Origin of the sequence: Selenomonas sp. AB3002, assembly GCF_000702545.1 — a bacterium.
GTDB classification, from domain to species: Bacteria; Bacillota; Negativicutes; order Selenomonadales; family Selenomonadaceae; genus Selenomonas_B; species Selenomonas_B ruminantium_A.
This window is the reverse complement of record NZ_JNIO01000002.1, coordinates 895,172-952,842: the sequence shown is the minus strand read 5'-3', so window position 1 is coordinate 952,842 and position 57,671 is coordinate 895,172. Positions and strand designations below refer to the sequence as shown.

Annotated in this window: 51 protein-coding genes and 1 pseudogene (2 of these 52 running past the window's edge); 37 read left to right on the top strand and 15 right to left on the bottom strand. The window is 55.3% G+C overall.

Annotation, left to right across the window (positions count from 1 at the left end; translation table 11 throughout):
* The 11 genes and pseudogenes from P159_RS0104665 to P159_RS19120 form a co-directional block, all read left to right on the top strand.
* On the top strand, positions 1–1,642 hold the 3' portion of the coding sequence (locus P159_RS0104665) for an NHLP family bacteriocin export ABC transporter peptidase/permease/ATPase subunit (protein WP_051650116.1). The gene continues 602 nt to the left of window position 1, outside the view; the window shows 1,642 of its 2,244 coding nt (coding positions 603–2,244); the start codon falls outside the window, past its left edge; the stop codon is at positions 1,640–1,642.
* A 14-nt stretch (positions 1,643–1,656) separates the two neighbouring features.
* On the top strand, positions 1,657–4,422 hold the full coding sequence (locus P159_RS0104660) for an NHLP bacteriocin export ABC transporter permease/ATPase subunit (protein WP_051650115.1): 2,766 nt from the start codon (positions 1,657–1,659) through the stop codon (positions 4,420–4,422).
* Positions 4,423–4,465: 43 nt separating this feature from the next.
* Positions 4,466–6,040, top strand: coding sequence for a TolC family protein (locus tag P159_RS0104655; RefSeq protein WP_051650114.1), 1,575 nt, complete (start codon positions 4,466–4,468; stop codon positions 6,038–6,040).
* Positions 6,040–6,615, top strand: a complete 576-nt coding sequence (locus P159_RS0104650) for a sigma-70 family RNA polymerase sigma factor (protein WP_029541890.1) — start codon at positions 6,040–6,042, stop codon at positions 6,613–6,615. The genes P159_RS0104655 and P159_RS0104650 overlap by 1 nt, the downstream gene beginning before the upstream one ends.
* Positions 6,616–6,624: 9 nt before the next feature.
* On the top strand, positions 6,625–6,957 hold the full coding sequence (locus P159_RS19125; RefSeq protein ID WP_051650113.1) for an STAS domain-containing protein: 333 nt from the start codon (positions 6,625–6,627) through the stop codon (positions 6,955–6,957).
* Between the two features lie 18 nt (positions 6,958–6,975).
* The gene (locus P159_RS0104640; protein ID WP_185753601.1) at positions 6,976–9,078 is read left to right on the top strand and encodes a cache domain-containing protein; all 2,103 of its coding nucleotides are present in this window, start codon (positions 6,976–6,978) and stop codon (positions 9,076–9,078) included.
* An 89-nt stretch (positions 9,079–9,167) separates the two neighbouring features.
* Entirely contained in the window at positions 9,168–9,503 is a 336-nt protein-coding gene (locus tag P159_RS0104635; RefSeq protein ID WP_029541886.1) for a hypothetical protein, read from the top strand.
* Between the two features lie 145 nt (positions 9,504–9,648).
* A pseudogene (locus tag P159_RS18380) lies at positions 9,649–11,013 on the top strand (AAA family ATPase).
* 7 nt (positions 11,014–11,020) lie between these two features.
* Complete coding sequence (locus P159_RS20860; RefSeq protein ID WP_221174046.1) at positions 11,021–11,167, top strand: PD-(D/E)XK nuclease domain-containing protein; 147 nt, start codon at positions 11,021–11,023, stop codon at positions 11,165–11,167.
* Positions 11,168–11,360: 193 nt separating this feature from the next.
* Positions 11,361–11,591 (top strand): hypothetical protein, encoded by a 231-nt coding sequence (locus tag P159_RS0104625; protein ID WP_029541884.1) that lies wholly within the window; start codon positions 11,361–11,363, stop codon positions 11,589–11,591.
* Positions 11,588–13,747 (top strand): SpoIIE family protein phosphatase, encoded by a 2,160-nt coding sequence (locus P159_RS19120; protein WP_051650111.1) that lies wholly within the window; start codon positions 11,588–11,590, stop codon positions 13,745–13,747. The genes P159_RS0104625 and P159_RS19120 overlap by 4 nt, the downstream gene beginning before the upstream one ends.
* A gap of 97 nt (positions 13,748–13,844) precedes the next feature.
* Here the strand turns inward: P159_RS19120 and P159_RS0104615 are convergent, their stop codons facing one another.
* Positions 13,845–14,960 (bottom strand): M20/M25/M40 family metallo-hydrolase, encoded by a 1,116-nt coding sequence (locus P159_RS0104615; protein WP_029541880.1) that lies wholly within the window; start codon positions 14,958–14,960, stop codon positions 13,845–13,847.
* A 158-nt stretch (positions 14,961–15,118) separates the two neighbouring features.
* Between P159_RS0104615 and tnpA the strand changes: the two genes are divergently transcribed.
* The 15 genes from tnpA (at position 15,119) to P159_RS0104540 (ending at position 30,547) form a co-directional block, all read left to right on the top strand.
* The gene (tnpA, locus tag P159_RS0104610; RefSeq protein WP_029541878.1) at positions 15,119–15,529 is read left to right on the top strand and encodes an IS200/IS605 family transposase; all 411 of its coding nucleotides are present in this window, start codon (positions 15,119–15,121) and stop codon (positions 15,527–15,529) included.
* A 4-nt stretch (positions 15,530–15,533) separates the two neighbouring features.
* Entirely contained in the window at positions 15,534–16,655 is a 1,122-nt protein-coding gene (gene tnpB / locus P159_RS0104605) for an IS200/IS605 family element RNA-guided endonuclease TnpB (protein ID WP_029541876.1), read from the top strand.
* A gap of 387 nt (positions 16,656–17,042) precedes the next feature.
* Complete coding sequence (locus tag P159_RS0104600; protein ID WP_029541873.1) at positions 17,043–18,032, top strand: NYN domain-containing protein; 990 nt, start codon at positions 17,043–17,045, stop codon at positions 18,030–18,032.
* Positions 18,033–18,152: 120 nt separating this feature from the next.
* Positions 18,153–18,584, top strand: a complete 432-nt coding sequence (gene mscL, locus P159_RS0104595) for a large conductance mechanosensitive channel protein MscL (RefSeq protein ID WP_029541871.1) — start codon at positions 18,153–18,155, stop codon at positions 18,582–18,584.
* Between the two features lie 52 nt (positions 18,585–18,636).
* Entirely contained in the window at positions 18,637–19,440 is an 804-nt protein-coding gene (locus tag P159_RS0104590) for a hypothetical protein (RefSeq protein ID WP_029541868.1), read from the top strand.
* A 90-nt stretch (positions 19,441–19,530) separates the two neighbouring features.
* Positions 19,531–20,049, top strand: a complete 519-nt coding sequence (locus P159_RS0104585) for a hypothetical protein (protein ID WP_029541865.1) — start codon at positions 19,531–19,533, stop codon at positions 20,047–20,049.
* Positions 20,050–20,520 carry a hypothetical protein gene (locus P159_RS0104580; RefSeq protein WP_029541863.1) on the top strand — a complete coding sequence of 157 codons (471 nt, stop codon included), beginning with the start codon at positions 20,050–20,052 and terminating at the stop codon, positions 20,518–20,520.
* Positions 20,521–20,679: 159 nt separating this feature from the next.
* The gene (locus P159_RS0104575) at positions 20,680–21,990 is read left to right on the top strand and encodes a histidine-type phosphatase (protein WP_029541862.1); all 1,311 of its coding nucleotides are present in this window, start codon (positions 20,680–20,682) and stop codon (positions 21,988–21,990) included.
* Positions 21,991–22,148: 158 nt separating this feature from the next.
* Complete coding sequence (locus tag P159_RS0104570; RefSeq protein ID WP_029541859.1) at positions 22,149–23,228, top strand: PDDEXK nuclease domain-containing protein; 1,080 nt, start codon at positions 22,149–22,151, stop codon at positions 23,226–23,228.
* 50 nt (positions 23,229–23,278) lie between these two features.
* Positions 23,279–23,788, top strand: coding sequence for a DNA-deoxyinosine glycosylase (locus P159_RS0104565; protein ID WP_029541855.1), 510 nt, complete (start codon positions 23,279–23,281; stop codon positions 23,786–23,788).
* Between the two features lie 101 nt (positions 23,789–23,889).
* The gene (locus tag P159_RS0104560; RefSeq protein WP_029541853.1) at positions 23,890–24,240 is read left to right on the top strand and encodes a hypothetical protein; all 351 of its coding nucleotides are present in this window, start codon (positions 23,890–23,892) and stop codon (positions 24,238–24,240) included.
* 187 nt (positions 24,241–24,427) lie between these two features.
* Positions 24,428–25,624 carry a Fic family protein gene (locus P159_RS0104555; RefSeq protein ID WP_029541851.1) on the top strand — a complete coding sequence of 399 codons (1,197 nt, stop codon included), beginning with the start codon at positions 24,428–24,430 and terminating at the stop codon, positions 25,622–25,624.
* A gap of 217 nt (positions 25,625–25,841) precedes the next feature.
* Entirely contained in the window at positions 25,842–28,340 is a 2,499-nt protein-coding gene (locus tag P159_RS0104550; protein WP_029541849.1) for an SEL1-like repeat protein, read from the top strand.
* Entirely contained in the window at positions 28,337–29,311 is a 975-nt protein-coding gene (locus P159_RS0104545; protein ID WP_029541847.1) for a DUF1266 domain-containing protein, read from the top strand. Before P159_RS0104550 ends, P159_RS0104545 begins: the two co-directional genes overlap by 4 nt.
* A gap of 141 nt (positions 29,312–29,452) precedes the next feature.
* Positions 29,453–30,547, top strand: a complete 1,095-nt coding sequence (locus P159_RS0104540) for an HAD family hydrolase (protein ID WP_029541845.1) — start codon at positions 29,453–29,455, stop codon at positions 30,545–30,547.
* A 56-nt stretch (positions 30,548–30,603) separates the two neighbouring features.
* Here P159_RS0104540 and P159_RS0104535 read toward each other — a convergent pair whose 3' ends face one another.
* The 3 genes from P159_RS0104535 to P159_RS0104525 are packed head-to-tail and all read right to left on the bottom strand — an operon-like array spanning position 30,604 to position 32,860.
* Positions 30,604–31,701, bottom strand: coding sequence for a HAMP domain-containing sensor histidine kinase (locus P159_RS0104535; RefSeq protein WP_318253493.1), 1,098 nt, complete (start codon positions 31,699–31,701; stop codon positions 30,604–30,606).
* On the bottom strand, positions 31,617–32,183 hold the full coding sequence (locus tag P159_RS0104530; RefSeq protein WP_029541842.1) for a hypothetical protein: 567 nt from the start codon (positions 32,181–32,183) through the stop codon (positions 31,617–31,619). Before P159_RS0104530 ends, P159_RS0104535 begins: the two co-directional genes overlap by 85 nt.
* Positions 32,177–32,860, bottom strand: a complete 684-nt coding sequence (locus P159_RS0104525; protein WP_029541839.1) for a response regulator transcription factor — start codon at positions 32,858–32,860, stop codon at positions 32,177–32,179. The genes P159_RS0104530 and P159_RS0104525 overlap by 7 nt, the downstream gene beginning before the upstream one ends.
* Before the next feature lie 343 nt (positions 32,861–33,203).
* On the opposite strand from P159_RS0104525, the gene P159_RS0104520 reads away from it, so the two are divergent.
* A complete protein-coding gene (locus tag P159_RS0104520; protein WP_029541837.1) occupies positions 33,204–33,434 on the top strand; it encodes a hypothetical protein in 231 nt (76 codons plus the stop codon).
* Between the two features lie 77 nt (positions 33,435–33,511).
* On the opposite strand, the gene P159_RS0104515 is transcribed toward P159_RS0104520, so the two are convergent.
* Together P159_RS0104515 and P159_RS0104510 are read right to left on the bottom strand one after the other, a co-directional pair.
* Entirely contained in the window at positions 33,512–36,268 is a 2,757-nt protein-coding gene (locus P159_RS0104515; protein ID WP_051650109.1) for an ATP-binding protein, read from the bottom strand.
* A 200-nt stretch (positions 36,269–36,468) separates the two neighbouring features.
* Positions 36,469–37,233: an HAD-IIB family hydrolase gene (locus P159_RS0104510; protein WP_029541833.1), complete on the bottom strand. Its 765-nt coding sequence runs from the start codon at positions 37,231–37,233 to the stop codon at positions 36,469–36,471.
* A 193-nt stretch (positions 37,234–37,426) separates the two neighbouring features.
* On the opposite strand from P159_RS0104510, the gene P159_RS0104505 reads away from it, so the two are divergent.
* Together P159_RS0104505 and P159_RS0104500 are read left to right on the top strand one after the other, a co-directional pair.
* Positions 37,427–38,398 (top strand): cache domain-containing protein, encoded by a 972-nt coding sequence (locus tag P159_RS0104505; RefSeq protein WP_051650108.1) that lies wholly within the window; start codon positions 37,427–37,429, stop codon positions 38,396–38,398.
* A 179-nt stretch (positions 38,399–38,577) separates the two neighbouring features.
* The gene (locus P159_RS0104500; RefSeq protein ID WP_185753600.1) at positions 38,578–40,257 is read left to right on the top strand and encodes an AAA family ATPase; all 1,680 of its coding nucleotides are present in this window, start codon (positions 38,578–38,580) and stop codon (positions 40,255–40,257) included.
* A gap of 50 nt (positions 40,258–40,307) precedes the next feature.
* Here P159_RS0104500 and P159_RS0104495 read toward each other — a convergent pair whose 3' ends face one another.
* A complete protein-coding gene (locus P159_RS0104495; protein ID WP_029541827.1) occupies positions 40,308–41,828 on the bottom strand; it encodes an amino acid carrier protein in 1,521 nt (506 codons plus the stop codon).
* A 238-nt stretch (positions 41,829–42,066) separates the two neighbouring features.
* On the opposite strand from P159_RS0104495, the gene P159_RS0104490 reads away from it, so the two are divergent.
* A complete protein-coding gene (locus P159_RS0104490) occupies positions 42,067–43,020 on the top strand; it encodes an AEC family transporter (RefSeq protein ID WP_029541825.1) in 954 nt (317 codons plus the stop codon).
* Here the strand turns inward: P159_RS0104490 and P159_RS18375 are convergent.
* Positions 43,017–43,505, bottom strand: a complete 489-nt coding sequence (locus P159_RS18375) for a flavin reductase (protein ID WP_037376870.1) — start codon at positions 43,503–43,505, stop codon at positions 43,017–43,019. The genes P159_RS0104490 and P159_RS18375 overlap by 4 nt on opposite strands.
* Positions 43,506–43,605: 100 nt before the next feature.
* Positions 43,606–45,837, bottom strand: coding sequence for a GGDEF domain-containing protein (locus P159_RS0104480; protein WP_029541819.1), 2,232 nt, complete (start codon positions 45,835–45,837; stop codon positions 43,606–43,608).
* A 394-nt stretch (positions 45,838–46,231) separates the two neighbouring features.
* Between P159_RS0104480 and P159_RS0104475 the strand changes: the two genes are divergently transcribed.
* The 4 genes from P159_RS0104475 to P159_RS0104460 all read left to right on the top strand — a co-directional run bounded on the left by P159_RS0104475 (position 46,232) and on the right by P159_RS0104460 (position 49,739).
* Positions 46,232–46,909 (top strand): uracil-DNA glycosylase, encoded by a 678-nt coding sequence (locus P159_RS0104475; RefSeq protein WP_029541817.1) that lies wholly within the window; start codon positions 46,232–46,234, stop codon positions 46,907–46,909.
* Between the two features lie 124 nt (positions 46,910–47,033).
* Complete coding sequence (locus P159_RS0104470) at positions 47,034–48,575, top strand: lactate permease LctP family transporter (RefSeq protein WP_029541816.1); 1,542 nt, start codon at positions 47,034–47,036, stop codon at positions 48,573–48,575.
* A gap of 51 nt (positions 48,576–48,626) precedes the next feature.
* The gene (locus tag P159_RS0104465; RefSeq protein WP_029541813.1) at positions 48,627–48,935 is read left to right on the top strand and encodes a hypothetical protein; all 309 of its coding nucleotides are present in this window, start codon (positions 48,627–48,629) and stop codon (positions 48,933–48,935) included.
* A gap of 36 nt (positions 48,936–48,971) precedes the next feature.
* Positions 48,972–49,739, top strand: coding sequence for a VWA domain-containing protein (locus P159_RS0104460; protein ID WP_029541811.1), 768 nt, complete (start codon positions 48,972–48,974; stop codon positions 49,737–49,739).
* A 70-nt stretch (positions 49,740–49,809) separates the two neighbouring features.
* On the opposite strand, the gene P159_RS0104455 is transcribed toward P159_RS0104460, so the two are convergent.
* Both P159_RS0104455 and P159_RS0104450 read right to left on the bottom strand, forming a co-directional pair.
* On the bottom strand, positions 49,810–51,291 hold the full coding sequence (locus P159_RS0104455; RefSeq protein ID WP_051650135.1) for a flotillin family protein: 1,482 nt from the start codon (positions 51,289–51,291) through the stop codon (positions 49,810–49,812).
* Between the two features lie 79 nt (positions 51,292–51,370).
* Entirely contained in the window at positions 51,371–52,231 is an 861-nt protein-coding gene (locus tag P159_RS0104450; protein ID WP_029541806.1) for a hypothetical protein, read from the bottom strand.
* A gap of 329 nt (positions 52,232–52,560) precedes the next feature.
* On the opposite strand from P159_RS0104450, the gene larB reads away from it, so the two are divergent.
* On the top strand, positions 52,561–53,307 hold the full coding sequence (gene larB, locus P159_RS0104445; protein WP_029541804.1) for a nickel pincer cofactor biosynthesis protein LarB: 747 nt from the start codon (positions 52,561–52,563) through the stop codon (positions 53,305–53,307).
* 334 nt (positions 53,308–53,641) lie between these two features.
* Here the strand turns inward: larB and P159_RS0104440 are convergent, their stop codons facing one another.
* Entirely contained in the window at positions 53,642–54,895 is a 1,254-nt protein-coding gene (locus P159_RS0104440) for a VanW family protein (RefSeq protein WP_051650106.1), read from the bottom strand.
* Between the two features lie 107 nt (positions 54,896–55,002).
* Between P159_RS0104440 and P159_RS0104435 the strand changes: the two genes are divergently transcribed.
* A complete protein-coding gene (locus tag P159_RS0104435; protein ID WP_051650105.1) occupies positions 55,003–55,371 on the top strand; it encodes a hypothetical protein in 369 nt (122 codons plus the stop codon).
* On the opposite strand, the gene P159_RS0104430 is transcribed toward P159_RS0104435, so the two are convergent.
* Positions 55,368–55,559, bottom strand: coding sequence for a DUF896 domain-containing protein (locus P159_RS0104430; RefSeq protein WP_029541799.1), 192 nt, complete (start codon positions 55,557–55,559; stop codon positions 55,368–55,370). The two genes, P159_RS0104435 and P159_RS0104430, sit on opposite strands and share 4 nt — an antisense overlap.
* Positions 55,560–55,704: 145 nt before the next feature.
* On the opposite strand from P159_RS0104430, the gene P159_RS0104425 reads away from it, so the two are divergent.
* Entirely contained in the window at positions 55,705–56,055 is a 351-nt protein-coding gene (locus P159_RS0104425; protein WP_029541797.1) for a hypothetical protein, read from the top strand.
* A gap of 67 nt (positions 56,056–56,122) precedes the next feature.
* Here P159_RS0104425 and P159_RS0104420 read toward each other — a convergent pair whose 3' ends face one another.
* Complete coding sequence (locus P159_RS0104420; RefSeq protein WP_029541794.1) at positions 56,123–57,034, bottom strand: PRC-barrel domain-containing protein; 912 nt, start codon at positions 57,032–57,034, stop codon at positions 56,123–56,125.
* Positions 57,035–57,057: 23 nt separating this feature from the next.
* Positions 57,058–57,671: the end of a hypothetical protein gene (locus P159_RS19115; protein ID WP_051650104.1), read on the bottom strand. Its footprint extends 742 nt past the window's final position; 614 of the gene's 1,356 nt are visible here — the last part of the coding sequence; the start codon falls outside the window, past its right edge; it ends in the stop codon at positions 57,058–57,060.

The window sequence follows — 57,671 nt, the reverse complement described above, 5'->3', positions numbered from 1 at the left end:
TTTTTTGGATGATATCCTGACCCGCAAGCACCCTGACTGGATGACGAATTTCTGCCTGGCCATGACCGTTTCCTTCATTATATCCGGCATCATGACCTGGCTCAGGGCCGTAGTGCTGACCCAATGGCAGAGAAAGCTCACCCTGGCGGATTCCTCCAGCTATTTCTGGCATCTCTTGAAACTGCCCATGCAGTTCTTCCACCAGCGCTATGCCGCAGAGGTGGCAGGCCGCGTGGGGTTCAACGAGTCCATTGCCGGGGTGCTGTCCGGCCCTGCCGCTACGGCGGTGCTGGACCTCTTCGTGGCCATTTTCTACCTGTTGCTGCTCCTGCAGTACAATGTGGCCCTGACCCTCATCGGCATCCTGTTCAGCTCCGTGGAAATCGTGCTGTTCTTCGCCATGCGGCGGCACCTGACGGACCTCAATATGCGCATCCAGCAGGATGCGGGCAAGGCCTACGGCGTGGCCATGAACGGCCTGCGCATGATAGAGACTATCAAGGCCAACGGGGACGAGTCTGATTTCTTCTCCAAGTGGGCGGGTTATCAGACCAAGGTCCTCACCGCCTCCCAGGAGACCACCCTCTGGGCCATGTCCGTGAAGATGCTGCCCACCCTGCTTTCGGGCATCAACGGCGCCCTCATCATGACCATCGGCGGCTTCTCCATCATGGAGGGGGCTATGACCGCCGGTATGTTCATGGCTTTCCAGCACCTGATGGGCAGCTTTCAGGCACCTGTCAACGCCCTGGTGGGGCTGGGCTCCACCCTGCAGACTACAGAAATGCAGATGCAGAGGCTCAACGACGTGCGCTGCTACGAAGTAGACAGTCTGAATTTCCCTTCGGAAGAGGAGGAAGCGAAGAAATCTTTCCCCGGGGAAAGGCTCTCTGGGGAAATCTCTCTTGAGGAAGTGAGCTTCGGCTACAGTCCTCTGGAACCTCCCCTGCTGGAGCATTTCAACCTCCACGCTGCCCCGGGCAGCTGGGTGGCGGTGGTAGGGGCTTCCGGCAGCGGCAAGTCAACTCTGGCCAAGATTGTCACGGGCCTCTATGAAGAATGGGATGGCACCCTTTCCTTTGACGGGGTGCCCCGGCGGCAGGTGCCCCGGCAGGTGGTGCAGAGCTCTCTGGCGGCGGTGGACCAGGATATTTTCCTCATCACCGGCACCGTGGCGGAGAACATCGCTCTCTTTGACACCACCGTGCGCCGCAGCGACATCATCGCCGCGGCCAAGGATGCCTGCATCCATGAGGATATTATGAAGCTGGACGGCGGCTATGAATTCCAGGTGGCAGAGGGGGGCATGAATTTCTCCGGGGGGCAGCGCCAAAGGCTGGAAATCGCCCGGGCTCTGGCGGTGAATCCCTCCATCCTGGTATTGGACGAAGCCACCTCTGCCCTGGATCCCATCACGGAGAAACAAGTGCTGGAAAATATCCGCCATCGCGGCTGCACCTGTCTGATTGTGGCGCACCGCCTTTCCACCATCCGGGACTGCGACGAAATCATCGTCCTCTCCCGGGGCAAGATTGTGGAGCGGGGCACCCATAGGGAAATGATAAGTCACGATGGCCCTTACCTGCAGCTCATCACCGAGCGGGAGCAGGAAGACATGGATAACATGGAAGACGTGGATTGAAGGAGGTAAAGCCCATGGAAAATACCCATACTTTGCTTGCAGGGCAGCGCTTCCTTTTGCAGGAGGAGGAAAAATTCATCCAGGTCCTCTCGGGGGCCGTGGAAGTATATGCCGTGACCCGCACCGGGGAGGAGCTTTCCTTCCGCCAGTGCTATCTGCTGGCTCTGGGGGCGGGGGAGGCGGCCTTTCCTGCCATGGACGAGTTCGACGAACTGTACATCCAGCTCTACGCCAAGGAGGACACGGAGTTTTCCCTCTGTCCCATGGAAGAAATGAGGACAGAGGAGCTGCGTTCCCTGATGGAGCATTGGTTCCGCCGCCTGGTGCATATTTCCTGGCTGCGGGAGAAGGCTGACAAGGGGGACGATATGCTGCAGGCCTGGCGGCAGAAGGGAATGTTGGCCGAGTTTGCCAGCCCCGCCGCCCTGCTGGCTGAGTTCCGAGAGAACCAGCAGATTCTCTCCATGTTTTTGGGGATGCAGTTCGGCGCCGAGGACAAGCGCCTTTCCCGTCGCATCCGCGTCAGAAAAATGGCCAAAAAGGTGCTGTTGGAAAACGGAATCAGAGGCCTTCTGGGGGAGGAGCAGCTTTTTGCCGGGGAAAGTGAAGGCGTGGCCGGCAGTCCCGAGGTCATGGATGCCGCCTTCGTGGTGGCACGGGTGGCCAAGGCTCTCTCCATGCCCACGGACAATCTGGGCATTTCCGAGGAAAAGGCCAGAGAACTGGAAACTGTGGGACTGCTCAGGGCTATGACCCAGAAGGGCAATATGCAGATGCGCCTGGTGACTCTGCCGGAGGGCTGGTACAAGAAGGACACCGGGGTCATGATTGGCTTCTACTCCGGGGCTGAAGGCAGGAAGGAACTGGCAGCTCTCATCCCCGAGACTCCGGAAAATTATCGCATCGTGCTGAGGCGGAAGCCGGAGGGCATCCCTCTCACAGACGAGGAAGCCAGGAAGCTGACTCCCGATGCCTTCCAATGCTATGCAGGCTTTCCCGCCAGGGCGCTGAAGCTTCTCGATTTGGTGAAGTTCATGTTTCGCCAGTGCTGGATGGCAGACTACCGCACCATCATCATCTGCAGCCTCTTTGCCGGACTTATTCCTTTGGCTACGCCTATCATCACGGAAACCATCTTCCAGGATATCATACCTATCCTGGACAGGCAGGGGCTGGCCACAGTGACCCAGGCCCTGATGGTTACCAGCTTTACCACGGCGGCCCTGGGTATCGTGCGTTCCATTGCGGTGATGCGCATTTCTTCCCGCATCGAGATCAGCGCCGAAGCCGCCATGTGGGGGCGGCTCATGCAGCTGCCCACCAAGTTCTTCCGGCGCTTCACAGTAGGGGAGCTGGCCAGTCGCATGGGGGGCATCGGCATTGCCAAGAGCCTGGCCTCCGGGGAGTTCGTCGGCTCCATCCTTTCCTTCATCTTTTCCTTCTGGAGCATCTTCCTCATGTGCTACTACAGCCTGAAGCTGACAGCGGCAGCCATTGCCGTCTGGATTGTTTACGGCATTTTCGTGGGGCTGGTCCTCAGGCGGGTGCTGTTCTTCCAGCGGAAGATCATCGAGGCGGGGAACAAATCTGCCGGCACTGTGCAGCAGATTTTCGCAGGGCTGCAGAAATTCCGGGTGCAGGGGGCGGAGGAACAGGCCTACAGCCTCTGGTCACGCACCTTCGGTGAGCATTGGAACTGGAGCCTGAAGCTGCGCTGGCAGAACAACTACACCTCTATCATCGCCAGCATCCAGCCCTTTGTTCTCACGCTGATCCTTTATTGGATTGCCGTCTATGGCATGAATGAGCTGGGACCTGATGGCAGGACGGTGAAGCAGGGCATCGGCTATGCCCAGTTCATCGCCTTCAATGCTGCCTATTCCAGCTTCAACGGCGTAGTGGGAGGTGTCCTGGGGCTGGTGAGCCAATATTTTGCTATCCAGCCCCAGCTGGAGAATTTGAGGCCCATACTGGAAGCTGTGCCTGAGACCACCGAGGAAAAGCGTGACGCAGGGAAGCTCTCCGGCTCTTTTGAAGTCAGCGGCCTCACCTTTGCCTACAGCCATGTGGTGACTGACCAGAAGGGAGGCGTCACGGAGGTGGAGGGCAAGGAGGTGCTCCAGGATGTGAGCTTTTCCGTGGCCGCCGGGGAGAATGTGGCCATCGTAGGCCGCTCCGGCAGCGGCAAGAGCACACTGGTGCGCCTGCTGCTGGGCTTTGAGGTTCCCAAGCGGGGCAGCATCACCTTTGATGGGCAGGATTTGTCGGAGCTTTCCCTGCCTTCGGTGCGTTCCCAGATGGGGGTGGTCCTGCAAAACGGCCAGCTCATGACGGGAGATATTTTCACTAATATCGTAGGTACGAAGATGCTCACCCAGGATGATGCCTGGGACGCTGCGGAAGCGGCAGGCATAGCCGAGGACATCGCCGAGATGCCCATGGGCATGCAGACTGTCATCAGCGAGGGCAGCTCCAATATCTCAGGCGGCCAGCGGCAGCGGCTGCTCATCGCCCGGGCACTGGTGGGGAAGCCCTCCCTGCTGATTTTTGACGAAGCCACCAGCGCCCTGGACAACCGCTCCCAGGCCATCGTCACCAGGAGCCTGGAAAAGCTCAAGGCCACCCGCATCATCGTGGCCCACCGTCTTTCCACCATCAGAGGGTGTGACCGCATCATCGTCATGGATGACGGCCGCATTGCCGAGACGGGTACCTTCCAGGAACTGGTGGACCAGGGAGGTCTCTTTGCCGAGCTGGTGAAACGCCAGCAGGTGGCATGAAAAAGGTCAGTTACGAACTCTATACACAGAAGGTGACCAAGGTATGAAAAAAGCAATAGTTTTAGCAATAGCCGCACTTTCCTGCTGCCCCTGGGGCGTGGCGGCGGCAGATGATAATGAGGAGTTGGAGGCAGCTTTGGGGCAGGCGGCCATGGCTGCCGCCGAACCCGCAGCTCTGCCGGAGGAAATGCCGTTGGAAGGCCCCGTGCGTCTGAGCCTGGCTGAGAGCATAGGCCTGGCTCTGGATACAGATGAGACCATTGAGGCTGCCGAAGCCGGCAGGAAGGCGGCCCGCTGGGACCTCTCCGCCGCCCGCCGCGCCAAGGGCCCCTCTATCACCTGGAATTCACAGGCCTACCGCATCGGGGGCAGGAATTACAGGTCGGCTAAGATGGCCCATGATAACTATGGCAATCCCCATCGGGAGACAGTACCCGTGGGCTACGTTATGGGGCAGATACCTGTGCTCACTACCCAGACCGTAGGTTCTTATGGCTACAGCAACACCTTTGCCAACAGCTGGGGCTTGTCCATTCCCCTCTATACCGGGGGACAGCTGGAGAACCAGATTGCCCTCAACCGCTACCGGCTGAACCAGGCAGACCTGACGGTGGAGAACCAGCGCCAGCAGACCCGCTACAAGGCGGCTGAGGCCTATGCCAATCTGGTGCACAGGGAAAATCTGGCCCGCATTGCCCGGGAGGCAGTGAACATGGCGGATATGCAGCTGCGGTTCATTTCCGACCAGTACAGCGAGGGGGCTGTAGCCAAGGCAGATGTGCTGCTGATGGAAGTCCGCCGCTACAATTACCGGCAGAATCTGGTGAACGCCGAAGGTGCCGCAGAGGTGGCCCGCGCCACTCTGGCCAGGGTGGTGGGACTGCCCAGGGGGACAGTGGTAGAACCCACGGATGCCTTCACCTATGAGCCATATCCCCGGGATTTGGCAGAATGTGAGGATTACGCCCTGGCGAACAGGCCCGACGGGCTGGCGGCAGAATACGCCGTGAAAGCCGCCGAGGCCAAAAAGGAAGCTGCCAAGGCAGGCTATCGTCCCCAGATCAAAGGGGTGGCGGGCCAGAGCATCGCTTCCAATGAGCCCTTCCGCAGCGAGCGCAGCAACAGCTGGGAAGCCGGCATCAGCCTGTCCTGGAGTCTCTTTGACAACGGCGTGACTAGGGCCAATGTGGGCAGCGCCAAGGCAGCTATAGAACAGTACGAGGCCGAGGCCCGCCGGGTGAAGAAAAACATCGCCCTGGAAACCAGCTCCGCTTATACGGAGATGAAGGCGGCCGAGGCGAATATCCGCGAGGCGGCTGCTTCGGTAGCCAAGGCAGAGGAAAGCTATATGATTGCCCAGGTGCGCTATGAGGAAGGCGTGGATATCCTCCTCTCGGTGGCAGATGCCCAGGAACGGCTCACCCAGGCAAGATCGAACTACTGCACGGCCCTCTATCAGTACAACCTGTACCGCGCAGCTCTGGAAAAAGCCATGGGGATGCCCGTGGGGTTTGACGCAGCTGTTTACGATGAGGCCGCCCAGATGGGGGCTTCCGCTGACAAGGCGCTTGAGCAGGCAGAAAAATTTTTGCAGGAGGAGGAAGAGGAGGAAAAATAATGGCAAAAATCGCGTCATTCCCCATCAAAAAGGACACGGACTACTGGGGTCGTGTGGCCCAGGCCGCTGTCACGGATGAGGGGGCGTTCACAGAGCTGTATGAGCATTTCTTCCCCCGGGTCTACAAGTTCCTGCTGAAGAGAACTCTGGACAGCACCCTGGCAGACGAGCTGGTCAGCGATACTTTCCTGCGCTGCTTCCAGCATCTGAAGGACTATGACCCGGAGCGGGGGGCCTTCTCCACCTGGCTTTTCCGCATTGCCCAGAACGCCATGAACAAGCGCTATGGCTCCCGGGAGTTCACTACGGAGACTGCCTGGGATGAGGCTTTCGACCCTGCGGGGCCGGACAGCGAGACCCCGGAGCAGCAGGTCCTCTCTGACGAGCGCAACGAGGCCCTGCGGAGGGCCATCAAGCAGCTGCCGGAACGCCAGCAGAAGATATTGGAAATGACCTACTGGCTGGAAATGAAGTCCAATGAGATAGGGGAAGCCCTGGGCATGGCCCCCAGCTCCGTGCGGGTGGCCTTGAAACAGGCCCGGGACAGCCTGCGGAAGATATTGGGAGAAGAGTAGGAGGTAATCATGGCAGAAAATATCATATGTGAGGTCAGTGAGTATAAGGGCTGGACGCTCTTTTCCCTGGGAGGGTGCCTGGACAAGACGAATGCCGGGGAAGCCGGGGACAGGCTGAATGAGCTCGTGCAGCAGAGCAGCAAGCTGGCGGTGGAAATGTCAGGTCTGGAATACATATCCAGTGCAGGCATCAGGATTCTCCTGCGCGCAGGCAGGCAATGCAAGGCCGAAGGCAAGGCCTATGCCATCTGCGGAGCTGCCGGCTTCGTGAAGGAAGTCATAGAGGATGCCAATCTGGATGTGCTGGTGGCGATGTACCCCAGCGAAGAGAGTTTGCCATAATTGAAAGGGGGCAGGGCCGTGGAACTCAAGATAAGGGGCAAGGCCCTGCTTTTTATAGGTACGGCGGGACTGTGTACCTCCCTGCTATTGGGAGGACTTTTTCTTTGGGGCATGACTGCTTCGGAGAAATTGCTGGACAGCAAGACGGAAGAGCTGTCCGGGGCGGTTACCCTGGAAGCGGAGCGCTTCGCCGGGGAAGAAATGCAGAAGCGTCTGGAAGCGGTGGTGCGCCAAAAGGCTGCCTACATAGACCTTTTCATGATAGAGATGCAGGGGGATGTGCGGCTGCTGGCCCATCAGGTCACCAAGCTGATGAAGGAGAGGCAGGCTGTCTCCCCGGGGCTGGTGCATGACCCCAGGCAGGAGGTGGTGCGCTCCGGGCAGCTGTATTTCCTGGCCGGTGCCGCCGGCGGCAGCCCCACCCCGTCAGCTTTGCGGGCCGCCCAGGCAGGGGAATTCATAGAGCGCCTTGCAGAGAGCCATAAGGTGAAGCCCCTGCTTTTTTACATTGGTTCCAAAGAGGGTTGGAGCCTGCGCATGGATTTCCTGGCAGCTGCGGAGGACCTCATCAACCTGCCCCCGGAGGTCGTGACGCCTGCCTATGATGCCAGGGACAGGAACTGGTACAAGGCAGGGCAGGAGGCCCTGGGGCAGGATAAGCCCGTCTATCTGCCCCTCTATGTTTCTCTGGGAGGGGAGGTCCTCATTAACTGCGCCATGCCCTATGAGGATGAAGAGGGCTTTGCCGGGGTGGTAGGCCTCTCCCTGCCGCCGGCGGCCCTTTATCAGGAAATCGAGGGGGAAGTGCTGTCCGGTGACAAGATAGCCTTTGCCCTGAATTCCCAGGGGCAGGTGGTCTTTTCCTCCATCCGGGAAGGGGTGCTGGCATCCAACCGTCCGGATTTTGACCTGAGAAGTGCTGAGGACGAGGGAATCGCCGCTGCCGCAGAGGCCATGCTGACCCATCAGAGCGGCTCCCGCCGTGTGCAGGTGCAAGGGGAGGACTATTATCTGGTCTATGCCCCCATAGGTGAGACAGGCTGGAGCCTGGGTGAGCTGGTGCGCAGTGAGGAAGTTCTCTCCGATGCCCAATCCCTGGGCCGGCAGGTGCAGGAAGACCTGCAGGAGCTGCAGGGGGCGGCTGCCCCGCTGTTCCCGCGCATGAGGCTGCTGCTGTTCTGTTCTTTTGGCGTGCTGCTCCTGGTGCTGGCCTACGTGAGCTGGCGCTGGGCCAGCCGCTTCACGGAGCCGCTTTTGGCTCTGTCTGAAGGAGTAGGCCGGGTGGCGGGGGGACATTTCGAGGAGAAGCTGACCCTTTCCACCGGGGACGAGACAGAGGAGCTGGCGGATAGCTTCAACCTCATGACCGATGACCTGCAGGCCTATATGGACAGTCTCGCCGCCGCCCAGGCGGAAAAGGCCAAGGTGGAGGCAGGACTTGATGTGGCTGCCTCCATCCAGCAGGGCCTGCTGCCCCGGGAGATTCCCCAGAGCGAGAAGTTCTCCCTCCATGCCTGCATGGAACCTGCCAGAGAGGTAGGGGGAGATTTCTACGATTTCTACTGGCTGGATGAAAGCCATCTGGCCCTGACAGTGGCCGGGGCAGCCGATGCCGCCGAGGAAAAGGGCCGGGGCATTCCTGCAGCCCTTTTCATGGCCATGGCCCGCCTGGTGCTAAGGAACTGCCTCCTGGCAGAAGGAGTAGTCGACCTGGCCGCCGCCTGCCGCAAGGCCAGGCAGCGCATAGGGGAGGAGAGCCGGGAAGGTCTTTCTCTCACGGCCTTCGTAGGTGTGCTGGACACCCACACAGGGGAGCTGGCCTACGTGAACGCCGCCCCCGCCCTGCTCCTGCACGAGGGCATTCCCGCGAGCCTGCCGGTAAGCGCCGAAGAAATCCACCGGCAAAGCATACGGCTGGCTCCGGGCGACCTTCTCTGCCTCCATACAGCCCACAGCGTAGCAGAGGGCCAAGGACTGCCGGAGCATCTGCAGGAAAAACTCCCAGACGTCGCCTCCCCCGCCGAACTCACGGCTGTCCTTATAGGTCTGCTGAAAGCAGCAGGGCAGGAGGGAGATATAACGGTGCTGGCCCTGCAGTGGAAAGGGGGAAAAAACGCATAACACTTTTCCATATCTGGGGATATAAAGAACAGAAAGAACAACAAAGTTGAGATGGTCTTGAAAAACGTTGATTTAAGGAGGTTTTCAAAATGACTACGGATAAGCTGATGGGCAAGATGGATGAGATGGAGCTTGATGCAGTGGTGGGCGGTGTTGGCTACTGCTACTGGATGAAGGATGGAGATAAGTACAATTATGTGGCTGCAGACCGTCCCCTGTCCCGGGAAGAAGTGATCATGGTCTGGAATCACAATGCCATGACGCCGCTGATGCTTCCCCCCAGGACTGATGATAAGGGAAATGTCCTGCCAGGTACTCAGAATGTATATAAAGGGAAGGGCCTGAAGCAGGATGCTGTGGAGGGATTCATGAAACGCAACCTCGAGCGCTTTGGTGGTGAGTGCCACTATATCGAGTTCAAGTGAGGAAGAAACGCCTGCTGAATTTCAAGGTGCAGATAACTGAACAGAGAGAAAACAACCTTTCCAAAATCGGGGAAGGTTGTTTTTTGATGGCATATCTCCTTTTCTTGACACCGGCCCCCCATTTGCTACAATTGAAGCAAAGAGAATGTTCCACCATGGCAGGGGGGGGAGAGACATGGCAGAAGAAATCAGGAAGCTGCCCATTGGGGTGCAGAGTTTTGAAAAAATGAGAGAGGACGGCTTCATATATGTGGACAAGACCCGCTATGCGCATGAACTGGTTATGAATGGCGGCTAGTATTTCCTCAGCCGTCCCCGGCGCTTTGGCAAGAGTTTGTTCCTTTCCACCTTGAAGGCTTATTGGCAGGGCAGGAAGGATCTCTTTGAAGGTCTGGAGATTGCAGAGCTGGAGAAGGACAGCGAGGGGGCTTTTGAGCCGTATCCCGTGTTCTACTTTGACTTCAACGGGCAGAATTACCAGGCTGCGGCTTTGGAAGAGGTGCTGGACGGAATGCTGTCGGACTGGGAGGAAATATATGGCTGTGAGAAAATGGGGTTACTTAGCGACAGGTTCAAGAGACTCATGAGGACTGCTGAAGAAAAGACGGGCAAGAAATGCGTGGTGCTGGTGGACGAGTATGACAAGCCCCTATTGGAAGTTTTAGAGAATGACGAACTGGAGGAGCACAACAAGGCAGTCTTCAAGGGCTTCTTCGGCACGCTGAAAAGCTATGATGAATATCTGCGGTTCGTCTTTATCACCGGTGTCACCAAGTTCAGCAAGTTGAGCATTTTCAGCGACCTGAACCAGCTGAATGATATTTCCCTCAACGAAGAGTATGCGGGTATCTGTGGCATTACAGAGGCGGAGATGGAGGAAAATTTTGCGCCGGAGATAGAGGGCATGGCGGGGAAACTGGGCATTGACAGGGACGAATGCCTGGCCACGCTTAGGAAAATGTACGATGGCTACCATTTCCACCCTGATGCCACAGGGATATACAATCCCTTCAGTCTGCTCAAGGCCTTTTGGGGGAAGGAGCTTGGGTACTACTGGTTCGGTACGGGTACCCCTACATTCCTTGTACGCAGGATGAAAGATATGCACTTCTATGTGCGGCAGCTGGAGGCGGGGGCGATTCATGCCACCGTGGGGGCTCTCAGCGACTATCGGGCAGAGAACCCGGACATTGTACCGCTGCTTTACCAAACCGGTTATCTTACCCTTTTGGGCTACGATGCCCGCAAAAGGCGCTATACATTGGACTTTCCCAATGAGGAAGTCAAATACGGCTTCCTGGAAAGCCTGCTGCCTGTCTACACTCCGGCAGCTGTCCCAGGGCGGGGGATGGATTTTTTTGCCCTGGATGACAGTCTGGATGCGGGGGATACCGAAAGAGTGGGAGAAATCCTCACCGCCCTTTTTGCCAGCATACCCACTGCGAAGTCCGCAGTAGCCGGGGGCGGGCGGACTGTGTGCTGGAGACGGATAGATTTTTTACATCTTTGAATTCAAAGTGGGCAAGAGCGCCAGAGAGGCTCTGGAGCAGATCGAGGAAAAGGGGTATGCCGCACCCTACGGAGCAGACAAGCGACAGCTTTTCAAGATTGGTGTGAATTTCGACTCGGAGAGCAGAAGCCTCTCGGAGTGGCTGGTGGGATGAGGTTTGCATTGAGTTTGGGCGAGGCTTGGAAACAGCCTCCTTTTTTCTTCCCCCGGCAGGAATCCGCCTGTCTGTGTTGGCAACATTTCCATGTTTATTTCCAGAAAATCATAAAATACCTATAACACTTTTCCTGTTGAGGGGATATAAAGAACAAAGAAAGATATATCGTTAGGGAAAGGAAGTAATGATCATGACTAGCACAAAACTCGAACAAGACCTGGAGAGATTTGATTTTTCAAGCTGCCACTCCGTCAAGGAAAGGCTGTACCAGCAGCTCCTCAATATGCACCGCATGGAAAACTCCGCCAGCCATAATCTCTGGGCAGGGAAGAAGATGGGGGACGAGGAGATGGAATGGGCTGCAGCCGCAGGCAATCCTGCCTTGCAGAATAACAAGGTTGACCCCAGAGGCAAGAAATGAAACCGGGCATAAGGAAGAGACTGTTCCTGCTCATGCTGTCCGGGAGTGCCCTTAGCTTCCTGTTTTTGGGGCTGCCTGTCCTGTACGGCATCTATGAGCTGCAAACTATCGTGGGCCAAAAGGAGGAGGCCATCTCGCGGGAAATTTCCTACTACACCACGGACTTTGCCAAGGAACAGGCCCAGGAGCAGATGGAGAGTGAAGCTGAAATCCATGCTGGCATCATGGCTTATGAGGCAGAGGAGGTGCAGTCCGATGTACTGTATCTCGCCGGGGAGCTGAAGGCAATTCTCAATTCTCCTGAGCAGTATCCTTCCATAAATTTACCAAATGCTACTTACGAAGCTGTTCCTGCGGGAACAGCTTACGTCCATTTCAGCCCGGAGCTGGCAAAGGCGGGCCTTACACCGGAACTGGAGCGGGAAATCCGCGCAGTCTCCAATCTGGCCACCACCATGGTCAGCCTGAGCCGTTATTATAAATGCGTGTTTGTAGGCTCAAGCCACGGCTATATGATCCGTGTGGATAAAAGCGAAACGCCGGGAGCTCTTTCACACCTGAGCATGGAACGCTGGCAGAAGACTTATGATGTCAGGGATAGGGCCTGGTATCAGTGGGGGTTGAAGCAGCAGACTATTGCCTTCAGCAGTGTCTATGAGGGGACGGATGGCATTCCCATTATTTCCTGTGTCATGCCTTATTATGATGAAGATGGCATTGCAGGGGTGCTGGGGGTGGACTGCGAGCCGGGGAACGTCCTGCCCATTGAGCAGGAAGGGGGACTTTCTTGCTTTGTGCTTGGCAAGGAAGGAGAAGTCTTGCTCTCCCATCTGCCGCAGGAGCTTGCCAGTGAAATTCCGGAGGGGAAGAACCTCAGGGAAAGCCCCATCACCAGCCTGGCCTTCGCCGCCCGCCGCATGGTGCAGGGCAACGTGGGCTATCGGAAGGTGAGGCTGCTGGGGGAGGAGTACTACCTTTCCTATGCCCCGTCCCCCAAGATCTCTTGGAGCGTGGGCACTCTTATTCAGAAGAAAAAAGTGACCAAGGCCGCAGGGGAAGCCCAGTCCCGTATGCTGGGCCAGTTGGATGAGCTGCGCAGCTCCTTCCAGCGGCTTTTCGCCACCCTGCTGCTGGCGGTGCTGGGGGTGCTGCTCTTGGCCGTGGCGCTGGTGTCCTATGGCAGTGCCCGGGCCTCGGACTTCTTCTGCCGCCCTTTGAGGAAGCTGATGGCAGCGGCAGGGGAAATCTCCCGGGGTAATTTCTCCTGCAAGGTGGAGGTGCATACGGGAGATGAGTTGGAGCAGCTGGCCTCTTCCTTCAATGGCATGACAGACGAGCTGGAGCGCTACGAAAAGGAGATTGCCAGTACGGCCCGCGAGACTTCCCGGCTGGAGGCGGAACTGGCGGCGGCAGCCCATATCCAGACCAGCCTGCTGCCGGCCCCGCTGCCTCCCCGGGAAGAGTTCCAGCTGGCGGCAGCTATGTATCCTGCCAAGGAAGTGGGGGGAGATTTCTACGATTTCTTCTATGTGGATGAAGAGCGCCTGGCGGTAATCATCGCAGATGTGTCGGACAAAGGCGTGTCGGCCGCCCTGTTCATGGCTGCAGCCAAAACCGTGCTGAAGAATTCGATTTTGTCAGGGGCAGAGGGCAGTTCTCTGGCAGAAGCCGTGGCCGCGGCCAATGACCAGCTGTCGGCAGATAATGATGAGGGGCTGTTTGTGACGGTCTTTGCAGGTATCCTGCATCTGGCCACAGGAGAATTCGAGTATGTCAATGGGGGGCACAATCCGCCTATACTCCTGCAGGGCGAAGAAGCACCCGCCTATCTTCCCCAGACCAGGAAAAGTCCTGTCCTGGGCATGATGGAAGGTATTCCCTTTGAGGAAAAAAGGCTTTGCCTGGCCCCGGGCAGCCGGCTTTTCCTCTACACGGACGGCGTGACGGAAGCCATGGATGAAAGCAGGCAGATGTTCACCAAGGAGCGTCTGGAAAAGAAGCTGTCCCTGCTGTCTGCCAGGGCTGCCATGGACGAGATCTTAGAAGCCATACTGCTGGAGGTAAAAAGCCATGCAGGGGCGGCTGAGCAGTCGGATGACATCACCATGCTGGCGCTTAAGTATGCCGGCAAGGCCGGACTTTCCCCTGCCCGGTGACATAAGTAAAAATAAGCTGCCCCCGCCTGCAGAGGTGGGGGGACAGCTTATTTCATGCGATTGAGGAATTCCGGTCAGCCGCCTGCTGGCTGGTCTTTTATCTGGCGGCTTCCTGCACGATGGCCAGAGCCCATCTGGCGGCATCGTAAAGGTCTTTTTCCTCAAGGTATTCTTCCTTGGTATGGGCTTTTTCCATGCCTACGGAGAGGACGGCAGTGGGGATGCCGTAGGTGTTGAAATGGTTGGCATCTGAGCCGCCGCCGGATTCCTCCAGGGTCACGGGGAGCCCCAGCTTTTCTGCCGCCCGGGCGGCAGTGCGGATGGCGGGGCAGTCCTTCTCCAGCAGATAGGGGCCGTAGTCGGGGCTGACTTCGGCGGTAATCTTGCAGCCTGCAGCCTGGACGCCATTGGTGAAGTGCTCACAGATTTCTTTGGTTAGCCTCTCTAGCTTCTCCTTGTCACGGCTGCGGCTTTCGTAGAAGATGTCGCAGCTGTCGGCCACTATGTTGGTGGCGGAGCCGCCCACAATCCGGCCCAGGTTGCAGGTGGTTTCCTCATCAATGCGTCCCTGGGGGGCGGTGGCAATGAGACGGCCTGCAGCGCAGATGGCATTGATGCCGTCCTCTGGATTGACTCCCGCGTGGCTGGCTTTGCCTTCCACGTGGATCCTGATCTGGTTTTTCCCCGGAGCCATGAAAGTGATGCCGCCGGGATGGTTGTGGGTGTCAAAGGTGAAGCCGAAGTCGGCGTGGAGGAGGCTCTGGTCAAGGTTCTGGGAGCCATGCACCCCGTTTTCCTCGGCCACTGTGAAGACCACCTGCAGGGGGCCGTGGGGGAGATGACGCTCTTTCAGCTGGCGCAGGGTCTCAAGGATAGCCACCACTCCCGCTTTGTCATCGCCCCCCAGGATGGTGGTGCCGTCAGAGCGGATGATGCCGTCCTGCACGATGGGCTTCACCCCTGTGCAGGGTTCCACGCAGTCCATGTGGGCGGTGAGCATGAGGGTGGGTGCTTCTGCTGTGCCGGGGAAATCTGCCACCAGATTACCCGTATTGCCGCCGATTTTCTCTCCGGCATTATCCTCCCGGACGGTGCCGCCCAGGTCCTGCAGCCTTTGAGTCAGCAGGTCGGCTACTTCCCGCTCGTCCTTGGTGGAGCAGCGGATCTGCACCAGTTCGAGGAATTCTTCCAGCACTCTCTTTTCATTTATCATGGCAGGCACCTCTGAAATAATATTTATCCAAACCGCCGTAAAACCCCTAGCTTCAGCTATGGGGATATAAGGCGGGTCTGGCGAATTTGCGAAAGCAATTGAAGCCAGACAACCTAGATAGTGTTGTATTAGTTTTCTTGGAGTAGTATAATACGAATATGGGAGAAATCAAATACCACTCGAGTCACAATGTAGTATATTCATGCAAATACCATATTGTGTTCTGCCCCAAATACCGCAGAAAAGTCTTGGTCAATGGCGTTGACACCAGACTGAAGGAGCTGGTCAAGTCAATCTGCGAAGAAATCCAGGTCGATGTAATCGAAATGGAAATCATGCCAGACCACGTACACCTTCTGCTGGAGGTTCCCCCTCAATTCGGCATACACAAAGCCGTAAAAACTATAAAAGGGAAGACCTCTCGTATCTTGAGGCAGGAATTTCCATGGCTTACTACTAAGTTACCAAGCTTGTGGACAAACAGCTATTTCTGCTCTACTGTCGGCGGTGCTCCGCTTAACATCGTGAAGCAGTATATCGAGAGCCAGAAAACATCGCAAAGGAAGTGAGAAAATGGACAAGTACACAATGGGCTTCAAATTCAGAATATATCCGAACCATGCCCAGCAAGAACTAATTAACCGTACTCTGGGCTGTTGCCGATTTGTGTTCAATCATTTTCTCGCCATCCGTAGAGATGAATGGACTGCAAACCATAAGTCTGTAACCTACAATCAGACCAGTGCTATGCTGACGGACTTGAAAAAGTATGAGGAGTATGGCTGGCTGAAAGAGGTGGACAGCATGGCATTGCAGGAGTCCTTGAAGAATCTCGATATAGCATACCAGAATTTCTTCAAGCACCAATCAAGATACCCACGCTTCAAGTCTAAGCATAACCATAGCCAATCCTACCGCACCAGGAATCAGGGAAACGGTATACGTATCATAAGGAATCGAATTAAACTGCCAAAAATCGGAGCTGTGAAAATCAAGCAGAGCCGTGAATTTGACGGGCGAATCCTCAATGCTACGGTCAGCCGTGCTGCTTCTGGTAAATATTTTGTGTCTTTGTGTGTAGAATTGGACAGGGGAAGTTTGCTCAAGACCAATGACGGCGGAGAAATAGGCATTGATGTAGGTTTGAAAGAGTTCTATTCAGACAGTAATGGAAATACTGTTGCCAATCCCAGAATCCTGCGGTGTTTGACTAGAAAGTTGGTTCGAGAGCAAAGAAAGCTTTCTCGAAAAATGCCAAGGTCTGCAAATCGCGGCAAAGCCAGAATCCGTGTTGCCAGAGTACATGAGCGTATATCCAATATCCGCAGGGACTTCCTGCACAAGACATCAACTGTATTGGTCAGGCAGAATAAAACTATAGCCATAGAGCACTTACAAATCAAGAATATGCTGAAGAACCATAAATTGGCTCGTGCCATATCAGATGTAAGCTGGTCTGAGTTCTTCCGTCAGCTTGAGTATAAGGCAGAATTGCATGGCTCTGACGTTCTGAAGGTAGATACATTCTACCCGTCTAGCCAAACCTGTTCTGAATGTGGCTATCAGAACACGGAAACTAAAAATCTTGGTATCAGGGATTGGACTTGCCCTGCATGTAGCTCACACCATGAGCGAGATACCAATGCCGCAATAAACATACTGCGAAAGGCAATAGAGCAAAAACAGATTGCCTAACATAAATCAGTACCGTGGGACACACGGAAATTCACGCTTGGGGAGAACGTGTAAGTCGGAATAACTACGGTTAGGCCGCAGTGTTCAGCGAACCAAGAATCCCCTGCGTTTACGCATGGGGAGTGTCAAGCAGACATAAGTATACAGTATCGCTGATTGGCTGACAATCAGAAATGTGCTCAATAGGTGGACACCGGGCGTTTTTTTGACAATCTGGTGGACATCAGTCAGGCATGGCAGGAAGATAGTCTTTGGCGGCGAATAGATAAGGTATGACTTTTATGGGAATGGTGTTAAAATATGAACAGGTCAGTCCGGCAAAGGGCTGACGGCAGCAAAAAACTACGAAAGACGGAGCATAGTATGTCATTATCTGGAGATTTAGTCGTGTTCATTGATGCGGAGAACGCCTCGCCCAAGTGGGGGGTGCCGCTGTATGTCTGGCTTTGCCAGAATTTCAAGGTACGGGAGTGTTACTGCGTGGGAAACCGCAAGGCGGTGCCTCATGACTATCTGCTGCTGGAGGGAACCAGGTTCCATCTGGTGAACAGCGACCTGGGGAAGGATTCGGCAGATACCTGGCTGGTGATGCTGGGGAGCCGGGAGCTTTGCCTCAGGCGCTCGGTGAAGAAAATCGCCATCCTGTCCAACGACAGGGATTTTGCGCCCCTGGCATATCTGGCAGCAGAGCGGAAGAAGAAGCTCATCATCTACGCCGCCAACCACGTGGGCACCGAGAGCCTCAGGCAGGCCATCAAGCGCACGGAGGCAGGAGAGGCGGCTTCTGTGGAGGTCATCGAGCTGGACAAGCTGGTGGGGCGGCAGCTGGAGCAGCCCCATGAGAACCTGCGCACCAAACTGCTGACCGGGGCCAGGAACATCATCAAGTTCCCCCAGCGGCTCTGGAAGAAGAAGGAGGAGCCGCCCCTTCCCAGCCCCCAGGTCATGGAAACCCATGAGCTGGTGCCTGCCCCCAAGAAAAAGCCCAAGGTTGCGAAGAAAAAGGTCGGAGGCAAGAAGGCTTCAGAACTGAAAAGGGAACTGAAGATTTCCTTCAGCCAGCCCGGAGGGGAAAGCGAGAAGTGCTTCAAGTCCATTTCCGTCAGCGCCCACAATTATCTGGCCCGCCGCCAGGACAAGCTCAGGCTGGTCCTGGGCATGGGCAGGAACGGCGAGTTCATGGAAATCCCCTTTGTGGATGGCATGCAGGAAAGCACCTTTGTGGAGCTGCTGATCACTTTCGGCATCATCAAGGGGGGAAATGTGGGACAGGACTTCTACAGCTCCCTGGGGCTGGTGTGCAGGAAAAAGGCTGTCTACTATGACCGGGAGGGCCTGGAAGTAGAGGCAGATGAAGCGGGAAATGTGAGCGCCTGAGGATGGGCCTCCTTCCTGCTCCGGCTTTGGCCCTGGGTGTGCAGGGTGGAAAAAGCCGGGAGCATTTGTTACAATGTAAAGAGTTCATTTATTTTTCATAATTTATAAGGAGGTTTTATTATGGTAGAAGAATTCAAGAAATTCATCATGCGGGGCAATGTGCTGGACATGGCAGTAGGTATCATCATCGGTGCCGCCTTCGGCAAGATTGTCACTTCCTTCGTCAATGACCTGCTCATGCCGCCTTTGGGACTTATTCTGGGAAATGTTGATTTTTCCAATCTCTTCATCAATCTTTCCTCCACTCCTGCCGCCACGCTGGCTGAGGCCAAGGAAGCAGGGCTGCCTGTCATCGCCTACGGTGCTTTCCTGAACTCTGTGGTGGACTTCCTCATCGTGGCCTTCGCCATATTCATGCTGATCCGTCAGGTGAACAAGCTCATGCCCAAGAAGGAAGAGGCTGCTCCCGAGCCCCATCTCTGCCCTTACTGCAAGACGGAGATTCCCGAGGAGGCCACCCGCTGCCCCCACTGCACTTCCGAACTGAACTGAGGCAAGTGCCGGGGGAGCCTGCGGGAATTTTCATAAGGAGGGAGGGGAGTATATGAGCAATACCAAGATATTGGTGACGGCGCTCCTGACCTACATCGTGGTCTGCGTTGCAGGCGGGGCTGCCTATTATTACTACACTTATATGATGCCCCCTCCCATAGAGGCCGAGGCTGGGGAAGTGCCCCCGCCGCCTCCGCCGGGAACGCCCCCGGGACCACCGCCGGAAGAAAAACCGGAGGGGGCCGACAAGGCAGAGCTGGCCAGGGCCAAAGCTGAGGCCGCAGCCAAAGCGGCTGAGGAGGCAAAGGCCAAGCAGGAGGCCAGAAAGAACGCTGCCGTCAGGGAAAGGAATATGGCCAGGCTCACGGCTGCCATGGAGAAGAACAAGAATGGCACTGTGACCATCTACAGCTACTACAAGCCGGACCAGCCTCCTTCAGGGCTGTACCTGAACCCCAGTCTGGCGGTGGGCCGCAGCTGCCGCCTGCAGTATGAGATCTATTACTACTACAACATCAAGGATGGCAACGGCGAGGCCTGGATTTTCGGTGACAGCTTCGTCATCAAGGCCGGAGGCAAGCACTACGAGTTCCACCTGAACCCCCAGAAGCGTCAGAAAGCGCTGGCTCCTGACGCGGAATGGCTGTCGGAGCGCTACACCGGCGTGGCTGACGAATCATGGATGGAAGCCTTCCGGGCTGTGGCCGCCGCCGGCTACGGCACCATGACCTACTATCAGCAGGGAGGCAAGAGCGTCACCGCCGAGTTCAGCGGTCCAGCCTACCAGCATATCAAGGACATGGTGGAACTGTATGACCTGACATTTGAAGATAATAAGGCTGAGGCAGAGGATTGATTCCCCTGCCTTATTTTTTTGCATCTAAGAAAATTCTAATCATGGTGTGCTATCCTTTCCTGGTAACAGTTTTGGAAAGGAGATAAACACATGGGATATGACACAGATGTAATGATTGTCGCCGTGGTGGGCAAGCTGCTGGTTTTTGCGCTGGCTTTCCTGCTGCTTTGGTTTGGAAACAGGCGGGGGTGGAAGTGGTATGCTCTTGATAAGGCGATGGATAAGAAAACCTATCTGCGCCGATGGGGAATCCTGATGGGAGTGTCGGCTGCCATCTGTCTGGGGGGCGTTGTCTTCGGCGCCATACTGGAAATGAAGATGCTGCTGGGACTGGAGGCTGGGAAATATCTGCTGCTGGGAGTGCTGCCCATGCTGCCTGTTTCTGTGGTGCTCTACGCCCTGATGCTGGCGGTCATCATCAAGCGGGCCAAGGCCCTGAGATACGAGCAGGGGACCATGATTGCCGCCTTTGCCCTCATGCCGCCGCTGACCATGATTGCGCCTGTGACCTATTGGCTGCCCTGCCTGGTCCTTTATTTCATGACTGAAAAGGATGTGCCGGAGGGCGGGGAGGAAGACGCTGCTGTACTGATGGGAGGCGAGGCATAAATGGACGAGAAGATTTTCCTGCTGTATGAAAATGCCAGCGGACTGCTGTTTTCCCTGATGCTCCTGTGGATAGGCAACAGGCAGAAACTCAGCTGGTACCGGCTGGGAGAGGCCCTGGGGAAAAAGGAATTTTTCAGCTGGTGGTGGAAGGAACTGCTCTTGATGCTGGCCATGTTCTTCGGCGTGGCCACTCTGGCAGGCACCATGGAAGTCCTGAAGGAAATGGGAAGTTTCACGCCTATGATGTACGCTATTTTCTGGCTCCTGACGCCCCTTTACGTCATCTACTTCTCCCTGATGATAGCTATCCTGGTGCGCCGGGCCAGGGCCCTGAAGGGCGGCAAGGTCATAGGCGCCATAGCCATTATCCTGCTGATGCTGCCCAATGTCTTGCTGCAGATTCTGCTCTGGGTGCTCTATCTGGCACTCTATGTCTGGCCGGAAAAGGAAAATGAGCCGGTGCTGGCGTGAATATCGAGAACTTCTCTGCAAAAGCGGAGAAGTTTTTTATTGGATATAACTTCATTTTTATGGACATTTTTACGGTATTTTGGATTGTTTCTTCCTGATATCGGTCCTATAATTAGCACCGTAGAGAAAACACGAGAGAACTTCTTAGGAGGCTTAGTCATGAATTTCAAGAAAGTGGCAGCGGCTGTCTGCCTTTCCCTGGTGACTCTTTCTGGTGCTGTGCAGGCGGAACGGCCTGCGGATTTTCAGGATAAATACAATCTGGAGGAAATGGTGGTGCTGAGCCGCCACAATATCCGCTCTCCCCTGTCCGGCAATGGCTCTGCCCTGGGCAACCTCACGCCCCATGAGTGGTTCAAGTGGACCTCCGGCCCCAGTGAGCTTTCCCTGAGAGGCGGCCAGCTGGAGACCATGATGGGCCAGTATTTCCGCCAGTGGCTGGTGCGTGATGGCCTGATGACGGAGAACTACCTGCCTAAAGAGGGGGAGATGCGCTTTTATGCCAACTCCATGCAGCGCACCATTGCCACTGCCCAGTACTTCTCCAGCGGCATGTTGCCGGTGGCCAATGTGACCATCGAGCACAAGTTCGCTCCCAGCAAGATGGACCCGGTGTTCAACCCACAGCTGACCTTCGTCAGCGATGCTTTCCGCCATCAGGCCATGGAGGAAATCAGCGCCATGGGCGGGCAGAAGGGCCTGCAGGGCATCAACGACAAGATGGAAAAGGAATACCGGGTGCTGGAGAAGACCCTTGACCTGAAGGATTCCCCCATGGCCAAGAAGGACGGCTTCACCAAGTTCAGGAATGACGACCTGCAGATCCTGCTGGAGGTGAACAAGGAACCTGCTATGAAGGGCTCCCTGAAGCTGGCCAATTCCGCCAGTGACGCTTTCATTCTCCAGTATTACGAGGAGCAGGACAAGACCAAGGCAGGCTTCGGCCACAAGCTCACCCAGCAGGAATGGGAGCAGATAGCCAAGGTCAAGGACGTCTACGGCGATGTGCTCTTCACCGCCCCCAGCGTAGCCGTCAATGTGGCTCACCCCCTTTTGGAGGAAATGAACAAGGAGCTGAAGACCGAGGGCCGCAAGTTCACCTTCCTCTGCGGCCATGACTCTAATATCGCCAGCGTGCTGGCTGCCTTGGAGGTGGAGGAATACGAGCTGCGGGGCAGCATCGAGAAGAAGACCCCCATCGGCTCCAAGCTGGTCATCGAGAAATTCGCCGGCAAGGACGGCAAAGAATACGCCGCCTTCAGCCTGGTGTACCAGACCACCGACCAGCTCCGTGACCGCACTGCCCTGACCCTGGACACGCCCCCCGAGGTGTTCCAGCTGAAACTCAAGGGCCTGAAAGCCAACGCTGACGGCCTGTACCTCTTAAAAGACGTGCAGCAGCGCTTCCAGCAGGCCATAGATGCCTACGACAAGCTGCCCGCCGACAATAAGGCCGTTAAAGCCGCCTGATTGAAAAAACAAGAAACGAAAGCGCCCCCTGTGAGGATGGTATCTTCGCAGGGGGCGTGTTGTTAGTGGAGGCGTTAGAAAGCTTTTTCTGTTGCCAGGGATTTAGTATTGAAGTATATTTGAGGAAGAAGAAAAAACTATTGAGAGGCGGCAGGCAAATGAGTGGATTATTGACTAAAGACTTGGCTTACAAGCAGTGGGTTCAGTCTCTGAGCAAGAAATTTCGGCAGAGCCAGATCAAGGCCGCGGTGAAGGTCAACCGGGAAATGCTGGCCTTTTACTGGGAACTGGGCAGGGACATAGTGGAGATGAAGGCGGAGAGCCGGTGGGGAAGCGGGTTTATAGATGATTTAAGCAAAGACTTGCAACAAGAACTGCCAACAATTAAGGGGTGGTCTCCTACCAACCTGAGATACATAAAAAGATTCTATCAACTCTATAGCCCGCTGATTCAGTCACAAGTTGTGCCTAAATTAGCTTCAACGGAAATTCAGTCACAAGTTGTGACTGAATTGGATATGGAGAGTCTTTTTAGCATTCCATGGGGACACCATCGTAATATTATCTCGAAATGTCAAGGCAATTCGGCCAAGGCTGTTTTCTATATCAAGCAGACTATCGAAAATGGCTGGTCACGGGCGGTGCTTTTGAATTTCCTCGATACTGACCTATATGAGCGGCAGGGCAAAGCCGTCACAAACTTTGCGTCCATCCTGCCCCCGGAGCAGAGCGAGCTGGCCCAGGAGATAACCAAGGACCCGTATAACTTCGACTTCCTGACGCTGACGGCAAACTATCATGAGAAGGAACTGAAGGATGCGCTGATGGACAACATCACTAAATTCCTGCTGGAGCTGGGCAAGGGCTTTGCCTTTGTGGGAAGGGAATACCGCCTGACTGTTGGCAAGACGGAGCAATTTATCGACCTGCTTTTCTATCATATCAAGCTGCGCTCTTATGTGGTCATCGAGGTGAAGGTGACGGAATTCGAGCCGAGGGATATTGGCCAGGTCAGCACCTATGTGGCCGCCGTGGACGGAATGCTGCGGGGAGAGGGCGATGGCCAGACCATTGGCCTGCTTATCTGCAAGACCAAGGATGAGGTGCTGGCCAAATACGCCACCGTGGGGGTGAACCTGCCCATAGGAATTTCCGAGTATGAGCTGTCCAAGTTGCTGCCTGAGGAGTTCAAGGGGACTTTGCCTACTATCGAGGAGATAGAAAGCGAACTGAGATAGGGGGCGTATGTTTCGTAGCTATTGAAATGAAATTGTCAGGAGGTGTTCCTTTGTCTGTATCCGATTTTCATTGTATTGGCTTCCGCCCCAGTATTGACGAAAACTGCACCCATCTCATTCTGGGTTCCATGCCCAGCGTGGCCTCTCTTGGAGCCCGGCAGTATTATGCCCATCCACAGAACCGCTTTTGGCCTCTGATGGCCGGCATTTTGGAACAATCACCGCCACCTGTTGACTATCAGGAACGTCTGGATATGCTCCTCCGTCACCATATTGCCCTGTGGGATTCCATTGCCGTCTGCGAGCGGAAAGGCAGCCTTGACGCGGACATAAAAAACGAGCAGGGCAATGACTTCACCGCCCTGCTTGATGCTTACCCCCATATCCATACCATCTGCTTCAATGGCGGCAAATCTTATCAATGCTTCAAAAAATACAATAAGCCCCTGCTGAGTCGCCCCGATATCCACTTTCACCAGCTGCCCTCAACCAGCCCTGCCAACGCCCGCTGGAATATGGAAAAGCTGACAGAGGCCTGGAAGATTCCCTTTTTACCCTAGTTCATTTCGGCATCACCTTTCCAGCTTCAGGCAGGAAGGATTTTCAAGAAGGTTGAAGAAAATGTATCATGGACATGTTTTTGGAAGAGAGGAGCGTTTGTATGACGAAGGAAGAACTTTTGGCAAAGGTACAGGCTGTCATTGATGCGCCCAGCTGCTATGCGGGGCTGCGGGAGGCGGCTCAGGCTTATCTTGCGGCAGTGGGGACGGCAGGAGAAAAGGCAGCTGCTGAGGCGCTGCTGACCCGTCTGCGTGAGGATGTGCAGAGCATTGATGAGGTCATGCCCTTCTTTGCTTCGGACAAGGCCAAGGAACTCTTCGGCCCAGAGCAGGCGGAGGCTATGCTGAAACAGGCTCAGGAGGTCAAGGCAAACGGCGGTGATACCTGCTTCTGCCCGGCCTGCATGGCGGGGAAGGCAATCCTGGATCATGCGGAGCTGCTGGAGAAATGAGGAAGGCAACGCCGTCTGATTGATGAAACTGTAAGAAATGAGGGCGCCCCTGTGAGGATAGAATCTCTTCACAGGGGTATTTTTGCTTGATAATGAGGATTTTTGGGTGGTAAAATACAGTAAAGACCTCAAAAATCGCAAAAATTGAGGTCGAAAGTAAAAATGACCTCAATTTTAGGAGGCGTCCATGGAATACGAATCTCTTTACTACATATACTACAAGGAACCCGATAAATGGGAGGTTGAATACCGGACGCGCTTTTCCAGCCCGTTTGCAAGGCAGCTGCCCTTTGTCCTCAGGCAATATGGCAGGAATGCTGAGCATCCTGCTTTTTTCTGCTACACGGAAGAGATTGCCTTGTTGCAGGACAAGATTATGGGGCAGTTCAAGGAGTTTATGGAGATTGCGGGAAGGTTGCCCGGTGCTGCCATGGAGATATATCTGCATGGCAGCTTGATTGAGGAAATCAAGTCTACCAATGACATCGAGGGCGTGCGCAGCACACGGCGGGAAATCATGGAGGCCATGGCCCTGCCGGAGGGGGTGAGGCGCGGGAGACGTCTGGGGAGTGTGGTGGACCAGTATGAGAAAATTATCAGGGGGGAGGAATTTCCCCTCAAGACCTGTGAGGATATACGCCGCCTCTATGATGATTTCATGTCTGATGAAATAGAGCGGGACAATCCCCACAACCTGCCGGATGGGCAGATTTTCCGCCGTGGCAGCGTGGATATCGTGTCTGCTGCCCAGAAAACTGTCCATCGGGGGCTTTATCCTGAGACAAAAATCATCGAGGCCATGGAAAAGGCTCTGGCGGTGCTGAATGATGAGAGCATTCCCGTATTTGTGAGGGTGGCCATCTTCCATTATCTGCTGGGCTATATCCACCCCTTCTATGACGGCAATGGCCGTCTGTCCCGTTTTATCACGGCCTGCTTCTTCGCCCGCCAGTTGCACCCGGCGGTGGCGCTGGGATTGTCGGCACTTATCAAGGGGCGGCGGGGGCGTTATTATGAGCTCTTTTCCCAGACAGAGGCGGACATCAATAAGGGGGAGCTTACGCCTTTTATCCTCGGCTTCATGGAACTGACCTGCGAGGCTGTAAATAATGCTGCTGAGAGCCTGAGGCAGAAACTGGCTGACTACGAAAAGAATCTGCCCCGGTTGGCAGAGCTGCCTGGCACCAAGACTACCAGAGCCTTGTGCGAACTGCTGCTGCAGGCGGCACTGTTTTCGCCACAGGGCATTACTGTTAAGGAAATGCAGAAGCAGCTGGGCAAGAGTGAAAACACCATCTACAGCCACCTGAAAAAAATACCGTCAGAAATGCTGTTGGTGGATGAGCGGGGGAGAAATTATCTATATCGGCTGACAGCAGAATGAAGGAAAAGCGGAAAACCACCTCATTTTTGGGGTGGCTTTTGTTTTGGGCAAATTTGCTGCAGTTGCAGTGCATTTGCAAAATAGGCAAATCTTTTTCGCAGAATTTTGCAGTATAGGCAATTCTGTTTAAGAGAACTCTAATATTCCTGCTGTACGATATTGCCATAGATTAAATACGCTAACATACATACTCTATTCTTAGAAGGAAGCGATGACTATGGCGAAAAGGTTCAGCCCGGCAGTGCATGAGGCTGTGGATTTGCTCTGGGGGCATTATGATCCGGAGAGTGCGGCGCGGGGGCAGGAGATCTTGCGGGAGGAGGCTCAGGCAGGAGATGCAGATGCCTGGGGGCTTTTGGCCCGCACTTATATGGGGCAGTCAGCGGTATGGGAAACCAGCGGGCTTGACCCCGTGTGGGACAAGGAGAAGATGGAGGCATGCCTTCAGCAGAGCCTCAAGGGAGGCAGCGTCGCAGGTGCCCTTTCTGCTTTTGAATACAGGGGGTTCCTGCCTTCGGAGTACAGTCAGGTGCTTTCCCATTGGGGCAGTGCCGAGGCCCTGATTGAGGAGGCGAAGGAATATGCAGGGGAAGGCGGGGAGCCGCTGATGGCCTTCTTCCTGGGGGCCTGCTATGAGGACAGCAGTTTGGATGTCATCACCTGCAAGCATCGGGATAAGAGCGAGAAAGTGCAGGAGGCTCTGCCCTATCTGGAGGCCTCCCTGGATGCGGGGCTGCCCTGGGCCATGGATGTGTATACGGACTGTGCCATAAGCATCTATCATGAGACGGGGGACCTTTCCTGCTATCACAAGGTGCTGGCCTATGAGAAGCGTTTCTGCGAGGAAGAAGTGCCCTATGTGCTCTGGGGTGTGGGGCAGAAATACTACGACAATGAGGATTACCGGCAGGCCCTGCCCTTTTATCAGCGGGCAGCGGCTCTGGGGAGCAGCAATGCCCGCTGCAAGCTGGGGAAGATGCTGCGCTATGGACAAGGCCTAACAGCTGCCCCCGGGGCTGCTTTGGAGGAATATTTCCTGCCCTTGGCAGAAAAAGGCCATGTGGAAGCCATGTATGAGGCCGCGGCCATGTATTTCACCGGGGAGCTGGGGGAGCCTGATTTTGAGGCGGCCTTTTCCTGGTGCGAAAGAGCTTTGGATAGAATCCTGCCCTTTCAGGGCACTTACCGCTACGATGACATCATGCCCATCATGTGCTACTGCAAGCTCTACGGGGAGGGCACCTTGATAGACAGGCGGTTGGCGGCACGGTCTATCCTGGAGGAAGTGAGGCGCCAGGAGAGAAATCCCACCCTCAACCCCTATATGCAGGACTGCCTCAGCTATCTGTTGGGTGAAGTCTATGCCCATGGATATGGGGATATGGCCAAAGACAGGGAGTTGGCGAAAAAATACCATCAGAAGGTGCGGGGGAATCTCCGGCGCAGCCTTGAGAAACTGCCCTGGGAAAGGAGTTCCCACAGCCTGTCCTGCGGCATTTACTGGACCCTTGTCGGAACTCCCGAGGAGGAGAAAGAAAAATTTGCAGGGGCAGATACTATCCGCAGCTGGCAGGAGGGGCGCTTCCGGCAGAAAATGCAGGCCTGTGAGCTGGGCATCCTCCACTCTGAGGGGTGCGGGGTTACATTCAAGGAGTACGGGGAGGAGGAAATTGCCATAGCTTTGGATCTCCTTGCCCGGGGGGCTTACTTCAGTATTTTCCTGGGTGCTCTGGCCGGGGACGACAGGCTGCGGGTTTACTTCGAGGAGGGCAGGTACAGGCTTTTTGCCAATCTGGGAGGCAGCTGCTTTGAACGGTATGAGATGGATAAAGGCAAGGTGCTGGCCTGTCTTAAGGGCTGGCTGGCAGGAAAGGGCATTGGGAACTCAGGCTGGCAGCAGGATGCGAGGGGTGGAAGGATCCTCGCCTGGAACAGGCTGCTGAATGAGGCCAGGGATTGCCACGCCCGGGGAGATGAGGAGGGCAGGATAGCGGCTTGGGAAAAAGCGGCCCAGCTTGGCTGCGGCCATGCCATGAATCAGCTGGGCATACATTACTGCGATGATTTCAAAACCGCTGCCCAGTGGTTCCTCAACGCCACTCTGTCGGAGGATGCGGACGATGTGCAGCTGGCCTGGTACTCTCTGGGCAGGCTCAATCTGCAAAATCCCGAGGGGGACGGCAACAAGGCTTTCTGCTATCTGACCAAGGCGGCAGAAATGGGCTGTGCCGATGCCTGGTCACAGCTGGGCCTTTGCTATCTCCATGGGGTCGGGACAGTGGAGGACTTTGACAAATGCGTGGAGTGCTATGACAAGGGGGCAGCCCTGGGGGATTATCAGGCCATGTACGCCCGGGCCTGTGTGGCCATGCGGGATGAAGGTGACTGGCACGACCCCCGGAAGGCCGTCGAGTGCCTGCAGAGGGTAGTCTCTGAGAGCCAGGCCTGGCAGAATGAGGGCAGGGTGCTGCTGGCTCAGGCTTATCTGGAACTGGATGCGGAAAGGTACGACCGCACCGCCTATGAGCTGCTGCATCTGGCAGAGCAGGCAGGCTACTCTCCCGCTGCCTATGAGCTGGCCCACTACTGCCGGGACAGGGAGGATATGGCAGGCTGCCGTCACTATCTGGAAGAAGCCGCCGCAGCCGGCCTTGAGGCGGCCCGGGAGGAACTGGAGGGCATGGCCCCGGCGGAAGATTGGAGTGAGTGCCTGTGAGACTTGATTCCCTGGAGCCTTTTTCCGTGGAGGCAGATATTTCACTCTTCACCTTCGGTGACATCTTCCGCCGTATGATTGGCCTGAAAAAGCCCGGCCAGGTGCATTTCTGCTCAGAGGACGCCTTCACCATGACGGGCACGGACAAGGTCTATGATACGGATGATATAAGAGATTTCCGCTATTGGATAGAGGATAAGAAGGTCACCTGCCTGGAGGTGCAGCTCTGGGAGGATATAGATGCCGGAGCGGACAAGGACGAGTTTTACCGTTTCGCAGTTTACGGGGAGGATGTGGGAAAAGTATATGGCTGGCTTATCTGCCATTACCCCCGGCGCTTTGTGAGGGAACTGCAGGAGGGAAAAGAATCCATTCGCAGCGCCATGGAGCCGCAGGTGGCGGATCAGCTGCGGCAGTGGCAGCGGGAGGAGGATGCAACGATCCATCTGCCCCTGGAAAGACTGGGCTGGCAGGAGGTGCCGTGGAATGTACGGCAGTGGGTCTGCGCTGTGAATGCTGTCAACCGGCGGCTGAACCAATGGGATATCCATGAGTTCGGCGGCTTCCAGCCCTATGACCCCATTGGCAGGGCTTCGGCCAGCCTCATGCTGTCCGGGAGATGGGATACCAACAGCCGCCCGGAGATGATCTGCAATTTGCAGGAGCTGGTGGCGGGAGAAAAAGGAGTCTATGACCTGCAGCGGGCCTGCCAGCTTTCGGGCAGTGCCTTCCTGGCAGGATATATCACCCTGCGGGAGGCCATGAATTGTGCCGTGACGGCAGGGCAGCGCATACAAAAACTCGTCCATAGCTGGGAGGAAATGAGCGAGGCTTACGTAAAGGGCTACGCCGAGGAACTGGAGGATGAGGAAGGAGCAAAGCTCAGGGCGGAGATGTTCAGGGAACTGAAGGAATCCGCGGAAAACCCCTACGCCCTGCCCTTTGATACGCCTCTGGCCAGGACCTGGTAAGATATTGGGACAGGCAGGCCTTCAATCAGGTTTACTTCATTTTTACGGATATTTTTGCAGTTTTTTGGATTGTTTGCTTCCGTTTCGCCCCGTATAATGGTTAGCGTGAGAAATACGGGACGAATTTGGGAGGTTTATTTGATGAAGACTCTGTTTCTGAAAAAGAAAGTTATCGCTGCCCTGATGGCAGGTATGTTTGCTTTTGGCACTTTCACGGCAGCTGATGCTGCCAGCCGTGAGGAGCTGGCTGCTATCAATGTGCAGACGGCTGCTGATTTCCAGTATTGGGAGAAGAATGCCCCCAGTCAGAAGGCTCTGGTTAAGTACGTCAAGGATATCACCAATCCCAAGAGCAAGAACTACATCCCGCCTGAGGACCGCATCGCCACCTTTGACCTGGACGGCACCCTTTACTGCGAGACTGCTCCTTACTATTTCCAGGAAATGATGTTCCTGCATCGCGCCCTGGAGGACAAGGACTTTGCTGCTACTCCGGAGATGAAGGATATCGCCAGCAAGGTGAAGCCCTACATCATGAACAAGGAGTCCATTCCCAAGGAGCTGGGGACGGAGTTTGCCAAGCAGATGCGCAAGTCCTATGCGGGCATGACCAAGGAAGAGTACTCCGACTATGTGAAGAAGTTCATGGAGACCAACGAGGTTGGCCTCACGAACCTGAAGCGCGGCGAGGCTTATTATCTGCCCATGGTGGAAGTTGTTTCCTACCTGCAGAACAACGGCTTCACTGTCTATATGGATTCTGCCTGCGAGCGTGAGATCCTCCGCTGCCTGGTGGACGGCGTGCTGGACATTCCCCTGGACCACATGATTGGCTCCAACGTGGCTTATGTCACCACTGGCATGGGCTCTGAGGCGCCGGACAAGCACTTCTATGACCGCCACAAGGAAAAAGTGGTGCGTTCCGATGTGTTCCTGGGTGAGAACGGCAACTGCAACAAGATCTTCAGCATCTTCACCGAGATTGGCAAGCGCCCGGTGCTGGCTTTCGGCAACTCCATGGGCGACAGCGGCATGCTGGAATTCAACCTGCAGAACGACAAGTACCGCACCATGTCCTTCTACGTGCTCTGCGATGACACAGAGAGGGAACTGGGCAACCTGGCCAAGGCTGCGAAGCAGGAGAAATTTGCCAAGGAGCGCGGCTGGACCACTATCTCCATGAAGAAGGACTTCAAGACCATCTATGGGGATAATGTGAAGAGGGAAGCAAAGTAAGATATATCAAGGAAATAGGATGCCCCCTGCGGCTTGTGGCTGCAGGGGGCATCTATCTATGCAGTTTTTCCTTTGAGGATGAAGGAAGCTCCTTCTCCCTGGCGGCTTTCGCAGGTCAGCTCAATGCCATGCCTCAGGGCAATCTCTCTGGCAATGGCCAGTCCCAGGCCTGTGCCCTGGGCGTTGTCCTGGCCGCCTTTCTTGAAGCGGTCGAAGATATGGGGCAGGTCCTCCGGGGGGATGCCGGGGCCATGGTCTGTGACCTGGAGCTGCCAGTCCTGGCCGCTGAGTTCGCCTTCAACTTCTACGGCTGTCCCTGCAGGGGAGAACTTGACGGCGTTGTCCAGCAATACCAGCAGGAGCTGCCGGAGTCTCCCATAGTCACCGGTGAAGGGCAGGGGAGAGGGGAGGTTTGCCTTTATGGCAACGCCTTTTTTCTCTGCCAGGGTGCGGGCGCTTCGCAGGGCTTCATTGAAAGGCTCGGCTAGGTCAAGCTGTTCCTTCTGCACTTCGAAGCCAGGACTTTGCAGGCGGGTGAGTTCCAGGAGATCCCGCACCAGTCGTTCCAGCATGGAGAGGTTTTCTTCAATCCTGCGGCGGCAGTCTGTGAGTTTGCCTTCCTCCGTCACAAAGCCTGACTGCAGCAGTTCCCAGGTGCCCTTGATGACCGTGAGAGGTGTGCGCAGTTCGTGGGATACGGCGGCCAGGAATTCCTGCCGCTGCCTTTGCAAGAGGCTCCGCTCCGCTTCTGCTTCTCCAAGGCGGCGGCCCAGTTCGTCAAGGCTGCCTGCCAGAAGGCCCAGCTCATCATCTTGCGCGAGTCCTGTGCGGGCATTGTAATCCCCGCTCCTGAAGGCTTCGGCGGTGTCTTTCATGGCGTAGAGGGGGGCGATGAAGTGACGGGCCAGAGCCGCTGCCAGCAGGGCGGTAAGAAGCAAGCCCAGCAGCAGCGAAGACCCAAGGATTTTCAGCCCCGTGTATTCTGCTTCCTGCAAATCAGCAAGGTGACGGTGCACCAGCACTGCCCCCTGTACGTTGCCTGCGCTGTCCCTGATGGGGGCGCCTGCTGTCACCATGGGTTCTGCAAAGAGAGAGGAGAAGGAATCTGCCACAGGTGTTCCACCGGAGAGCACTTCCTGCAGGACCTCCTCCACCGCCGGGGCAGCCCTGTCATAGCCTGGCTGCTTTCTTTCCCGTAGGCGCTGATGGTGCGGCTTTTCTCATCTACAATCCAGATGGTGCCCTGCACCAAATGGTTCATTTCCTGCAGGAAGGCGGCCCGGTGGCTTTCTCCTGTCGTGCCGGAGTCCTGCAGGTTGTAGTTGTGCCTGCACCACTGCCCCATGCCGGGGACGGAAGCGTTGCCGCTGCCCCTCATGCCGTGGCGTGAGCCATGGCGGCTCGGGGCGGTTTCTGCGGCAGACAGGTTCTCTGGTGCCAAAAAGCCTGCCTCTCTGAAGGTTGGATATGCCTCTGCCAAAGTCGCTGCCTGATGGCGCATCTCTTCTTGATGGGACTGGCGGTTATATTCAACGAAGAGGAAGGCGAAGACAGTTCCCATCAGCAGGGAGAAGATCAGCAGGCTCAGGGCAAAGTAGCCCCAGAGCTTGCGGGTGAGTTTTTTGGGCTTCAGCATGGTGCTTCCTCCAGGCGGTAGCCCCGGCCCCAGACGGTGGCGAGGACAAGGCCCTTCGCGCCTGCTTTTTCCAGCTTTGCCCGCAGCCGCCGTATATGGGTATCCACCGTGCGGGTATCCCCTGTGTAGTCATAGCCCCAAAGGCGGTCAAGCAGTTCGTCCCGGGAAAAGACCCGGCCTTTGTTGGACAGGAAAAGAAAGAGCAGGTCGTATTCCTTGTGGGTAAGAGCAAGGGCACTGCCGCCTGCCAGAGCTTCCCCTTTGTCCTTCAGCAGGGTAAGGTTGCCCAGGGCTATTTTCTCCCCCTCATCTTCATCATGGGGCAGCCGCCTGAGCACCGCCTTCACCCTGGCCATCACCTCGGCAGGAGAGAAGGGCTTCACCACATAATCATCAGCCCCCAGCTCCAGCCCCATGATCCGGTCATAGTCCTCCCCCCGGGCGGTAATCATAATGATAGGCAGGTCAGAAACCTTCCGAATCTCCCTGCAAACCTCAAACCCATCCAGCTCCGGCATCATTACGTCTAACAGCAATAAGGAAATATCCCCCTGCAGGGCCAGATTAAGCGCCTCCCTGCCATTGGCAGCAGTGGCAACCTCAAAGCCAGCGCCCTCTGCAAAGGTTGAAAGTATATCGCGTATGTCAGCGTTGTCATCTGCAATTAATAGTTTCATGATAATTACCTCTTGGGAATGGTTTATGCTAATGGAGTAGTGAATTTTCACTCCGTCACCCCGATGTTGCCATCAGGCAACGAGGCCGAACTCCCGAACCCCAGGGCCCATGGATGGGCCCCGCGGACGCGGAAATCATAGGATGTGATTTCAGTCCGCGTAAACATGCCACCGGCATGTTTACCTTTTGGTTCGTTTTCTCTGCGTCAGAGAAAATGAACAGCCGAAACGTAAATACAGTGTAGCAAACTTTTTCAAAAAACGTAACACTTTTGTCACAAACCTATGTCATAATACTAACTGTAAGAGAGAAACAACGCAACAACCTTAGGAGGTAACTGCTATGAAAAAGAAAATCGCATCACTTTTAGCCATCGCCACCATGTTCACCGCTGTCCCTGCCTTCGCCGCCACTCCCGAGGTGGCAGCAGGCCAGCCCTGCCAGAACATCCGTCATCTGTCCGACAATGACAACAGCGACGGCTGGTACTGCGGTCGTGGTTACGGCCGTCACGGCGGTCCCGGCTGCGGCAGGCATGATGGATCCTGCTGGAACAACGACCAGAATCAGTAATCCCTGGCTATAGTCAACCTGTCAAAAGCGGGCCTTTCCGAAAGTTTCTTCGGAAGGGCCCGCTTTTTCTTGCAGGGTTACGCTTCTTTGGCCTGCTCCAGCAGTTCTTTTACCTTATCCCAGTCCGGCACGGCTGCTGCTGCCTTGATTTCCTTATACAGACCTGCCTCTTTTTCTGGCAGGTGGTAGCCGTCCAGTGACTCGAAGATGAACTGCAGGGAGTCGTAGTCGAAGGTGGCGGCTATCTCGCTCATGGCTTCGAAGGCTTCGGCAAGTTCCCCAGGGTCGATGGGGGGCTTTTCGCTGGTGTCTTCTTCTTTGGGCATCAGGGGGGCAAGTTTCTCCGCATAGGTGAGGTAGAGCTCCATCAGGGGGCGGTGGTCCTGGCGGATTTCGTCTATATAGCCGGCATTCCCTGCATCCTCCAGGCGCCTGGCCCTTTCGGACAGCTCGGCGGCGCCGATGATCTTGGCAGTGGATTTCAGGGCGTGGACCTTGGTGGTGTAGCTCTTCCATTCCTCCTGCTGGAAATATTCTTCGATTTCTTTGGCTGTTCTCTGTATGGAGCCTGCAAAGACTGTCAGCACATCCAGATAGGCTGCATTGCTGCCGCAGTGCCCTATGCCGGCGGCGGTGTCCAGTCCCTGGGTTTCCGTGAGCCATGAAGGCAAGGGCAAAGCTTCCTCTGCCACTGCTTCCTGAGCGCCCTCTTCCGGTGTGATTTCTGCTGCCTTGCCCGGGGGGAGGTATTTGAGGATCATCTCTTCCAGCTTGGTACAGTTGATGGGCTTGGTGAGATAGTCCTGGAATCCTGCTGCCAGGTATTGGTCCCTGGCTCCCCGGATGGCGTTGGCTGTCAGGGATATGACAGGGGTGGCCTGGTTCAGGTTCACTTCCAGGCACTTCATGGCGTACAGGGTCTCAATGCCGTCCATGCCGGGCATCATGTGGTCCAGGAAGATGATGTCGTACTTTTCCTTCTGCACCAGTCCCAGGCATTCCTGACCGCTTTGGGCTGTGTCAATCTGAATCTTGGTCTGCTTCAAGAGGCCTTTGACCACGGTGAGGTTCATCACAGTGTCGTCCACTACCAGGATTTTTGCCTCAGGTGCCCGGAAGGAAACTTGATAATCCTTGTGGCAGGAGAGGGACTGATGATAGGCTTCTTCAAAATCTCCCAGGGGGGCTGGGTTAATCACCTTTTGGACAATCTGGAAGCTGAAGGTGGAGCCCTGGCCGTAGACGCTTTCCACTTTCAGCTCGCCGCCCATCATGGCCAGCAGTTGATGGGCGATGTTCATGCCCAGCCCTGTGCCTTCGATGTTGCGGTTGCGCTTTTCCTCGATGCGTTCAAAGGAGCAGAACAGCTTTTCCATGTCCTCCTGTTTGATGCCGATGCCTGTATCGCTGACGCTTACCTCCAGGGAAATCAGCTTGCCGTCTATGGGGTGGAAACCAACTTTCAGCCGCGCACCACCTTTTTCCGTGTATTTGACAGCATTGGTAAGGAGGTTGGTCACCACCTGCTTGATGCGCACTTCATCGCCGAACAGGGTGGTGGGGAGCTTTGGGTCTGCCTCCACCTGGAAGGTGAGTCCCTTGTTTTCTGCCCGCTTCTGGATCATGTTCACCAAATCGTTGAGCAGGGAGCCCAGCTGGTATTCTGCGGGGATGATTTCCATTTTGCCCGCTTCGATCTTGGAGAAATCCAGGATGTCATTGATGAGCTCCAGCAGAGTCCTGGCTGCGCTCTGGAGATTCTGGGCGTATTCCAGGATGGCAGGGTCCTTGGCCTCCCGAAGGATCATCTCGTCCATGCCCATGACGGCGTTGATGGGGGTGCGGATCTCATGGGACATGCGGGAAAGGAAATCGCTTTTGGCCCGGTTGGCGGATTCGGCCAGGGCGCTCTGGTGCTCGGAATGCTTCAGCTGCTGGGTGCGCATATGGTACCCCACCAGCACGAACAGCAGGATGAGCACTACATAGAACACCATCTTCATGAGGGTGTAGATGTAGTCTATGCCCACCACCACATCATCCCACTCCGCATAGCCTGCCAGCAGCAGATGGTCCTTTGGGGAGATATAGGTACTGTGGAAGAAGAAGGCGTATTCTTCGTCCTCGGCGTAGCTGGAATTGGTGCTTTGGGGCAGGATTTCCGAGCGCTGGATTTTCTGCCAGGCCTCGTTGAAATTCGGCATTTTCCCCTCTGTCACTTCGGGGTACAGTCCCCCAGACAGCAGGACCCAGTCATTGAAGTCCGAGCCCAGTACCAGGGTGCCTTTGCCGTTGTAGCTCATCATCTTGTAAAAAGACTGGACGGCTTCATCGTCAAAGACTTCATAGAAGATGCACATCTCCCCCGCCAGGTCAAAGGGGATGGCGAAGATGAGGCCGATGCCCTGGCGGTATTCGATGACCTGTTGCTCCAGCCAGACCCGGCCAATGGCGGCAAAGGCTGAGGAGGGCAGGGGCGTGCCTGCCAAGGCTGTATTGTCCTGCCGCAGGATCCCCCGATTCCTGCCGTCCTTGGTGCCGATGGTGGCGATGGCTACCGCGGCCTCTGGGGAAATCTCTCCCTGCTGCACCAGTTCTGCCCGGGACTCAAGCTCGTCCAGCTTGTGCTGGAAGCGCTCCCCCAGCACATAAGCGGTGCTCTGACTCTGCTGGGCCACGGCTTCCTTCAGGGAGTCAATGAGCAGGATGTCCATCTTGTCGTAGACATAAGTACCAAGCAGGCTGATAACAGCTGCCAGGGCCACAAACTCCATCAAGGCCCGGAGGAAGAATTTGTCAAAGAATTCCCTGGCCTTCGCTTTCTTTCCGTTCATAATGCCACCTTGCTCCTTCTGCCATCTGGGGCGTGACATAATTGCATATACTCTTGGTATAAATTCGACAAGGCCGGCAAAAATCCTTGAAGCTTACGCCAGGGATTTTTTTGCCGGCCTTGGATTATCATGGGCAGGGCGGGGGGAAGAAGGACTTGCCGAAGTGTGGGCAAGTCTCTTTGTTGGTGGCTGGGGATGATTCAAAGGTTAGCTTCCAGCATTTTTCCCACTGAGTCAAAGATGCCGCTGGCTTTTTCTTTGACCAGGGGATTGCCGCCGGCCATGGCAAAGCCCTGGAATCGCTCAATCATGGAAAGGTCATTCAGGTCGTCGCCGATGACGCAGAGGGGGAACTTCTGCCAGTCCATGATTTCCTGCAGTCGGGCGAGGCCGGTGGCCTTGGTGTTGCCGGCGGCGCAGACGTCCACATAGTGGAGGTTGGCTTCAGCTGAGAGCTGGCTGGCAAAGTGCCGGCTGACGTCTGCGGCCAGTTCCGCTGCTTTTTCTGCCGTGGGGGCGGAAAAGCACATTTGCAATACATGGGGCAGATTCTGGGCCTCCTCCTGGGGGATTTCGGGAATGTTGTCGTGGAGGGGAGGATCCCAGCAGCTTTTGTCGCGCCATTTGGCGAAGGTCTCCTTGCCCCGCAGGGTCATGACATAGGGGCTTTCCCGGGCAATCTCATGCTGCCAGAGGGCCTTGACGGCTTCTTTGGGCATTTCGCTACTGAAGACTTCCTGTTCCTCGCCGTCGAATATCACGGCTCCGTTGAGGCCTACGCAGAAATCCAGCTTGATATCAAAACCCTTGAGGCCAATCCGCACCAGGTGCATGTTGCGGCCTGTGACCAGACCAAATTTATTTCCAGCCTGCTGCCATTTTTTTATGGCGGCCAGGGTATCCTGGCTGATGCCTTTTCCCTCATGGTACAGGGTGCCATCAAAATCGCTTGCCGCTATCTTCATCAGGTCCTCCTTTTGCGAAAGCTTGTCTACTTTGCTTAAAGGTGAGAAGCCTTCCCACCACATTGATTTTATCATAAAAGAAATGATATGCCTATATTAGACTTGAGACAAGCGCTGTCAGAGCTGGGGAATTTTGTTTTTGGCAGGAGGATTTGCGCCCGTAGCAGCGAAGTATCACCCTGGGGGTGATGATATGGATTCGCTAAAGACCAAAATAACAGCTGCCACGGTGTGCGTTATTGTGGCAGCGATGAGCATCGTCGCTTTTTTAGGCGTGACAGCCCTGAGGAATATCGGCAATCGCTATGCTGACCAAATGCTTTTGCTGATGTGCGAGACTGGACAGAAAAATCTGGATGCTTATTTCCAGAGCGTCGAGCAGTCGGTGGAGATGGTTTCTGCCTACGTGGGATCCGACCTGAATGGCCTGGAGGATGAAAAGCTGCAGGCGCACCTGGAACGGACCGGTGATATCTTCAACAAGCTGGTCCATAAAACCAACGGGGTCCTGACTTATTACTACCGCATAGACCCAGCGGTGTCCCAGAATGTCAAGGGCTTTTGGTATGTGGCCAATGATGAAGGCATCGTCAGGCATGAGGTGACGGATATATCCCTTTACGATACCAGGGATACCTCCAAGCTGGTCTGGTTCACTGTGCCCAAGGCCAGCGGCAAGGCTGTATGGCTGCCGCCATATTTCACGGATAATCTGGGAGCGAGAGTGTTTTCTTATAATGTCCCTGTTTACTATGGCGGAAGGTTTGTGGGGGTCGTGGGCATTGAGCTGGATTACTTTGTGGTGGCAAAGATTGTAGATAACATCACGCTGTATGACAACGGCTATGCCTTTATCAATGATAAAGAGGGGAATATCATCTATCATCCCCGCATGGATGTCATGACCATGGAGGAGCAGCCCCAGGTGCCGGAAGGACTTCTGAGCAAGAACAAGTTCATCCACTATGTTTTCGAAGGTGTTGAAAAGCAGGCCGTCTGGCTTCCCCTGAGCAATGGCATGCGCCTGAATCTAACTGTGCCTGTGGAGGAGATAAATGCAGACTGGCAGAGATGGAGCCAAAAGATCATCACGATCTTCGCGTTGCTCCTGGGCTTATTTATCCTGATCATCAAGGTCTTGATAGGCCGTATCATACGCACTTAGCAGACATAGCAAGGCCCCCAGCGAGCATGCGTAAGGTCTTGCTCAGAAAAATATACCATGAAACAGGGCAGGAGCGCTTTGGGGTTCCTGCCTTCTTTGCTACTGTGGTTGTTGACATCTGAAAGACTTTTGCTAGAATTGAAGCAAAGAAGAAATTTTCCATGAAAGGGGGGGAGGCTATGAAGCAGCATTATATAATGCCCGTGGGGGTGGATGACTTTCGGCAGGTGCGGGAAGAGTATTACTATGTGGACAAGACGGAGTTCATCAAGACCTTGATAGACGGTCATGCCAAAGCCACCCTGATCACCCGGCCCCGGCGGTTTGGCAAGACCCTGGCCATGAGCATGCTTTATTATTTCTTTTCCAATGAGGCGGCAGAGGACAATCGTGTACTGTTTGAAGGCACCAGGATAGAAAAAGCTGGTGAGCGGTATATGGAAGAGCAGGGGTCGCGGCCGGTTGTGTTCTTGAGTCTCAAGGATATCAAGGCATTGGACTTTGACAGACTGTTGGCTGGTTTTGAAGAACTGACAAAGAACACTTACAAGAAATTCCGTTACTTGTTGGAGGGGGACGCACTTTTCCCAGAGGAAAAGAAGGTATTCCAATCTATTCTGGCTATGGAAGCGAATCTAAGGGATTTGCAGTATTCTCTTAGCAATTTGGTGGAATATCTGAAGCGCTTCCATAAGAAAAACGTGCTGGTGCTGATAGATGAGTATGATGCCCCCATCCAATCGGCCTGGGATTATGGCTATTATGGTGAAGCCATTGATTTTGTGCGGAACTACCTGAGCTCTGTGTTGAAGTCAAATCCCAACCTGGACTTTGCCGTGCTGACAGGAGTGCTCAGGATTGCCAAGGAGAGCATCTTCAGTTCGCTGAACAATCTGGAAGTGGCAAGTGTGGCTTCTGGAGGGTATTTGGATTCTATGGGCTTTACCTTTGCAGAAATACAGAAGATGGCAGCTGACTTCCAGGTGGAGGAGAAACTGCCTGAAATCAAGGAATGGTATGATGGATACAATTTTGACGGGCAAGAAATATACAATCCTTGGTCGGTCATAAGCTATTTCAAGCATGATTGCCGTCCTGCTGCCTATTGGGTCAATACTTCGGGAAATGCCATCTTGCAGCATATGTTGGAAGAGGCTACTCCTGCGCAGACAGGAGAACTGGCTACGCTTTTGCATGGACAAGCCGTATCGGCAGAGTTGATGGAAGGTGTCATTTACAAGGATATTTATGCAAACAGCGATGCTTTGTATTCGTTGCTTCTGAATACCGGTTATCTCACCATGGTCGATTTTCCTGATCCATATGCAGATGATGATGAATGCACCGTGAGGATTCCCAATCGGGAAATACGCAGTTTATTCAAGAAGGAAGTCATGCGCCATATGTCAGGCCAGGCTTCGGATACAAAGCTTTTGAAGAAATTGCTGCAAGCGTTGCTGGGTGGCGATGTTTCGGAATTTGAGGAACAGCTGGGGAATTTCCTGAGACTTATGGCAAGTTTCTACGATACAGCTGCAAAAGAGAGTTTTTATCACGGTCTGGTGTTGGGGCTGTTAGCTGCCTTGATGCCACGTTTCGAAGTTGTGTCCAATAGAGAAAGCGGCTATGGCAGATTTGATGTTGCCATTTTCCCAGGCAAGAACCAGACCGCTGGTGCCTTGCTGGAATTCAAGGTGGCGGAAAAGGAAGAGGATTTGCAGGAACGGGCAATTGAAGCTTTGGCACAGATAGAGGAAAATGAGTACACTGCAGAATTTGAGCGGCGCGGGGTACAGGATGTCTGGCAGTACGGCATAGCTTTTTGCGGGAAAACGTGCCATGTTGAGACGAAAAAGTGATATGAAGAAGGGCAGGAGCTTTTCGCGTCTCCTGCCCTTCTTTTAGTTATTCAGTTGCTCTCATCCCATACCGGCACCGGAGCGCCGAAGGTCTCTGAGTCGAATTTCCCTTCTTCGCTTTCGAAAGTCTCAAAGGCCTTCTGCACCTTGTTGAAGCCTAGGTAGAGAAGGGGCAGGTTGCAGCAGACCATGACGATGTTGGCGAAGTCGCTGAGGTTCCAGAGAGCGCTGAGGTCGAAGCCTGCTATATTCGTCACCATGCCGAAGGCCAATACTGAGAGGTTCACCAGGCGGACTGCAGTGATGAAGGCCCTGTGGTTGGAAATCTGCCGGGCGCAGATTTCGGAGAAGGACAGGAAGCCCAGCAGGCAGGTGAAGGCGAAGATGCCGAAGCAGACGCTGATGACCAGCGTGGCCAGGCCGTAGCCGGAGCCGTCCCCCAGCATCTGGGCGCAGGAGGCAAGGAATTTCTCCAGGCGGCCCAGTTCAAACCAGGCGGCAGAGCCGTCCTTCAGCCAGGCCTGGCCCATGATGAGGACGAAGCCGGTCAGGGTGCAGATGACCATGGTGTCCAGAAAGACGCCGATGGCCTGGATAACGCCCTGCTCGCAGGGGTGCTTGGCATTTGACACGGCGGCAGGCATGGAGAGGGTACCCTGACCTGCCTCATTGCTCATGAGGCCGCGCTTGATGCCCTGGGAAAGGGCGATGCCAAGGGCGCCGCCGAAGATGGGCTCAGGGCGGAAGGCTTCTGTCACCACCACGTAGAAGAACCAGGGCAGGAGCTCAAGGTTCATGGACACCATCACCAGCACTGCTGAGACATAGACCACTGCCATGACGGGCACCAGCACATCGGTGATGCGGGTGATGCGCCTGAGCCCTCCGAAGATGGCAAAGGTGGTCAGGCCCATGAGCAGGAGGAAGAAGCCCCAGATCAGAGCGCCGTCTGCGGCCAGTTCCACACCTGTCACATTCTGGGTGATGGCTGCCATGGCAGAGATGGTGTTGAAGCCCTGGGCCGGGATGCAGAGCAGGGCATAGATGATGTAGAGGAAGCTCAGAGCGCCGCCGATGATGGCTGCGCCTCCCAGGAGCTTCCTGCCGTAGCAGGGCAGGCCGCCCACATATTCATCTCCCTGTTTTTCCTTGTAGATCTGGGAGAGGGTGGATTCCACAAAAGCCGTCGCCATGCCAAAGAACGCGGACATCCACATCCAGAACAAGGCACCGGGACCGCCGGTGGAAACTGCTCCCGTCACCCCCAGGATATTGCCGGGACCTACACGCATGGCGGTGGACAGCAGGAAGGAGGCCAGGGGGCTGATGCCCTGCTCCTCCTCCCTGTGCTTTTGGAGCAGGACCTTGAGGCCGTAGCCAAAATACCTGACCTGCACAAAGCCCAGCTTCAGGGTGAAATAGATGCCTGTGCCCACCAGCAGGATGATGACCAGAGGCAGTTCTCCGATAATGGGCAGGCTGGCATACCAGTCAAGATTGGTGGGAAAGCCCCACACCAGGTCGGCCAGTTCCTGGAATACAGCGCAGACGCTGCCGATTAGTTCATACATAGCAAAAACCCCTTCCAATAATTCTGGCAACTTTTCCCCCATTTTAGCATAACTGTCCTGATATGAATATGTGAAAAAATGACTAATAGCATGTAAAATTGTAACATTTTCCCTTTGCTGCCGCCTTCACCTTTCGTTGTGGAGGTGTAGAATGAGTACGGCAGACGGCCTCCTGCGTCAGGGGGTTGCACAGCCAGTTGATTTTAGGGATAATAGGGGAAGCAAAGGAAGTGGTATTTTGGATGATTCTGTCCTGCGGCTTGTTTATGTACTGACAGACTTGATAGCTCCCCTGGCGGTGGGCTATTGGTTGAAGGAAAGGCAGCTGGTATCGGAAAAAAATATCAACCGGCTTATCAAGGTCAATGTGCGGCTGGTCTATACCATGCTGTCCCTGCTGTCTTTCTGGGTGCTGCCCCTTTCCTGGGACCTGGCCCTTATTCCACTCTATGGCTTTTTGTTTATCCTCTTTCCGGGGGCCGTGGGGGTGGTGCTGGGGCGGCGGTTCAAGAATCTTTTGGTGCGTGGCTCCTACATCGCCAGTGCCATGCTGGCCAATATCGGCACCCTGGGGGGCGTCTGCGCCTTCATTCTCTACAACGAGACGGGCTTTGCCTATGCCCAGCTCATCGGCACCTGCCAGAACATCATGCTGGTGCTCCTGGTGTTCCCCATGTCCCAGTATTTCTACTTGAAACAAAACCGGCTGCCCATACGTCAAGGCAGCCGGTTGCACAGCTTTATGAAAATGTTTTTCTCCTGGAACCAGCTGTCCCTACTGGGCATGATGGCGGGACTGGCCCTGCAGGGGCTGGGGGTGGAGCGTCCGGCGGAGCTTGCCCCGTTCTTCCAGAGCCTGGTGCATATCGGCGCCTGGACGGCCATGATGCCCGTGGGCTATCTCATGGACTTTGGCAGGGCAAAGCATTATCTCAGATACACGATAGATCTCTGTGCCATCAGGTTCTTTTTGGTGCCGGCCTTCATTTTCTTCTCCAGCCGGCTGGTGTTCCGTGACCCGGTGCTCCTGAATACCTTCATCATCCTGGCCTCTACTCCCACTGCCATCAATGCGGTGCTGGCCTCGAAGCTCTATCAGCTGAGGACGGATCTGGCGGTGTGCTCCTTTATCCTCACCACCGCAATCTATTTGCTGGTGGTGTTCCCCCTGCTGTTCTATCTGCTGGTTTAGCCTTCGATGGACGTGACTTCTGCAATCACGAGGCAGTGGCCTGCCTCTCCCTTTTCCGGAGTGTAGAAGGGCAGAGCGCATTCAGGATAGTTTGCCTTGTCCAGCTGCTGCATGAAGAGTTTTTTGCAGACGAGTGTTTCTTTCGCCTGTTCGTAGGTCACGCCCCCTGTGAGCACTTTGGGGGTAAAGCCTGTTTCCTTAGCCTTGTCCGTGTCCCGGCCTGATTTGCTGCCGAAGACGGCCAGGGCTTTTTTGTGTGCTTCGTCATAGAAGGAGAGGGTCAGTTCCTCATGGCGGGTGAGGAATTCATAGGTGTAGCGCAGGGGCTTGACTACGAGGAAGAGGACGGGCTTGCCCCACATGGTGCCCATGGCTCCCCAGCTGACGGTCATGCTGTTGTAGTCACCTTCCACGCCGGCGGTGAGGATGGCCCAGTCCTTGTCCATTTTTGTGAAGGGGTGAGTGGTGAAGTCCTGAATATTCATGTGCACAAAATCCTTTCATTTGCAAATATGTATCGAATCTGGAAATATTTTAGCAAATTTTCCGCTTCTGTCCAAGGGGGCTTCTGGGTGGTGAAAAAGGTCACTCATCATAAATCTTATAACCGTCCCTGCCGCTTTCTTTCACATCATACAGTGCCCGGTCAGCTTTATGGAATACTTCCTCGTAGGAGAGCCCGGGTTGGTTTATCAGGGCGATGCCGATGCTGGCAGAGAGGGGAGGCTTCTGCACCGGGTCCAGGTTGTGGGCGGCGGTCATGAGGCGCTGGGCGAAGGCGTGGAGGGCTGGTTCGGGGATATTGCGCAGGTAGAGGACGAACTCGTCTCCCCCGAAGCGTCCCACGATGTCCCGGTGGCGGGTAAGGCGGATGAGGGAATGGGCGAAGTCCCTCAGGATATCATCTCCGTACTGGTGGCCCTGGGTGTCGTTGGCTTCCTTGAAATGGTCCAGGTCGGCGATGATGAAGGCATCGGAGACCTTCTCTGAGGAGGTCAGGGAAGCGAGGGTCTTCTTCACATATTTTTCCATGGCGGCTTTGTTCAGCACGCCGGTGAGGGCATCTGTCTCTGCCTGCTCCTTGTATTCATCACGGGATTTTTCGGCCTTCCAGAGCTCCTGCAAGGTGTCCTCCAATTCCTGGTTGGTCTGGGTGAGGATCAGGCGCTGGCGCTTTTCATCCCTGTTGTGATGGATGGAAAAGATCAGGGTGGTGATGAGTAGCAACAGGAAGCCTACAGACAGGCCGGATTGCAGGGGATAGTGGGTGAAGAGGTAGTAGAGGGAGAAACTGGGATGTGTATTCAGGCTTCTGGCCCGCACCAGTTTGTCCACCTGTCCCGTGGTGAACTTGAGGATGGATTTGTTCAGTACGGTTTTCAGGATGGGGGGCAGGTGCCTGCTGATGACGATGCACACGGGGATGTTCATATAGCTGGTGGGGACAGTCATCAGGGTAGGATACATGAGCAGGGTCCGATCTGCCTGCAGCCTCAGGATATCGATGAGCGTATAGTCAGCTTCCCCCCGCTTCACCGCTTCCAGGCAGTCGGAGATGTCATCGTAAAGGCGGAACTCCCAGCCAATCAGCTCGTTCTGCAGGTATACCAGCCCTGAGGGGGACTGGGATTTCACCAGAGCCAGCGTGTGCGGCTCACTGGCGAACTTGGTGAAATCTGCCGAAGTGGGGCCGATGAAGGTCATTTCCTGAAGGAATAGGAGGTTGGTGTAGGCAAAGCTGCTGTAGTTCTTGATATGGGCAGAGTAGGTGTCGATGATGAGATCGGCCTGGCCTTCCTTCAGAGCTTTCACAGCATCGTCATAAGTGGAGTAGTGAAGGAAATCAAAGGAAAGGCCGGAGTTTCGCTCCATCTGGCGGAAGAGATCCGGGTAGATGCCCTGCACATCGTCCATGGAAGTGGTGTACTCCACATAGGGAGGCGCCTCACCGAAGAAGGCTACCTTGAGGGGCTTGCTCCTACTGATGAAGGAGCTTTCTTCGGGGGTATAGGTGGTGATCAGGGGACGCATGTGGGCCCTGAATTTGTCTTCCAGGAGCCTTGTGTATTCGGGATTCTCCCGTTGGAGCAGTTTCGCGGCCCTGTCCAGGTCTTCGATGAGGTGCTGGTTTTCCTTCAGTCCGGCTATGTTGGTGGGCAGCAGATCAAAGGCCATGAGGAAGCTTTCCTCGTCGGTGATGTTGGTGGCGCTGTCCAGCACCAGGTCGATTTGTTTCGTGCGCAGGGCGTTCAGCACTTCATCCTGATTCGCGTAGGTGTGGAATTGGGGGTGTATCCTGTTCTCCCGGCAGAAATCAAGGAAAGTATCGTTGATGAGCCGGTTTTCATACAGGCCTACGGAGGCCCCGTCCAGTTTGGAAATATCATGGGAGTGGAAGCGCTCTTCATCTTCCCTGGTGTAGAGGGCCAGAGTATCCAGGAAGAAAGCGTGCTTGCTGTAGACCAGTTCGTCCTGCCGCTGGGGATTCACTTCCATGGGCAGCAGCAGGTCGACGTCATGCCGCTTCAGGCGCTCCACGGCCTCCTGAGGGGGGATTTCCACCAGCTCGTAAGTCCAGTCCAGGTACTTGGCCAGCTCGGTCAGGTGCTGGCCGTAGAAATGGCGCACGTCTATGGAATTGGCTATGGCAGAATCGGGGTGCAGGTAGCCGATGCGGATGGCTACAGGGGCAGCCTCATGAGCTGATGGAGGCGGCGGTGCCTGGGTGCCTGAAGGCCCGTTGGTGTCGTGCCACAGAAAGATGGAGAGTACCAGGGCTGCCGCCAGCAGAGGCACGAGTAAGATTTTGTATGTCATGGTGAAGGCACTCCTCAATAGTCTGGGGGATTTGTAGATAATATTTGCCACAGGGCGGGAAAATCCTTCCCCTTCAGAGAGGTTTTATCCACAAGGGAACATAGATGCGAAAGCCGCTGCTGTGGATAATTACGCCATTATCAGCTGCTTATCACCGACTTATCCACAATATCCACAGCAAAAACTGTGCACAGTGTGGATAAGTTGTTTTTTTGCTCGCTATAATCTGAAAATATCGTGGAAGGGACAAGTGTCCTCCTTGTTGGCCTGTGGATATTTATGCTATATTAAATAACATAAATGAAAGTCCCGTCGCTCCGTGAAAAAATATGGGGCGGCGGGAAGGATTTTTAGGCCCTTGTGGTTAAATATCGAAGTTAAGGAGAGAGTTTCCATGCAGATATTCAAGAACGACTGGGAGGGGCTGCTGGAGCCTGAAATGCAGAAGCCTTATTACAGGGAACTGCGGCAGTTTCTCATAGGTGAGTACCGCACCCACCGCATTTATCCTGATATGTACTCCATCTTCAACGCCCTGCACTATACGGCTTATGAGGATGCGAAGGTGGTGATTTTGGGACAGGATCCCTATCACGGTCCGGGGCAGGCCCACGGCCTTTCCTTCTCTGTGCTGCCGGGAGTGCCGGCGCCGCCGTCGCTCCTTAATATCTTCAAGGAGCTGCAGGATGATCTGGGATGCACCGTGCCCAACAACGGCTGCCTGAAGCCCTGGGCGGAGCAGGGTGTGCTGCTTTTGAACGCTGTGCTCACCGTGCGTGAGCATCAGGCCGCCTCCCATCAGGGCCATGGCTGGGAGCAGTTCACTGACCATATCATTGAGCTCCTGAACCAGCGTGAGAAGCCCCTGGCCTTCATTCTCTGGGGCAGTCCCGCCCGCAGGAAGAAGTCTATGATCACCAATCCCCGGCATTTCATCGTGGAAAGCCCGCACCCCAGCCCTCTGTCCGCCTTCCGTGGATTCTTCGGGAGCAGGCCTTTTTCCAGGGTGAACGAATTTTTGGTTAAGACCGGCCAGGAGCCAATAGATTGGCAGCTGCCGGATCTTGAGTGAGGGATATGGGCAGGGCAAAAGCGGAACGTGTGAAATTTTTTCGCAGGAAAAATTTCAAGTGAAGCGTTGCCCTGCCCATGCCCCGAACGCCTTATCATTAATTATTGAAAAGGGGTGACCCCTCGTGACTTTGTTATTTTTTGCCGTCCTGCCCATTCTCTGGCTCATTGTGGCCCTGTCGGGGCTGAAGATGGCGGCCTGGAAAGCCTGCCCGGTGGCACTTATCCTCTCATTCTTCGCCAGCGTGGTCTATTTCGGCATGCCTTCCGAGTATATGATGAGCGCCATGCTGGAGGGCACGGCCCTGGCCTGCTGGCCCATCCTGCTCATTATCACCGCCACTATCTACACCTATCATCTGTCGGTGCATACGGGGGGCATGGATATCATCAAGGCCATGCTGGCTTCCGTCAGCTCTGACTACCGGGTGCTGATCCTCCTCATTGCCTTTGGCTTTGGCGGGTTCCTGGAGGGTATGGCGGGCTTTGGCACCGCCGTGGCTATCCCAGCCAGCATGCTGGCTGGCATGGGCATAAATCCCGTCAGCGCTGTGGGGGTCTGCCTGGTGGCCAATTTCGTGCCCTCGGCCTACGGTTCCATCGGCATACCGCTGGTGACTACGGCGGGCATCATGGGCACCAGCGCTGTGCAGCTGGCCACCTATGTGGCTTTGCAGACTGCGCTTTTGGGACTTTTCTGCCCCTTTATCATGCTGGTGATTGCCGGAGGCGGCCTGAAGGCCCTGAAGGGCATGGTGCCAGTCTGCTTTGCGGCAGGTCTCAGCTATGTGCTGGCCCAGCTGGTGGTATCATATCTGATGGGGCCGGAGCTGGCCGGTGTGGCAGGGGCTATCTGCACCATGGGGGCCATTATCGGCACCGTGCGCCTCTTTCCTCCTGAGGATGCTGACTATGTGCTGGAGCAGGAGGCGCGTCCTGCCATTGACAGCAAGACCGCCCTGGGTGCCTGGCTGCCCTTCATGCTGATTTTCGTCCTGCTGCTCATCACCAGCAAGCTGGTGCCGGCGGTGTACGATTCCATTTCCCAGATCCGCACCTCTGTGCTGATCTATCAGGGTGAGGGAGGCACTCCCTACACCTTCCACTGGATTGCCACTCCCGGCATGGTGATTTTCTTTGCCACCTTCCTCAGCGGCTTCATCATGAAGACGCCCCTGTCGGATATGCTGCAGGTGCTGAAGAAGACCTTTTTCAGCCTCAAGCCTACCTTCATCACCATCATCAGCATCATCGCCACGGCGAAAGTCATGGGCTACAGCGGCATGACCACCACCATTGCTGACCATACCGTGGCGGCTACGGGGCTGATGTATCCCGTTATCTCCGCTTTCATCGGCTCGGTAGGAGGCTTCATCACCGGCTCCTGCACCAGTACCTGCATCCTCCTGGGCAAGCTGCAGATTGATGCGGCCATTGCCATCGGCGCAGGGGAGAAAAGCCAGATCTGGATTGCCGCCGCTAATGCGGTGGGGGCCTGTGCCGGCAAGCTGGTGGCCCCCCAGAGCATCGCCATCGGCGTAGCCGCCATCGGCGCCGCAGGCAGGGGCAGCGAGAGCAAGATACTATCCATGACCATGAAGGTCTATGTCCCCTTTACCATTGCTTTGGGCATCCTGGTTTACCTGGGCAGCGGCATGCTGGACTGAGAAAACCAGGGCTGAGATTGCATAGTGATACAAGTTATGTGGAAAAGAGGTATGAAGAAAATGAGTACCACGACAAAAATAGGAATAGGTCTGGTGACTGTCCTGGTCCTGCTGTTCGGAGTTGCATATATGTTCATGGGCTCCCAGTACATCACCAAGAGAATCGGCGGCACTACCACCATAGACCTGCCGGAGGGGAAGAAGCTGGTGCCCTATACGGTCCAGTGGGAGCCCAACGGCAGCCATATCTGGTACCTGACGGAGGACGCAGAGCCCGGGTACAAGCCCAAAGCCTATACCTTCCACGAATCCAGCAATCTGGGGATACTGGAAGGAACGATTATTTTCCAGGAAAAGTAAGGACCAAGCATAGCAGTACAAAAGGAGCGTGGGGAAATGTTCAGAGTGCTTTTCCTTTCCTTGATGGTGATGCTGGGCAGCAGTGCTTTCTGCCTGGCTGGACAGGCGGTTCAGGAGCAGGTGGAGCCAGCGGAGAAGACAGCTTTTGTACTGCCGCATAAGCATTCTGTGGCTTGTTACAAGACCACTCCGGAGCCTGTGCAGATTGTCTGCATCCTGGACCGTTCCGGCTCCATGCGGGCCCTGACGGAGGATACTATTGGCGGCTACAACTCCTTTTTGGCCAAGCAGCGGCAGGAAGAGGGCCGGGCAGAAGTCACGACGGTGCTCTTTGACGATAAGTATGACAAGATTGTGGAGGCTGTGCCCCTGGACAAGGTGCCGGAACTTACCTCCAAGGAATATTATGCCCGTGGCATGACTGCCCTTTTGGACGCCGTGGGCAGAACCATCGTGGACAAATTCGCTGCCATGGACAAGGAGGGAATCTGCCCTGCCAAAAGGCGCGTGCTGTTCCTCATCATGACGGATGGCAAGGAAAATGACAGCAAGGAATATTCACGGGATACAGTGAAAGCCATGATAGAGGAAGCGTCCAAGGATTACGGCTGGAACTTCATCTTCATGGGCGCCAACATTGACTCTGTGGCTGAGGCGGGGGCCTTGGGCATCAGCGCCGACCACGCTGCAGATTATGCACATAATGCCCGTGGCGTGCAGCAGTCCTTTGACAGGATGAGTGCAGCTGCCACGGAAATGAGAGAGACCGGCAGCGTCAGCGAAGCCTGGAAAAATACTCCGTGAGAGTGATATCAAGCAGCAAAAAGCCCTGTTCAGACGGAATTTGCATCTGAACAGGGCTTTCCTTATGCACTTAGCTGGCCTTGGGAGCCTTCTTGGCAGGGGCTTCGGAGACGGCGGCTGCGGCGATGGCAGCCTTGGCACTCTCGCGGTCCATGCCAGTGACGTTCACATTGCGGGTGACTTTGGCATCGTAGCTGTCGGCCTTCATGATTTCGGCGATGTCTACGCCGGTGGACTCCTTGATGGTCTGGATGGTCTGGGCCATGATCATGGGCACGTTGCCGGACATGGTGGCTACGCCGCTTTCACCGCTGTTGCCGAAGATGGTGACCTTGTCGATGGTGCCCAGAGGCTTGGCCACCTCGGCGGCAACTTTCGGCAGGATTTCAATGGCCATCTGGGCCATGGCGGCCTTGCCGTATTTCTTCAGGGCTTCTGCTTTCTTGTCCATGGCGGCTGCTTCTGCCTCGCCCTTCAGGCGGATGGCTTCTGCCTCGGCCTGAGCCTTGGCGGTGATACCGGCAGCTTCCTGCTCCATGGCGTACTTCTTCGCCTCTGCCTGGGCCTTCTGGGCTTCGGCATCACGCTGCTGTTCGTAGAGCCTTGCTTCGGACTCGCGCTGGCGCTTTGCCAGCTCTGCCTCAGCCTGCTTGCTGATGTTGTACTTCTCCGCATCGGCCTTTTTCTGTACTTCGGCAGCCAGTTCCTGCTCGCGGACGGCGACCTGCTGCTTGCGCAGGGCTTCTTCACGATTGGCCTTGGCGATTTCTGCATCTACAGTGGCAGTCTCGATGGCCTTGCGCTGTTCCTGTTCCTGGATGGCGTAAGCGGCATCTGCTTCTGCTTTCTTGATATCGGACTCACGCTTCAGCTCTGCCTTGCGGATGGCCAGCTCATTCTGGCGCTGGGCGATTTCCAGCTCTGCCTTCACCTGGGCATCGTTGGCTTCCTTGGCAGCTTCAGCCTGCTTCACGGACACGTCCCTGTCTGCCAGAGCCTTGGCAATGGAGGCGTCCTTGCGGATGCGGGCCGTATTATCGGCGCCCAAATCGGTGATAAGGCCCGTCTCGTCGGTGATGTTCTGGATGTTGCAGGAAATCACTTTGATGCCCAGCCGCTCCATGTCCTGGGCGGCTGCGGCTTTCACCTGCTCGGAGAAGGAATCACGGTTGGTGCTGATTTCCTTCAGGGACAGGGTGCCCACAATCTCACGCATATTGCCTTCCAGAGAATCACGGAGCTGGTCGGCGATTTTTTCCGGGGGCAGGTTCAAGAAGTTCTTGGAAGCCAGCAGGCGGGCTTCGTCCGTGTCGTCCACGGAAACCTTGGCCACGGCGTCCACCTTCACGTTGATGAAATCATTGGTGGGCACGCTCTGCTGGGTGCGGATGTCAACGGTCATCTGCCCCAGGAAGAGCTTATCCACACGCTCCAGCAGGGGGACCTTGACACCGCCCTGTCCTACCAGCATCCGGGGCTTGGCCCTCCAGCCGGAAAGGATAAAGGCCACATCAGGCGGGGCTTTCACCCAGCAGGTCAGGGCAATGGCCATGACGGCCAGGGCAAATATAGCAGGTAAGATCAATATTGACAATAGAATTACACCCTTTCTTCGTATACTGGTATTTTGGTCATCTATGATGAATCTGCCTGGGCAGATGGTTTTCCTCAATGGCCCGGTCAAGTTCCCCCTCAATGACTGAGAACTCAATGGAGCGTGCCAGGTTATTGTGCCCTGCAAGGCTTTGTGCCTTGGCTTCCATAAGCTCATTTATCTTTCGAAAGGCAAAGATAAACCGCTGTGACATTTGTTCCGTCAGAGCCCCGTGGTGCTCCCGCAAACTCTCAAGATAGGGCTCAAGGTACTGGAGGCAGCGGGTCTGGACAAAGAGGTTGTATTCCTCACGGGTGGGGAACAGGGGGGCAAGCTTGTCCAGTTTGTCCTGTATCCTGCCCATCTCCACATAGAGGGAGGGATAATCGCCGCCTGGATAAATGCTCTCGAAGACTTTTATCTTGTCGGTGAGCTCCTTGAAGGGCCAGCGTATTTCTCCGCCCAAAATCAGCGGAAGCTTGCTCTCTGTCTCCAGGCGGCTGAAATAGAAGTCCCGCAGGTAGCTGTGGAATTCCCGGCTCATGAGCTCCAGCACCTGCCCCCGGTCAAGCAGGTAGTAGTGGAGCCCTTCATCTTCGCCGTCTGCAAGGTCATCGCACTCACTGAGGCTGTCTTCCACGATCTGCCTCAGGAGCCGCGCCTCCGGGCGGCGGTCATTCTTGAAAAAGTCCGGGTTCTTCCCAGGTTCCAGCAGCACCCGCAGGGCGTAGTAGCGCAGGAACAGGGCCTCGCCGCAGCGCCCGTCATAGTCCAGCAGCCGCCCGGACTCCGTATAGGCGGTGCTGGAAGTGAGTTTTCCTGACCGATACTGCCGAAAAAGGACTGCCAGCTCTTCACGGATAAGGCTGAACTCACAGTTCTCCCTAAAGTCTCCCATTAAACTCTCTCCTCAAGAAAATTGCCATAAGATCACCGCAACTTCCTCGTAATAACGAGGAAGAAGATGTCCCCCACCTCTGCAGGTAGAGGTGGCGAATATCATGACAGATGGTGAGCACATATCTCCCGCCTCGTTGAAACGCCAATAGGAAGTTTTGCCTACGGCAAAACTGGAACAACGGCGTTATAAGAACCTATATCAGTTATATTACACGCCTATTATTAGATTTTCCTTAGATTCAGTAAAATTTATGGATAAAATTTAAGGTTGGAAGGATAAATTATGAGTATAATAGTCTTAGATAATATGACTTAGGGAGTGAGATCATGGATTTTTGCAGGGAAATATTGGAAGATTTGAAGGCGGGAAGGCTCAGTGTGGAGGAGGTGGCTCTGAAGCTGAAGGCAGAACCTTTTGCGGATATTGGCGTGGCCAAGTTGGATTTCCACAGGAAGCTGCGCAAGGGGGCCCAGGAGGTCATCTATGGGGCGGGGAAGACGGCGGAGCAGATAACTGCCATCTTGCAGGCCATGAAGGAGCGGCAGGCTTTGCCGGTGCTCGTTACCCGTCTGGAGGAGGAAAAGGCGGCAGCTATACAGCAGCAGGTACCGGAATTTATCTATCACCCGGAGGGCAAGGTGGGCATCCTGGGGGATATGCCTGTGCCTGACGGGAAGGGAAAAATCCTGGTGCTCACCGCCGGTACCAGCGACATTCCCGTGGCAGAGGAGGCGGCCCTCACGGCGCAGTTCCTGGGCAATGAGGTCGTGCGCTGCTATGACGCGGGGGTGGCGGGGCTGCACAGGCTGCTGGCCCATCTGGAGGAAATCATGGAAGCCCGGGTCATCATCGCCATTGCGGGCATGGAAGGAGCCCTGCCCAGTGTGGTGGGGGGGCTGGCTTCCTGCCCGGTGTTGGCAGTACCCACCAGCGTGGGCTACGGGGCTTCCTTCGGCGGTGTTTCGGCGCTCCTGTCCATGCTGAATTCCTGCGCCAGCGGCGTGTCCGTGGTGAATATAGACAATGGCTTCGGGGCGGCCTTCCAGGCCAGTTTGATAAATCACCTGCCATAAAGGCGGGCTTATGAGCCTTTGGCTGACTATCATCAGAAACCTCTGGCTGATATATAGCGAAAGCCCCTGAGGAGCACGTCACTGGAAGAGGTCCTGGAGGATTTTCTTTGATATGTCAATCGCATGACAAAAAGGGCTGCTGCACGTCTTGCGCGCAACAGCCCTTTAAGGGAGGTTGTATTGCTATTTATATAGCCCGGGGTCAATCCCTCAGTTCTTTTTACGGATGTTAAGGGTATCCGCCATGCATCGGAGGGCGATACTCCTTTGCAACGTTTCATATTGTACCATCATTGTCTGAAAAAAACATTAAAGAGAAATTAAATTTAATAATTTATTCCTGAGGTGTGTCGTAGTGGTCTGTATGCAGGAATTCGTTGCTGATGCCCTGGCCGTTTTTCGTCCAGACCCGGTAGACGGAGGGGGTCATGGAACTGCCCTCTGTCTGCAGGGTGATCTGGCAGCCATTCAGGTCGGCTCTGGTGCCTGCCACGTAGATGGTGACGGTGGTGCCTGAGCAACTGGAAAAGAGATAGACATTGTGGGGCAGCTGGTTGCGGAAGGTGAAGTCCAGGAGCCCGTCTGCCACGGTGGCATCCCTGCCCGGGGGGCAGTAGGTGGAGGGGAAGAAGTGGGCGGTGCGCTCCACGGGGGTAAGCCCTGCCAGCAGTATGGCGTTGTAGAGAGTGGAGCTTACCTGGCACACGCCGCCGCCGCTGTCCTGGGCTAGCCTGCCGTCAATGATGACCCCTGCGTCACGGAAGCCGTTCTCCCGGGTGCGGGTGCCGACGGCGTTGTTGAAGGAAAAGACTTCGCCGGTACGCACCAGTCGCTGGTTCAGTTTGCCTGCGGCCAGCTCGATGTTGTGCCCCCTGTCCCCAGGGGCGTAGCTGGTGGTGTAGCTGGCGAGGATGGTGTCCATAGAGGAAAGGTCAGAGTTCTTGATGGAGGGGGCGTTGACCTCAGGGGTGATGGCCAGCTTCAGGGGCAGGTGCAGCTCCTTCAGGTAGAGCCCAATCTTTTCCATGAGCTCTGCCTGAGGTAGGGACGAGCCATTGTGCCCGGGGTGCAGCTGGAAACTGCCGTCTGCCTGCAGGGTCAGATAGGCATCCTGGGGCTGCACGTTTATTTCCCGGCCAATGGCAGCCAGCTTCTCCTCCACGGCCTGGGCATCATAGGTGACTTCAAGCGCGATATCTCTTTTGACCGAGGCGCTCTCCAGCTGCTCGGCTGCGTTGGCGGCGAAGTTCTTCTCCGGATCATGTCCCACCCGCCAGGCGGCTTCGGCGGCCTCGTCTGCGTGGACTTCCAGCCCTATGTCCTCGGGGCTGTACTTCCAGGTCTTGTCCTTGTAGGTGAGTATCAGGGCATCTTTGTCCAACTTCTTGGCGGCCAGTTCCCGGAAGAAGTCCTGCACCTGCTCACGGCTCATGCCGGACAGGCGGTTTGCCCCATAGTAAACCCCCATGGCTACCCGGTTCTGGTTCACCACCGCCATGACCACAGAGGGGATGGCTACTGTCAGAAGGGCACAGACCAGGAGGGCAAATAGTATATATTTAGTCTTGGTATTCAGAGTGCTTTTCACCTCTTTTTCATGCTTGCTAAGGCCATCATAGCATAAGGACAGGAGAAAAACAACGGCTTTTGACGGCAGGGCAAAGGCGGGATAGAATAAGAGCAGGAGGGAGATCGATGGAAGAAAAAACTTTGATAGGAGACGGGGAAAACGAGCTGATGTTTTCCTTTGGCAAACTGGTGCTGACACTTCAAAGGGTGGGGGCAGACTATCTGCTGGTCATCGCTGGTGGCAGGGCACATCTGGGGTGTGTGGTCATGGCAGAGCCGCGTCCCTCCCTGACAGGCGCTGGCAGGAGCAGCACTTCCTCGGTGCTGAATGCTTCCGGTCACAAGGACGAGCTTATCTGCCGTCCGTTGGCAGAAAGACTGGCGGCCCGGAGAAATGCCCGGGTTGTCTGTACTGGCGGAGTCCATATAGACGAAATAAGCCCCGCCCAGCTGAAAGAGCTGGAGGAGGCTTTGGAGAGGATAACCTTTGATTAATGTTTGACAGCTTTGGGGTCGTCTACATACTCGATGGAGTCCAGCATCTGCTTCATCTGGCCCCGTATATTACCCAGGTATTCGGCGTATAGTTTCTTCTGCTCGGCAGTTTCCTCTGTCGTAAGGCCGTCACTGCGCTTCTTGCGGGCCAGTTCGTTAATGCGGGCAATCATTTCTTTGGTAATCATGCTTGTTATCTGTATCCTTTCTGTGGTATATCTTGATAAAAAATGAATAATAGCTGTATAATATTTGCATAGGGACGCACATAGAAAATATTGGCGTTTACACTATGGGACTGATAAGATTATATTTTAGCAGGGGGAATTATTTATGGCAACTAAAAAGAGCGAAGCAGCTGAGACCAAGAAGGCAGCAACCAAGACTACGACCAAGGCACCGGCTAAGAAAGCACCCGCCAAGAAGGTTTATGCTTATGTGTTCTTCAACTGCGATGATGGCAAGAACCAGGCTTCCATGAATATTCGCTACAACAACGAGATTTTCGCCGACAAGGCAACTTCCCGCAAGGCACTTCTGGAGAAGGTCCTTCAGGAGGTAAAGGACGGGCGTGTCAACCTTGCTGATAAGGAGCGCGTGACAGAAATCATCCTCAAGGGTGAGCCAGCCGAGGCCAGCGTATACATGCAGTACGGCACCATCGAAAGGGTTATCCTGCACTGACAGGCCATGATAAAATAAGAAAAGAAGCCATCCAGCTGGGTGGCTTCTTTCTTTTTAGATATCCTTTTTACTGCACGTTCATAGAAAGCTCGATGAACTTGTTGGCCAGCTTGGCCTTCTGGAGCACTTCCTCGGTGATGTCCGCACCGGCTTCGACGATGACGATGCCGTTATCCATTTTGATGGTGCGGGCAGCCTTCTTGCCCAGGAGGAAGCGGCGATGGCGCTCCTCGGTAGCCTTGTCAGCGGCAGCCTGCTTGGGATCTGCAGCCTTGGCAGATGCTTTCTGAGCCTCTTTGGCAGGCTCGGCTTTCTTGGGCTCGGGCTTGGACTCAGCCTTGGGAGCTTTGGCAGTTTTTTCCTCTGCCTGAGTCTCCTCCTTTACGGGCTCTGCGGGCGTTTCTTCAGCCTTGGGAGCCTCTGCAGGGGCTTCTTCTTTGGGCTCGTCCTTAGGCTCTGCCTTGGGGGCTGCAGGAGCAGGTGCGCTTACAGGTTTAGTTTTTTTTTCCTCGGAAGCGCCGTTAGGGTCTATGACGGTGACCTGCTTGCCGAAGATGGAAATCTGGTCGCAGGTGACATCAGAGGTGGTGCCATCAGGAGCAGTGATCTCGCACTTCTCAATCTTGCCATCATCGCCGATGTAGACTTCGGTGATCTGGCCCTGGATAGTACCGGACTTGGTGATGGCCTTGGTGCCGATGACGCGGATGTTATCGTCCAGCAGGGCTTCATAGTCGCCGGCATCGTCCAGCTTCAGGATGTTCTCGCTGTTGGTGATGGTGACAGCGTCGTCACCGATGGCGATGACGGATTCGTAAGGAATGAGCTTCACCCCGCGGTACCAGTCCTCATCCTCAATGGTGATGGCTGCTACCAGGCCATTGCGGGCATCCATGAGCAGGGTCTTGCTCATGCCCAGTTCCCGGCCTTCGGTGATGCTGATGACCGGCAGCCCCAGGATTTCTACGCTTTTCTTCATGTCTTGTTCCCCCATTTAATGCTTTACTTAGCCTGCCTTTTGGCAAACTCGTCTTCTATCTCCTGAAGTATCTCAGGGGTGAGTTTGGAAAACGGCGTGGCCAGGGATTGATGTTTCTTCAGGATATCTTGAACGGTGCCAAGGTAGCGCAGGGTCTTGGAGAATTCCTGCACCATGGCATCGTCACCGGCAATGATGGGCATGCCCAGGGACTCGGCGTAAAGGTTGATGGCCTCACTATAGGAAGCCCTTTCCTTGTACATCCCTGCCAGCTCGATGATGAGGAAGGGAGTATAGCTGTCCTCGGGGTAGCGGTCGATGGCCGCCCGGTAGGCTGTGATGGCGGCATCCACATCCTTTTCTTTGTTGGCATAGGCAAAGTCCAGGATCTCGTCCAGTGTGGAAAGCTCTGCCACGGCGGCTTCTGCCGCATCGGGCTCCAGGGATATTGTCCTGCTTTCCTGAGGTGCCGGGGCAGCCTCTGCCGGCTGTTCCGGGCTCTCCTCCTCTTGGGGCGCAGGTTCCTCTGCCGGGGCAGGGGGCTGTTCCTCAGGAGATTCCTCGTCCGTGGCAGGGATTTCTGCAGCAGAGGAATCTTCCTCCGGCACAGGTTCTTCCTCTGCCTTGTTTTCGGTTT

Bases quoted from the DNA above. Each gene is read 5' to 3' on its own strand.
- P159_RS0104515 (WP_051650109.1), bottom strand. From the start codon at position 36,268: ATGAACGGAAAGAAAGCGAAGGCCAGGGAATTCTTTGACAAATTCTTC.
- P159_RS0104500 (WP_185753600.1), top strand. From the start codon at position 38,578: ATGAAGCAGCATTATATAATGCCCGTGGGGGTGGATGACTTTCGGCAG.
- P159_RS0104455 (WP_051650135.1), bottom strand. From the start codon at position 51,291: ATGGCCATTGCCCTGACCTGCTGGGTGAAAGCCCCGCCTGATGTGGCC.
- P159_RS0104460 (WP_029541811.1), top strand. From the start codon at position 48,972: ATGTTCAGAGTGCTTTTCCTTTCCTTGATGGTGATGCTGGGCAGCAGT.
- P159_RS0104590 (WP_029541868.1), top strand. From the start codon at position 18,637: ATGAGCAATACCAAGATATTGGTGACGGCGCTCCTGACCTACATCGTG.
- P159_RS19120 (WP_051650111.1), top strand. From the start codon at position 11,588: ATGAAACCGGGCATAAGGAAGAGACTGTTCCTGCTCATGCTGTCCGGG.
- P159_RS0104525 (WP_029541839.1), bottom strand. From the start codon at position 32,860: ATGAAACTATTAATTGCAGATGACAACGCTGACATACGCGATATACTT.
- P159_RS0104650 (WP_029541890.1), top strand. From the start codon at position 6,040: ATGGCAAAAATCGCGTCATTCCCCATCAAAAAGGACACGGACTACTGG.
- P159_RS0104540 (WP_029541845.1), top strand. From the start codon at position 29,453: ATGAAGACTCTGTTTCTGAAAAAGAAAGTTATCGCTGCCCTGATGGCA.
- P159_RS0104520 (WP_029541837.1), top strand. From the start codon at position 33,204: ATGAAAAAGAAAATCGCATCACTTTTAGCCATCGCCACCATGTTCACC.
- P159_RS0104465 (WP_029541813.1), top strand. From the start codon at position 48,627: ATGAAGAAAATGAGTACCACGACAAAAATAGGAATAGGTCTGGTGACT.
- P159_RS0104625 (WP_029541884.1), top strand. From the start codon at position 11,361: ATGACTAGCACAAAACTCGAACAAGACCTGGAGAGATTTGATTTTTCA.
- P159_RS0104530 (WP_029541842.1), bottom strand. From the start codon at position 32,183: ATGCTGAAGCCCAAAAAACTCACCCGCAAGCTCTGGGGCTACTTTGCC.
- P159_RS19125 (WP_051650113.1), top strand. From the start codon at position 6,625: ATGGCAGAAAATATCATATGTGAGGTCAGTGAGTATAAGGGCTGGACG.
- P159_RS0104510 (WP_029541833.1), bottom strand. From the start codon at position 37,233: ATGAAGATAGCGGCAAGCGATTTTGATGGCACCCTGTACCATGAGGGA.
- P159_RS0104480 (WP_029541819.1), bottom strand. From the start codon at position 45,837: ATGACATACAAAATCTTACTCGTGCCTCTGCTGGCGGCAGCCCTGGTA.
- P159_RS0104560 (WP_029541853.1), top strand. From the start codon at position 23,890: ATGACGAAGGAAGAACTTTTGGCAAAGGTACAGGCTGTCATTGATGCG.
- P159_RS0104635 (WP_029541886.1), top strand. From the start codon at position 9,168: ATGACTACGGATAAGCTGATGGGCAAGATGGATGAGATGGAGCTTGAT.
- P159_RS0104585 (WP_029541865.1), top strand. From the start codon at position 19,531: ATGGGATATGACACAGATGTAATGATTGTCGCCGTGGTGGGCAAGCTG.
- P159_RS0104495 (WP_029541827.1), bottom strand. From the start codon at position 41,828: ATGTATGAACTAATCGGCAGCGTCTGCGCTGTATTCCAGGAACTGGCC.
- P159_RS0104550 (WP_029541849.1), top strand. From the start codon at position 25,842: ATGGCGAAAAGGTTCAGCCCGGCAGTGCATGAGGCTGTGGATTTGCTC.
- P159_RS0104555 (WP_029541851.1), top strand. From the start codon at position 24,428: ATGGAATACGAATCTCTTTACTACATATACTACAAGGAACCCGATAAA.
- P159_RS0104435 (WP_051650105.1), top strand. From the start codon at position 55,003: ATGGAAGAAAAAACTTTGATAGGAGACGGGGAAAACGAGCTGATGTTT.
- mscL (WP_029541871.1), top strand. From the start codon at position 18,153: ATGGTAGAAGAATTCAAGAAATTCATCATGCGGGGCAATGTGCTGGAC.
- P159_RS18375 (WP_037376870.1), bottom strand. From the start codon at position 43,505: ATGAATATTCAGGACTTCACCACTCACCCCTTCACAAAAATGGACAAG.
- P159_RS0104475 (WP_029541817.1), top strand. From the start codon at position 46,232: ATGCAGATATTCAAGAACGACTGGGAGGGGCTGCTGGAGCCTGAAATG.
- larB (WP_029541804.1), top strand. From the start codon at position 52,561: ATGGATTTTTGCAGGGAAATATTGGAAGATTTGAAGGCGGGAAGGCTC.
- P159_RS0104450 (WP_029541806.1), bottom strand. From the start codon at position 52,231: ATGGGAGACTTTAGGGAGAACTGTGAGTTCAGCCTTATCCGTGAAGAG.
- P159_RS0104580 (WP_029541863.1), top strand. From the start codon at position 20,050: ATGGACGAGAAGATTTTCCTGCTGTATGAAAATGCCAGCGGACTGCTG.
- P159_RS0104505 (WP_051650108.1), top strand. From the start codon at position 37,427: ATGGATTCGCTAAAGACCAAAATAACAGCTGCCACGGTGTGCGTTATT.
- P159_RS0104420 (WP_029541794.1), bottom strand. From the start codon at position 57,034: ATGAAGAAAAGCGTAGAAATCCTGGGGCTGCCGGTCATCAGCATCACC.
- tnpB (WP_029541876.1), top strand. From the start codon at position 15,534: ATGGACAAGTACACAATGGGCTTCAAATTCAGAATATATCCGAACCAT.
- P159_RS0104655 (WP_051650114.1), top strand. From the start codon at position 4,466: ATGAAAAAAGCAATAGTTTTAGCAATAGCCGCACTTTCCTGCTGCCCC.
- P159_RS0104570 (WP_029541859.1), top strand. From the start codon at position 22,149: ATGAGTGGATTATTGACTAAAGACTTGGCTTACAAGCAGTGGGTTCAG.
- tnpA (WP_029541878.1), top strand. From the start codon at position 15,119: ATGGGAGAAATCAAATACCACTCGAGTCACAATGTAGTATATTCATGC.
- P159_RS0104660 (WP_051650115.1), top strand. From the start codon at position 1,657: ATGGAAAATACCCATACTTTGCTTGCAGGGCAGCGCTTCCTTTTGCAG.
- P159_RS0104430 (WP_029541799.1), bottom strand. From the start codon at position 55,559: ATGATTACCAAAGAAATGATTGCCCGCATTAACGAACTGGCCCGCAAG.
- P159_RS0104575 (WP_029541862.1), top strand. From the start codon at position 20,680: ATGAATTTCAAGAAAGTGGCAGCGGCTGTCTGCCTTTCCCTGGTGACT.
- P159_RS0104425 (WP_029541797.1), top strand. From the start codon at position 55,705: ATGGCAACTAAAAAGAGCGAAGCAGCTGAGACCAAGAAGGCAGCAACC.
- P159_RS0104615 (WP_029541880.1), bottom strand. From the start codon at position 14,960: ATGATAAATGAAAAGAGAGTGCTGGAAGAATTCCTCGAACTGGTGCAG.